Genomic DNA, 43,658 nt, shown 5'->3' with positions numbered 1-43,658 from the left:
TTTATGAAATCTAAAATATATTTGAGAGTATCCTTCTGTCCTGTATGAGAAAGATGTATTTTGCACAGCCATTCCAGATAGTTAGCTATGGTTGTTATCCGAAAGTACTTAGTTGGTTTTTTGACATTTGAACTTCTAAAATTATCATTCTCGCCATCTCGAAAATTGAATGAAGTGAATTCGATCAAATCTTCAATTTCATGAGGAGCCAGAAATATCCTTTTCTGAATTCTTTCATCAATATTGATATTTTTTCTCATAAAGAATCGATATAACAATGAAATGCTCCCAGCGATAACCTTCATTGTTGATATAGACTCTGACCGATTCCTGACTTGTGTTGTTATATACAAGTTTGGATAATACAATGGCTCACCAGTATCTTTATTTACAACATGACAATATCTCTCACCATTTTCGAACATAAAAGAATCCACACAAATACTGCACATATTTTCCTCCTAAACTTTACAAAAAGTATAATTCCAATATATTAATAATAAGCATTTCGTAGATTTACAAATTTATTTGGATCGATTAAGATATTTATTTAAATTAAAACAGTGAGATAGACGATTATTCTTGTCAAATTATCATCTGGTAGATCTAGTTAATATTATGTACACCTAATACTTCGAAAACTATCTCACTGCCTTGCTAATAAACGGCAACCAAAATAATGTAAGTTATTCTGTAAAGTTTTAAGATAAATTATGCAGCCAAACTTTACATTTTCATAAAAAGCTCTTAATCCATTAGATATAAAATTATCCGCTTCGCTAGGAGTTTCAATTCATCAGGACATTTAATTAGAGATAACCAGGTCTCGTAAACATATATCTGTTTGCAAGCATTAAGCTCAGAGATCGAGTCTAAAGGTTCTCTCAGATTTCCTACAAGGTACTGACTGAGCCAGTAAATGATTTCTTTATTAAACTCGTTATTAGGTAAGTCATAAATCACTTCTTGGTCAAAGATCTTGTAAAAAAGATCTCCGCATAAATTGCACATATGGTTTTCTTCGCTTACAAATTCTTCGATATTCATAAAATCACTCCTAAGTTCAATTAAGCAACATTATTTCGACTTGTTTCGATAACAGACTGAATCCAGGTATCAATCTCACTTTCAACGAAAGCTACTGCACGACTTCCAATTTTGACAGGAGCAGGAAACTTACCATCGTTGATCAGACGATATATCCAGGCTTTTCCGTAGCCAGTTCGTTCGAGAACTTCTGGTAATCGTATTAGGCGGGTTGCTTGATTTTTCATTTCGTTATCCCTTGTCGTTGCGGTGAAGTCACTATACGAACAGTTGGGAAAAGAAAAGAGCGAAGCTCCTGAAGCGGAAGTTCTTCGTAGCTATGCAGGATGGTTTTCTCGAAGTTGGTGCCGTACAGAAAAGGGGAACTTGAGAGTAGCTGAAATTCCCCCGTTTTATAGCAAGTGTCAAAATGCCCGGTTTAAAGTAAAAATCGCAAAAAAAAGCACCATTCACAATGATGCCTTTAGTTAATTTTAACAATTAAAACAAATAGTTATAAATGTAATTCTAATCAGATAGTTTCATTACATCAGAGACTTTCATTTGCTTCAAATGGCTATTTTTGTTCATGAAGTAATGGAATTGTCGGATAAAGTCAGTTGTGCAGGATTTAAGAGCCAAAGGCCTGTCGGTATCTTTGATTTGGCTAGACTGCCTCATTTCGCTTTCTTCGTCATCGTCTGTATATAGCAGTCTGGATAACCTGTCGTCAGAGACACGGATTTTTTTAACGGCTGCCCACACCAGGATATCCAGCATAGGTATCACACGATAACTGATGAGTTTCTTGATAGTTCCATACCCAAAGCGAACTGATTCTAAAGGATCTGGTTCGATACCTTTGATTTTACGCCACTGCGGTAATGCAGCTTTAAGCGACTCTGCAATCTCTTCGTCTGTGCCACTTGCCAAATCAATCTCGAACATGACTGTTCGTGAAAACTGATCTGGCATAATATCTGAAAGTGATTCTTCCCGAAGATCTCTGTTTATTGAATAATTGTCATCACCATCCCAAACAAAACCTCCGCGTTGCATAGCAATGATGCTCGTTTCAGCAAGGCGATCAAGAGTTGTTAGAAAAAAATGGGGAGGCTGAAAAAGTTTATTGGCAGGAGTCATGTATCCCAGTTGCCCTTCTTCAATTAAAAAAGGATTGCCACTGAAAATTTTTGAGAAGTAACCCATAAGAGTTCTGCTCTCAAACTCTTCCCGATACTCCTTAAAGAACAAGTTACGAGCCCATATCTCATGGTAAAACTGGAGCAATGAGAGGTCTTCAAATTTGCGATATGTATCAATCTTAAACCAACTCTTGATGTCTTTTGTGTGCTCTGGTGACCAGTTGTTCAAAATCCATTCTCCACCTATGCTGGTACTGCCCTACGGATAGAATTCAGTTTCGCTGAAAAACTACCGCATTCACTAATCGGTGAAAAGCAGATCCTGCTTGCGCAGTTCAGCTACTAGCAGGGAGTTGAACTGAAGAATTTGTTTCCTTTTGATACAATTCTCCAATCCGCTAATCGTGATAACCCATACCATTACGATTTATGGTTCCTTTTTAGAACCACACATAAAATTCAAAGTATAAATAACATTAAAAATCAATGGTATGAATGGCTAATTACAGGGACGCCAGCCCACCAAAATTCTCCATCGGCGATCACCAGAGTCGACTGATGAAGTCCTGAAAGCCCGCACGGCGCAAGCCCTGCGGGCTTTTTTGTGCCCCATTCCCACAGTTCCGTCCATCCCTTTGACAAACATCAACCCCCTTCCCGCATCTCCTGTGCAAAATTACCCACACCACCCAGCGCTACGGAATAGCCGCTCAACCCGGAAGGAACCCCACCATGTACAGACCCATAACCGTTATTATCTTCATTCTTCTGACCCTCGCCGCCCTCGCAGAAATAGGCTTTTTATCCTTTGGATAATCCTCAGGCGAAATATCCCTCATCAGGGCACATTGATCTCATTACAGTTTTTTCCTAAAGCCATCCCGTTTCGCCTGTGCCATGCTGAATCACGCTCATAACCGATAACGTTAAATGAGGATATTATGAAAAAAACAATTATCGCATTATCTGCCGTTCTGCTGGCTTCCCCAGTATTTGCTGCGACCACACATGCAACTGACGATACCGTCGCTGCGGCGAACGCAAACGCCAACGAGGCGAAGCAAAAACTGCACGAAGAGCAGAACAAAGGTGAAGAGCTGAAGCTGAAACAGAAGCATGCTGCGGAAGGTAAAAGCGAGAGCCTGGGCAGCAAGGTCAGCGAAGATTCCCAGAAAGCCTGGCATAAAACCAAACAAGGCACCGAGAAAGGGTGGGATGCCACCAAAGAAGGCGCTGAGAAAGGCTGGAACAAAACCAAAGAAGGTGCCAGCGAGCTGGAAAAGAAAGTCACTGAGTAATCCCTTCGAAAGGCCGCACAAGCGGCCTTTTTTATTCCCCCCCGCCCTGCTTCCTGAAGGCTAAACTTGTCTCAGGAGGGCACCGTCATGAGCCACAAAGACACCGCACCAGAAACCCAGGGCGTTACCGTTGAACTACTCTCCATCGTCGATCTGGGCCCGGAGATCGCAGGCATGGACGGGCGTCAGCTTCGCATGCGCAGGGTAACGCTCGCCCCAGGCGCGGTCTTTGGTCCGGTGCACGATCATATCGATCGCCCCGGTACCGTTTTTATCATTGAGGGGACCATCACCGATCATCGTAACGGTATCGCCACCGATTACGGTCCCGGCGTCGGCTGGCCGGAAGACCATAATACGGTCCACTGGCTGGAAAACCGGGGCCCGGTTACCGCCGTCGAAATCTCGGTGGATATCGTTAAAACAGCCTGACGCATAAAAGCCGAATAGATCCCGGGGGTGACGCGTTTACTCCCTGCCCCCCTAAAAGAGATCCTGAGATGCTGCGACGCCTGGTAATAATGCTTGTTTTGGTTTGTCCGTGGGCGATGGCTGCCCCGAAGAGCTACATAATCGACACCGATAACACCGCCATTCGGCTGTCGTGGCATGCCTTCGGCGGTATCCTCTCCTGGGCGACGTTCAGCAGCGTGACGGGCGCCGTGACGCTCAATCCGGAAAACGATGTCGACGACCATATTCACGTCACCATTCCCGTAGCGACTCTCGTAGCCTCAAACAAGCTGCTCACCTGGCAGCTGAAAAGCGACATGTTTTTTGAATCTGAGCGTTATCCGACTATAGAGTTCATCAGCTCTCGCGTGGTCGCTCAGGGCGACGGGCGGTTCAGGGTGTTCGGCACGCTGACCGTACGAAACATTGCGCGCCCGGTGATCCTGGAAGCCATCGTGAAAGACCCGCACGCGCAGGCCCTCACCCTGGATGCCACGACGGCGATCTCGCGCGCGTCCTACGGGATGGATAAGTTTGCGCTGGTCGTGGACGATCGTATTGCCATCGCCATTGCGATTAAGACGAACGACGTGCCGTCATCCTGAGATGAGCCGCTGTAGCTGCTCCGCGTTTCCCCGCAGGTGAGACGGCGGGTTGCGGCCAATCAGGACAAACTGGTAGCCCTCCTCCTGCCACCACGCCAGGTTCATGCCGTGCCGCTGCTCCTGGCGCAGAGAGGCCGTCGTCTTCTCATCTACAGGAGAGATACAGAGCGCCATCGGGCCGTAGTCGGCGTTGATCCAGGCAATCTGCGCGATCGAGGTGGTTTCATAGCGCAGCATTCGCACCATTTTCAGCTCTGCCCCCTGCAGGACGAGCTGCGACATGTGCAGCTTCATGCCGATGTCCTGCGCGGCTCGTTCCAGCCCGCGCTGCAGGACCGGCATTGCGCTGTCCATATCCAGCAGCGTCTCGACGCTGTACAGGGACATATATTGCGCTTCGAGGTCGCGAATATGGGCGTTCTCATCCGCTGGCGCGGAAGCGGGCCGCAGCAGGTAGCCCAGCCCTGAACCGACCATCAAAAAGCTGACCGATGCGGCAATCAGCGCCCGCCTGCTGACGCCAGCCGGCGGGGAGGATTGTGGATCGGGAAGTGCTGCCAGACGCGCCTGCATTGTCTCCAGAGGTGCCTCATCCAGCAGAGAGGCAAACGCCCCGGCGAAATCCTGGCTGCTTTTCATCAGTTCGGCGGTTCGCCCGGAGAGGCGTTCGTCACTTTTCAACTGTTCTTCAAATTGCTGCGCGTCGGCGCGGCACATCTCGCCATCTATCCATGCCACGATAGCGTCGTCGTTATAGGGCGGTGCAAAACGGTATGAGTTCAAGAGCGTTTCTCCTTTACCGGAGGCAGTGCGTCAGCGGACCTGGCAAGCCGAGCCCGCGCCGTCGCCAGCCGGCTCATCACGGTACCGATCGGCACCGCCAGGGTCTCCGCCGCCTCCTGGTAGGTAAAGCCTTCGACATAAACCAAAAATACCGCGTTGCGCTGGGCTTCAGGCAGCGCGTTGACGCGCTGCATCACCTTCATATAATGCAGGCGCGTCTCATCCTGTTGGCGGGTGTCCGGCGCCAGAAGCTCGTCGCTGGCCACAAATCCCTGCCCCTGACGCACGTGTCGGGCCCGAAGCTCAGAGATCCAGATAGAGTGCAGTATCGCGAACAGCCACCTGTCGATGCGCGTGCCCGGCGTATACTGGCTGCTCCGTTCAAGCGCACGCACGCAGGTGGACTGAACCAGCTCTTCGGCGATATCCCTGTTTCGCGACAGCACCAGCCCATAGCGCCAGAGACGCGCCAGGTGTGCGGCTAACTGTTGACGAACCTCACTGGTAGCGATGTGTTTTCCCTCCACGAGAAAATCAGGATTCCGGATGTCCGTTGATGGCGGCCTGCAGGTCACGGTACTCCTCGCAAGACTGGCCACAAATACCGGCAATCACCTTCAGCTGTTCTTTCGCGAGGTCAGGACGTCCTTTTACCATCCACGCTTCACCGAGATATTCCCGGGCTTTGGCATAATCCGGTGCGATAGCCAGCGCGCGCTGGTAATAACCAATCCCTTCGTCCGTGCGGCCAAGCTTGCGCGTGGCGAACCCGCGATAGTTCCACGCTTCAGCCGTATTGCCATTTTTCAGCGAATCAAGCAGGTTGAGCGCCGCCTGGTACTCGCCTTTCTTCGCGAGATGGTACGCATAGTTGGTTTTGTCCTGGTCGCTGAGGGTGCTGCTCTTATCCGGCACGCATTTCTGGGTGGCGCTGTCATACACCTGTCCGGAAGGACAATCGGGCGTTTTGCTCTCGGTACTATTATTGCCCATTGCCAGCGCCAGGGGGGACAGCAGGGAAAAAATCAGCACCGGGATCAAACGAAACGAGGTCGTATTCATATAAAGCTCCAGGGTAAGAAGGGAGTGACGTCAGTAAACGCCCGACTGACGCTTTTTATTCATTCTCCCCGTAATTTTTTTGTTGTCGCAAAATCATGCTGATGTCGTAACCCCAATGGAAATTAATCAGGTTATTTTACCTTTTTCTTAACGCTATTATTTTCGCGTGATAGCAGAATTTTAACCCCGCATAAGAATATATTTTATTGTGCAAGTGACATAATATATCTTATATCAAAAACGTTACCCTAACTTAAATGCATATTAAGCGCGCTTAAACAATACCGTTTTACATTATATTAAAAATGTCTCCTACCAATTATCATACTGCGTAAATCATATTTAGAAGCGACATCGCAAGACAAGAATAAAACCATTAAAAACATATAATTACAATGGTTAAATTATTAACAACCCGTGTGTATTAATGTCCCCTTCATTGTTTTGGCACTTATTTACGAAAGCTTAATTTGCACAACCATCGTTTTCTGTCTATATCATTTTTATATTCTTGAAAATAATTCCTCTATTAATTACAGGGTTTTATAAGACACAAAACACCCATAAAACTGTTCTCTTTATAAGTCATTAGATTCGCTCTGATGTTGCCACTCTGAATTCTGGCGGGCATCGTGCGCGCTAAAAACAACGGTCAGTGCTGCGTGATAACAGCGACTGCGCCGGGGGCGCCCTTTACCTTCTGCAGAGATGGCTCGTCTTGCTCGCCGTTCATGATACATTTGCTGGAGTAATGCCTAAATGAGCCAAATCTCTGTTATATCGAAACTTACTGGCGTGGAAACGACCACGGAAGGCACACAGGTTACGCTGAGCCATTCCTCTATCGTTGAGCTTCATGTCGAGCGAGCGAGCGTCTCCCACTTCGCGCGAAATGGTAACGATCTGCTGGTTACGCTGCACTCCGGCGAGGTGATCACCCTTAAAAACTTCTACGTCACGGACGCGCAGGGCGTGAGCCAGCTGGTACTGCAGGACAGCCAGGGCGCATTATGGTGGATTGAAGATCCGACCGGAGCCGCCACGTACGAATCTATCGCGTCCACGGACGTGCTGCTTGCGGCCTCCGGGAGCGACACCGGGGGGGCCGCCATCTGGCCATGGGCTCTGGGCGGCATTGTCGCAGCAGGCGGCATCGCGGCGGCGGCAAGCACAGGCGGCGGCGGTGGAGATGACGGCAATAATAATAGCCCCAACCCCAACACACCCGTCGATCCTGCCGATCCGGATACAACGCCGCCGAACGCGCCTTCCGGCCTTAAGTTCTTTTCAGACGGTAAAACCGTCACCGGTACCGCCGAACCCGGCAGTACCATCACGCTGAAAGACGCGAACGGAAATGTTATTGGCTCAGGAAAAACGGGCAGCGACGGCAGCTTTACCGTCTCTCTCGGCACACCGTTGACCAACGGCGAGCAGGTGACTGCCACCGCGACGGATAACGCCGGGAATACCAGCCCGGGCACAACGCTCAACGCACCGGACACCACCGCGCCCGATGCGCCAGCAATCACCAGCGTAACGGACGATATTGCTCCGCAGACGGGGGCCGTCAGCAACGGCGGCAGCACCAACGATCAGCGCCCGCAGCTTACCGGTACCGGCGAGGCGGGCTCGACCGTGACGATTTATGACGGCGGAGTCGCTATTGGTACGGCGGTCGTCGCCAGCAACGGCACCTGGACCTTTACCCCGTCGGTTGACCTGAGTGAAAGCACTCATCAGATTACCGTGCGGGCAACCGACGCCGCGGGCAACACCGGGCCTGCCTCACCGGTGTTTACCCTGACGGTGGATCTTACTCCGCCGGACGCGCCGACCGCGATTGTGCTGACCGACGATACGGGCGTTATCAGGGGAACCATCACGTCGGGCGCGCTTACCGATGCTTCACTGCCGATCCTGGCGGGAACCGGCGAGCCCGGCGGAACCATCACCATTTACGATAACGGCGTGGTGGTTGGCACCACAACGGTTCAGCCCAACGGCACCTGGAGCGTCACGCCGAACGGCCCGCTCCCGGACGGGACACACTCCATAACCGTCACTGAAACCGATGCCGCCGGAAACCTGAGTGCGGCCTCAGAGCCTGTCATCTTCACCGTGGACACCACGCCGCCGTCTGCCCCGGGTAATCTCGTGGTGTCGAATGATGGCGGCACCATCAGCGGCATCGCGGAAGCTGGCAGCACGGTGACCATCCGTGAAGGCGATATCACCCTTGGTACGGTGGTTGCCGACAGCCAGGGTAACTTCAGCCTGACGCTGACCCCACCAAAAGTTAACGGCGAAATCCTGACCGCTGACGCTACCGACACGGCCGGCAACACCAGTCCAACCACCTCCGCGGCTTCACCGGATATTACCTCACCGCAGATGCCAATTATCGTATCGGTGATTGATGACGTGCAGGCCACCACCGGCCCCGTGGGCCAGAATGGCCTCACTAACGACACGACGCCGACGCTCACCGGCACAGCCGAACCGGGTTCAACCGTTACTATCCGTCTGGACGGTACTGATATTGGCACAGTGCTAACCGACAGCAACGGTCAGTGGTCTTACACCCCCATCACGCCGCTTGTCGAGGGCACTCACACTTTTACCGCCGTTGCTACCGATACGGCGGGTAACACCAGCCTCCCGTCGGAGGGCTTCACCTTGACCGTCGATATTACTCCGCCACCGGCAGCGACTATCGCTACCGTGACCGATGATGTCGGCGGCGTTCAGGGTCCGCTCAGCAGCGGCGATACCACGGATGACACCAAACCGCTGCTGCAGGGCACCGCCCCAGCTGATGCGGTAATCACCGTCTATGACGGCGCAACCCTGCTCGGCACTGCCACCCTTGACGGCAGCGGCGGCTGGAACTTTACGCCAACGACTCCACTCACCGACGGCCCGCATTCGCTGACGGTTCACGCCACGGATGCCGCAGGCAATACCAGTATCTCCAGCCCGTTCGCACTGGTAGTGGACACCACGCCACCGCTTGCCCCGGGTAATCTCGTGGTGTCGAATGATGGCGGCACCATCAGCGGCATCGCAGAAGCTGGCAGCACGGTGACCATTCGTGAAGGAGACGTCATCCTTGGCACAGCTGTTGCCGACAGTCAGGGTAACTTCAGCCTGACGCTGACCCCACCAAAAGTTAATAGCGAAATCCTGACCGCTGACGCTACCGACACGGCCGGCAACACCAGTCCAACCACCTCCGCGGCGGCACCGGATATTACCCCACCGCAGACGCCAGTTATCGTGTCGGTGATTGATGACGTGCAAGCCACCACCGGTCCCGTGGGCCAGAACGGCCTCACCAACGACCGGGCCCCGACCGTGAACGGAACGGGCGAAGCGGGCTCGACCATCACGATTTATAACGGCAGCGATGTCCTCGGTACGGTGGTTGTATCCTCCTCCGGCCAGTGGAGCTTTACGCCGCCCTCACCGCTGACCGATGGCACGTACGTGCTGACGGCAACGGCGACGGATCCCGCCGGTAACCCGAGCGGGTTATCAGACTCGTGGACAATTAACGTCGACGGGACGGCGCCTGGCGCCCCGGTGATTTCACAGGTTGTAAACGATATCCCAGGGCAGACCGGCACGATCGACCTGAATGGGACCACCAACGACTCCACCCCGACGCTCAGCGGTACCGCCGAAGCAAACGCGACGATCAGCCTGCGCGTGGACGGTGTTGAAATTGGTACAACCCTTGCCAATGGCCTCGGCGTATGGAGCTTTACCCCTTCCTCCCCAATCGGTGAAGGGTCCCATGCCCTGACCGCCGTCGCGACCGATGCGGCAGGCAACCCCAGCGGCGTCTCCAACACCTGGACTCTGACGATTGACAGCGTCGCGCCTGCCGCCCCGGTCATTACCCAGGTGCTGGACGATGTGCCGGAGCGCCTCGGTGCGCTCAATTCTGGCGACAGTACCAACGACACCACGCCAACGCTCAACGGCACCGCTGAGCCGGGCTCAACCGTCACCATTCGCCAGGACGGCGTCGATGTCACAACAATTGTGATCGACAGCAGCGGCACGTGGACCTATACCCCGACCACGCAGCTTGTTAACGGCACCTATACCTTTACCGCCGTCACCACCGATGGCGCGGGTAACACCAGCCAGCCGTCAGGCGGCTTCACCCTGACCGTCGATACCACGCCGCCAGCGGCGGCCACCATCGCCACCGTGACCGATGACGTCGGCGGCGTTCAGGGCACGCTTAACAGCGGCGATACCACGGATGACACCACGCCGCTGCTGCAGGGCACCGCCCCGGCTGATGCGGTAATCACCGTCTATGACGGTGCCACCCTGCTCGGCACCGCCACCCTTGACGGCAGCGGAGGCTGGAGCTTTACGCCAGTTACCCCGCTCACCGACGGCCCGCATTCCCTGACGGTTCACGCCACGGATGCCGCCGGCAATACCACTGTCTCCAGCCCGTTTGTGTTGACGGTAGATACCGTCGCGCCCGCCACGCCGGACATCCCGGCAATAACCGTCAATCCTGACGGAGCAGACACAACGCTGAACCCTGGCGAAACCACCCGCGACACCACGCCGACCCTGAGCGGTACCGGCACGGCGGGCGATACCGTGACGATCTACAACAACGGCGTCAAAATCGGCGACGCCGTCGTGGACAACACCGGCAACTGGTCGTGGACGCCATCAACCCCACTGCCCGGCGGCACCTATGACATCACCCTGACCGTCACCAACGTGGACGGCACGGGCAACGAAAGCGCCCCGTCGCAGCCGGTAACTATCACCATTGATACCGAAGCGCCGGCTACGCCTGCGGCACCGACCGTCACCGACAGCGTTACACAGATCACCGGCCCCGTTCCCGATGGCGGAACCACCAACGATCCGCGCCCGGTCCTGAGCGGCACCGGCACGCCGAACGACGTCATCAACATCACTGACACCGTCAACGGCATATCGACCGTCGTGGGCACCGTCACGGTAGACAGCAGCGGTAACTGGAGCTGGCGCCCTGGCAGCGACATTGCCGAGGGCAGCCACGCCTATACCGCCACCGCCACCGATGAAGCGGGCAACGTCTCTGACCCGTCTCCAGCGATTACGATCATCGTGGATACCCTGGCACCGGATACGCCGGTGATTAGTGCAGTGGGCGGTGAGCCGAACGGTGGCTACATCACGGATACCACACCGACAGTGGGCGGAACCGGCGTCAACGGTGAGACGGTGATCGTCTACAACAACGGCGTCGAAGTGGGCCGTGTCGTGGTGGTTAACGGGGAATGGAACCTGGCGCTTCCAACGCAAACGGACGGTCCGCTGAATATCACCGTTGCGGGTGTGGATGCGGCTGGCAACCTTAGCGCGCCGAGTTCGGTCTTTACGGTCACCCTCGATACCGTTGCGCCAGAGATCCCCGTCATTAGCACTGTAGCTGACAGCGAGCTGTCTAATAACGTGCTCTACACGAAGGACGGCACGCCAACCCTTACCGGGACCGGTGAACCCGGCACCACCGTTATCGTTTCCGTAGACGGCACGCCATCTACAGTGCTGGTGACGGTCCAGCCGGGCGGCACCTGGAGCTGGACTGCCGACACGACGCTGCCGGATGGTCCTCATACGTTCACAGTCTCTTCCAGCGATCCAGCGGGTAACTCCTCCGGTGATTCAGCACCGCTGAGCGTGACGGTGGATACCGCCGCGCCTGCCGACCCGATCAACATGGCCCTGGCTCAGGAAGGAACGCCGCTGACCGGTAACGCCGAGGCAGGAAGTACCATTACCGTGAAAGACAGCGGTGGGACCGTCATTGGTAGCGGCGTTGCCGCCAGCGACGGCAGCTTCTCGATTGCGCTGAGTCCGGCGCAGCTGGATCCGACCACGCTGACCGTGACCGCCACCGATGCCGCAGGAAATGCCAGCCCTGGCGCATCCTTTATCGTTACCGATTCACCGCTCGACCTGCCGCAGGTGCCCGTCATCACGGCGATTGTCGATGACGCGGATCCGGTCACCGGCGATGTGAAAGGCAAAACTACCAACGACACCACGCCAACGCTTACCGGTACGGCCGAAGCGGGCAGCCTGATAACCATCTATCAGGACGGTAGCGCGACGCCATTGACAACGGTGACCGCTGACGGCAGCGGCAACTGGAGCTATACGCCAGCCGCGCTTGGCGAGGGGCTGCACACCTTTGAAGTGACCGCGACCCTCAACGGCCAGACCAGCGGCCGCTCTCCGGCAGCCAGCGTCACCGTCGACCTCACCGCACCGGGCACGCCAGCTATCGGCGCGGTGATTGACGACGTCGGTCCGGGCACCGGCCCGCTGACCAGCGGCCAGATCACCAACGACAACCAGCCGACCCTCACCGGCACCGGCGCGGTGGGCGATACCATCTCCATCTACAACAACGGCGTGCTGCTGGGGACCGCGGAGGTCGGCAATACCGGCACCTGGAGCTATACGACGCCTGCCCTGGCTGAGGGTAATAACGTCCTGACCATCCGCGAGACCGATCCGGCGGGGAACCAGAGCGGTCCTTCGGCGGGCTTCACCGTCGTGGTGGACTCCGTTTCCGCCACGCCGGTTATCACCAACGTCACGGATAACGTCGGTAACGCTGCCACCACGGTGGTCAGCGGCACCGAGACGAACGACGCCACGCCAACCCTTTCGGGGACAGCGGATGCAAACAGCGTGGTGACCATTTTCGACGGCGGCACCCAGATTGCCGTGGTGACGGCTGACGGCACCGGCGCATGGACGTTTACGCCTGATACCGCGCTCGGCGAAGGCTCGCACAGCTTCACCGTCCGGGCGACCGATCCGCAGGGCAACGTCAGCGCAATCTCAGCCCCATGGAGCGTGGTGGTTGACCTGACGGCACCAACGGTTCCGACGCTGGATAATGTAAACGACGACGTCCCTGGCGGCGTCCTGGGCAACCTCACCAGCGGCCAGGTGACCAACGATAGCACCCCAACCATCAGCGGCACCGGGCAGGCGGGCAGCACGATTCACATCATGAACAACGGCACGCAGATTGGTACTGCGGTTGTTGACGGCAGCGGGAACTGGTCCTTTACGCCGACCGCGCCGCTGGGCGACGGCAGCTACTCCCTGCGCGCGTATGCAACGGATGCGGCAGGCAACGCCTCGGCGAACTCGTCGGTCTTTGCCTTTATCGTTGATACCGCAGCGCCAGGCGTACCGCTGGTGACCAGCGTGATTGACGACGTCGGCCCGGTCACCGGGACGCTCACGTCGGGTAACAGCACCAACGACGCGCGTCCAACCTTCAGCGGCACGGGCGACGTCGGTTCTACCGTGCACGTGATCGTTGATGGCAGCGAAATTGGCACTGCGGTAGTCAATGCCCAGGGCAGCTGGACCTTTACCCCGGGTACCGATCTGCCCGACGGGCCGCACGCCATCACCTTCAACGCTACCGACGCGGCGGGCAACGTGGGCACAGCAACGGCACCGTTTAACCTGACGGTGGATACGGGCGTGCCATCGGCGCCGGTCATTTCGACCGCGGGTGACAATGTGGGCAGCATTCAAACCCCGCTCTCTTCCGGGCAGAGCACCGACGACACCACGCCGACGCTGAACGGCACCGCGACCGCAAACGCCACTGTCACCGTGTATGAGAACGGCCAGCCGGTCGGCACCGTTCAGGCGGACGGTACCGGCGCATGGAGCTTTACGCCGTCAACGCCGCTGGCCAGCGGCAGCCATACCTGGACCGCCACGGTCACCGATGCAGCGGGCAACGTCAGCCCGACCTCGCCGGGCTTTACCCTGATTGTTGATACCGCGGCACCGAACGCGCCGGTTATCAGCCAGGCGATAGACGACGTGGGCAGCATCACCGGCCCGCTCACGTCCGGGCAAACAACCGACGATACCGTTCCGCGCCTTGTCGGGACCAGCGAACCGTTTGCCACCGTGAACATCTATGAGGGAGCAACCCTTGTCGGAACAGGCACCGCGGATGGCAACGGAAGCTGGAGTATCTTGCTCAACACCACGCTGACAGCAGGCGCGCACAGCTTCACCGCGCAGGCGACGGATGCGGCAGGCAACACCAGCGTGTCCTCCACCAGCTTCAGCCTCACCGTCGACACCACGCCGCCTGCGCTGCCGGTGCTGACCAGCATTCTGGATGATGTGGGCAATGCGGCAACGCCGGTGGCGAACGGCGGATTCACCAACGACGCGCAGCCAACCCTCAGCGGTACGGCGGAAGCCGGGTCAACGGTGAAAATCTTTGATAACGGCGTACAAATTGGCAGCGTGACGGCGACCGGCGGGGCGTGGAGCTTTACGCCATCCCCGGCGCTGAGCAACGGTCCGCACAATTTAACCTTTACCGCCACCGATGCGGTGGGCAACGCGAGCGCGCCTACCGCCGGGTATGTGATTAACGTCGATACCCTCGCGCCGGGCGCACCGGTCATCAGTTCGGTCATTGATGATGTCGGCAGCGTCACCGGGCCGGTGACCGGTACGAATCCGACCAACGACACGCGCCCAACGCTGAGCGGAACCGCCGAAGCAAATGCCACGGTGCGGATCTACGATGGCATTACGCTGGTGGGCACGGTGACCGCCGACGGCAGCGGAAACTGGACCCTGCCGCAAACCACCACGCTGACGCAAGGAACGCATAACCTCACCGCCACGGCCACCGATGCGGCGGGCAACACCAGCGTGGCGTCAGCCGTGACGACGATTATCGTCGATACAACCGCCCCAACGGCGCCAACCGGAACCTTCAACGCCGACGGTAGCGTCCTGACCGGAACTGCGGAAGCAGGCAGCACCGTCGCGATCCGCCTTGCGGACGGCTCGACGGTGACCGCCATTGCGGGCAGCAACGGCACCTACACCTACACCTTCATTAACAAACAGACCGAAGGCCAGACGCTGCAGATCACCGCCACCGATGCCGCGGGCAACACCTCGCTGCCGGGCTCCGCCCTTGCGCCGGTGGTGCCGCTCTCCGCCAGCAATAACGTCGAAGAGCTGAACCTTAGCACCACTGCAACCGTGACCAACAGCCAGTACAGCGATTACGGCTTCCTGCTGGTCGGCGCCGTCGGCAACGTCCTTACGCTGCTGGGCAATGATACGGCCCAGGTCAACTTCACGGTGGGCAGCGGCGGCAGCGCGGATATCGTGGTGAACGCCAACGCCACGGGAGCGGTGCTCTCTCTGCTCAACACCCTTGAGCTGGTGGTTCAGCATTACGTCAACGGCGCCTGGACCACCGTGGTGGACACCGGCCAACCGCAGTTTGCCGATCTCCTGACCCTCGGCGCAACCGGCGTCTCGCTGAACCTGACCGGGCTGGCCGACGGCAACTATCGCGTGCTCAGCTACAACACCAACCTGCTGGCGACCGGCTCCTACACCAGCCTCGACGTGGCGGTGAAAGAGACCGGTCCGGGTACGGTCACGGGCGAAACCAGCCTCAACGGCAACGTGATCCTCGATACGGACCCGACCGCAGGCAGCGACAACGCGCCGGCCGGAACCACCATCTCCGCAGTCACTAACGGACAGGGCGTCACCACCAGCGTGAACGCCGACGGCACGGTGATCCAGGGGCAGTACGGTACGCTGACTATTAACCGCGACGGCAGCTACACCTACAACCTGACCGACACCAGCGCCGCGGTCATTGGCCGGACGGAGAGCTTCACCTACACCATTACCCATAACGGCGTCAGCGCGTCGGCGCAGCTGGTGCTGTCTCTGGGTGCCGGTACGGTAATCAATGGCATTGTGGCGGTGGACGACACGGCCTCGCTGACCTTTGACACCACCGTGAGCGAGATTAATAACGGCGCCTCGTCTCAGGGTGGCTTTACAGTGGTGGGCATTAATCTCGGCAACACGCTGGGGCTTAACCTGCTGGACGACATGACCAACCCGATTATCTACAACGTGGAGGAAGGCACGACCCGCACCATGACCATCCAGGCCTCCGTGGGCGGCGTGGCGCTGGCGTCGGTATTCGATCTGTACGTCTATAAGTTCAACAACGCCACCCAGACGTTCGAGCAGGTTCGCGTCGAGTCGGGCTGGCTGCGCGCCCCGCTTCTGGGGGGAACGTCATCCCAGCTGACGCTGAATCTGCCTGCCGGGGAGTACCTGTTCTTACTCAATACCGCATCGGGGATCGCCGTCCTGACGGGTTACACGCTGAGCGTTCTGCAGGATCATGTCTACAGCGTGGCGAGCATCAGCGAAACCACCACGGGCGACGTGCTGGCGAATGACCCTGTTCCGGCGGGCACGGTGGTCACCGAAGTGAACGGCGTGGCGGTCAACAGCAGTGGAACAACCGACATTCAGGGGGAATACGGCACGCTGACCATCAATTCGTCCGGTCAGTACACCTACACCCTGAGAAGCGGCGTGGGGGCAGACCATATCAGCACGCCGGACACCTTCGTCTACACCGTTACCGCGCTAGACGGCTCGAAGGATACGGCATCGCTTAACATCACCCCAACCGCGCAGGCGATGAATGCGGTGAACGATGTCAGCGCCACGATGGATCTCACCTCGGTGCACCACACGTCGGTCTACTCGGATACCACCGTGGGCGTCGCCAACTGGACGACGGCGCTGTTTTCGTCAACCCAGGGCTCCGGTAGCGGAACCTTCGTGGTCGACGCGAACACCGCGCTGCACAACGCGTCGCTGCACTTTAACGTGGCCTCTCTGCTGTCGCTGGGCGGACTGACGGTGAACTGGTCCATCAGCGACGGCTCGGGCGTGATCCGCAGCGGCTCCTTCAGCGGCGGCTCGCTGCTGGGCGGCAGTATCGACGTCCCGCTGACCGGGCTGGATCTCAACGCCGGGACCTATACGCTGAACTTTACCGGTAGCGTACCGGGGTTGAGCGTCGGGACCATCACCATCACGCCAAGCGTGAACGGCACCACCTACTCGCTGAGTGATTTCGACGTCACCGGCAGCCACACCGTCAACGGCAATATCTTTGACGGCACCGATTCTGGCGGCGTGCTGGATCAGCTCCACTCGGTGGATACCCGTCTGAGCGTGACCGGTTACAACGGCGTTACCACCACGCTGGATCCGTATACCGGCAGCGCAACGGTGAACATCACCGGCCATTACGGCATCCTGGCGATCGGCGCTGACGGTCATTACACCTATACCCTCAACAGCGGGGTATCGCTCTCATCCATGACGTCGAAGGAGACCTTCAACTACACCCTGACCGATGCCAACGGCAACACGGATACCGCCACGCTGACCATCAATATGGCGCCGCAGTTCATCAGCTCGGAGCATAACGACGCCATCACCGGTACGGCCTACGGCGATACGCTGATTTACCAGGTGCTGAACAGTACGGTGGGGAATGCCACGGCGGGTAACGTCAGCAGCACCGCGGGCGATCACTGGACCGGCTTCTCGCTGGCGCAGGGGGACAAAATCGACATCGGCGATCTGCTGGTGGGCTGGAACGGTAGCGCCTCGACGCTGGGGAATTATCTCCATGTCACTAATAGTAATGGCAATACCGTGATCTCCATCGACCGTGACGGTACAGGGAGCACCTACACTAATACTGCACTCGTTACGCTTGATGGCGTTCAGACCACCTACGACGAGCTTGTTAACCAGCAACACATCATTACCTGATAGCACCTGCAAGAGATGACCCGGGCGCACAGCGCCCGGGCATAAATAATAAAGACATACTCTTTTTAATAGGGACATGACATGGGAATGAAGATGCCTCACTGGTGGCTCTCGTGCTGCCTGATATCTGTGCCCGCTCTCTGCGCAAACCCGGCTGCAATCATCAATACCGGGCAGCTTCGCGAAACGCAGGAACTCCCCTCGCTCAATGGCCGCGTCGCACCTGCGGCCGGCAAAGCCGCACCCGGTTCATTGCAGCTTGGCGATGCCGTTAACCGCGCCGTCACCTGGCACCCGGCCATCAGCGAAGCCGTGGGAAAACTCTATGAACAGAGCGAAGAGGTGGACGTCGCTAAATCAAAATACTATCCGCAGATTAATGCCGGCGTGGACAGCGGTTATTCCCATGACGGCGACCAGAACGGCTTTACGCCGTCGCTGGTGCTCTCTCTCTCACAGATGCTCTACGACTTTGGCAAAGTGGCCAGCCAGGTGCGCGCCGAGAGCGCGGGTGTTGCCCAGCAGCAGGCCAACGTGCTGGTGAGTATCGACACTATTGCTCACGATACCGCCATCGCCATGGTGCAGGTGCAAACCTTGCAGCAGATGGTCGACACCGCTAAAGAACAGCTCGACGCCCTCTCCTCGATTGGCTCTCTGACCCGCCAGCGTAACGACGAAGGGGCCACGTCGCTTTCTGACGTGGTGCAGACCGATGCGCGCATTGAAGGCGCGCGCGCCCAGCTGATGCAGTACCAGGCCAGCCTGGACAGCGCTCGCGCCACGCTGATGAGCTTTCTCGGCTGGAACAGCCTGAACGCAATCAGCAATGATTTCCCGCCGAAGCTGGGCCGGAGCTGCGACATCGCCGAGCCGGACGACCGCCTGGTGCCCGCGGTACTTGCCGCCTGGGCGCAGGCTAACGTCGCCCAGGCGAACCTCGATTACGCCGACGCGCAGATGACGCCCACCGTCTCGCTGGAGCCGGAGGTGCGTCACTACATGAACGATAGCTATGCGGGCAGCGACACGCGAGATCGCACCCAGTATTCCGCCTGGGTGAAAGTGCAGATGCCGCTCTACCAGGGCGGCGGCCTCACCGCCCGGCGTAACGCTGCCGGACACGCGGTGGAGGCGGCGCAGTCCACCATTCAGCGTACGCGCCTTGACGTCCGCCAGAAGCTGATGGAAGCCCGCAGCCAGGTGATGAGCCTGCAAAGCACGCTGCAAATTCAGGGCCGCCAGGAAGCCCTCAGCGCCCGCACCCGCGAACTGTACCAGCAGCAGTATCTCGATCTCGGTTCGCGCCCGCTGCTCGACGTGCTCAATGCCGAGCAGGAGGTCTATCAGGCGCGCTTCACCCAGCAGCAGACCCTCGGTCAGCTGCACCAGCTGCAGCTCAACTGCCTGTATAACACCGGGCAGCTGCGTCATGCGTTCGATCTTGATAACCGCACCATCCAGACCGTGGAGATCCAGCCATGAAGCAGCGTGATATCCCGCAAGGTGAAAACATGACGGATGAGGCGCTGGCGCAGTGGGCGCAGGCCTTTGGTTTTGTCGCCACGCGTTACCGCGTCGCCTGCTCTCCCGGCGCGCTGATCGCAGGCGCACCGTGGCTAAAAGGCAAACCGATGGTGCCCGCCCTCACCCAGCTGGCCCGCGAAGCGGGGCTGTCGTTTCAGCTCCTTACCGACGATCGGCAGGCGATCAACAGCTGGCGTCTGCCGGTGGTGGTGGCGATGAATGACGGCAGGATCGGCGTGATCGAGCATTTCGACGGGGACGATACGCTGGAGGTCAGCTTTTTCGACAATGAGACCTACACCAACCGGCTGTCGATGACGGCGATGCTGCCCGCTATCCGCCACGTTATTGCCCTGCGTCCACTCGCCGCGCTGAAGGACAGCCGCGTGGACGCCTATATCTCAAAGTACCGTCCGGACTGGCTCTACCGGCTGGTGATGCGCGACCTGCGCCCCTACAGCTGGGTCATGCTGGCCGCCCTCTTTATCAACGTGCTGTCGCTCTCCGGGATCGTCTTTTCCATGCAGGTCTATGACCGGGTGATCCCCGCCCAGTCCTATCCGACGCTTTACGTCCTGACCATCGGGGTGCTGATTGCCACCCTGTTTGGCTTTGTGCTGCGCGTGGCGCGCGGGCACATTATGGATCTGCTGGGCAAGCGCTCGGATATGCGCGTTTCGGATCGCGTCTTCGGCCACGCGCTGCGGCTGCGCAACAGCGCGATCCCCCGCTCCACCGGCAGCTTTATCTCTCAGCTGCGCGAGCTGGAGCAGATCCGCGAGATGGTGACCTCGTCCACCATCTCGACGATAGTCGACCTGCCCTTCTTTCTCCTGTTCGTGGTGGTGCTGGCGATCATCGCCCCGCAGCTGGCGTGGATCGCCCCGGTCGCGGCGGTGATCATGGTCCTGCCCGGCCTGCTGCTGCAGAAGAAGCTGGCGGAGCTGGCGAAACAGTCGGCCCATGAATCGACCCTGCGCAACGCAGTGCTGGTGGAGAGCGTTCAGGGGCTGGAGGACATCAAGCTGATGCAGGCGGAAAACCGCTTTTTGCAGCAGTGGAACAGCTATATCCAGATCACCGCGGAATCCGGCCTGCGCACCCGCGAGCTAACGCAGAACCTGATCAGCTGGGGGATGACCATTCAGAGCCTGGTCTACGCCGGGGTGATTGTGGTCGGCGCCCCGATGGTGATCGACGGCACCCTGACCACCGGCTCGGTGGTCGCCGCGTCGATGCTGGCCTCCCGCATGATCGCCCCGATGGCGACGCTGTGCGGCGTGCTGGCGCGCTGGCAGCAGGTCAAAGCGGCAAAAGAGGGGCTGGACAGCATCATGCAGCTTCCCACCGAAAATCAGCGCGAGGAGACGCCGATCCGCCAGGACGTGCTGCGCGGACACTATCTTTTCGAGCAGGCTCAGTTCCGCTATCAGCCGGACGATCCGCGCATGGCGCTGCGCATTAACCGGCTGGAGATCCGGCCGGGAGAAAAAGTGGCGATCCTCGGGCGCAACGGCGCGGGCAAATCGACCCTGCTGCAGGCCATGGCGGGCGGGATGGATCTGGCGGCCGGCGAGCTGCGTCTTGATAACTTCAGCCTGCCGCACCTCGACGTCGCCGACGTCCGGCGCAACGTCGGCTTTATGACCCAGAACGCGCGGCTGTTTTACGGCACCCTGCGCGAAAACATCACCCTCGGCATGCCGCGCGCCACCGACGAAGAGATCTTTGAGGTGCTGGAGATGACCGGCGCGGCAGGCTTCGTGCAGAGGCTGCCCAAGGGGCTGGACTACCCGATCATGGAAAACGGCGTGGGATTATCCGGCGGGCAACGCCAGTCGATTCTGCTGGCGCGAATGCTGCTGCGCGATCCGAATATTGTGCTGATGGATGAACCCACCGCGTCGCTGGACGAGCACACCGAGCGGGAATTCATCCAGCGTCTGGGTGACTGGCTCGGGCATCGCACCCTGATTGTCGCCACGCATCGCGTACCGGTGCTGGAACTGGTGGAGCGCGTCGTGGTGTTGAAAGAGGGGATGCTGGTGATGGACGCGCCAAAGGCCCAGGCGCTGAACAACAGCCGTATGCAGCAGCAGCAGCAACAGCAGCAGGCAGCAACCGGACGGGAGTGGAAAAATGAAAATCAGTCAGCGTGACGTGGCGGCAATGGACGATCTGGATAACGCCCTCGACTCCGAAAGCGGCTACACCGGCGCGCGTCGGATCGTGATCTTTTCGCTGCTGATGTTTGTGGTGCTGGGCGTCTGGGCGTGGTTTGGCGTGCTGGATGAGGTATCAACCGGCTCGGGTAAAGTGATCCCCAGCTCGCGCGAGCAGGTCTTACAGTCTCTCGACGGCGGGATCCTCACCGAGCTGAACGTCCACGAGGGCGATCAGGTGCAGGCCGGACAGGTGCTGGCGCGGCTCGATCCGACGCGCTCCGAATCGAACGTCGGCGAAAGCGCGGCGCGCTACCGGGCTTCACTGGCCTCCAGCGCCCGCCTGTACGCCGAGGTGAACGATCTTCCGCTGAAGTTCCCCCCTTCGCTGGCAAAATGGCCGGATCTGATGGCTGACGAAACGCGGCTCTACAACTCCCGCCGCGCGCAGCTGGAGGATACCCAGCGGGAGCTGCGCGCCGCGTTAGATCTCGCCAATAAGGAGCTGGCCATCACCCAGCGGCTGGTCAAAACCGGCGCTGCCAGCCACGTGGAGGTGCTGCGCCTGCAGCGGCAGAAAAGCGATCTGGAGCTGAAGCTCACCGACGTACGCTCGCAGTATTACGTTCAGGCGCGGGAGGCGTTATCCAAAGCCAACGCGGAGGTGGATATGGTTTCAGCGATCCTCAAAGGCCGCCAGGATTCCGTGACCCGTCTGACGGTAAAATCCCCGGTACGCGGGATCGTGAAAAACATCAAGGTCACCACCATCGGCGGCGTGATCCCGCCCAACGGCGAGCTGATGGAGATTGTGCCGGTGGACGATCACCTGCTGATCGAAACCCGCCTGTCGCCGCGCGATATCGCCTTTATCCACCCGAATCAGGAGGCGCTGGTTAAAATCACCGCCTACGATTACGCCATTTACGGCGGCCTGCACGGGGTCGTCGAAACGATCTCTCCGGACACCATCCAGGACGAGGCCAAGCCGGAAGTGTTCTATTACCGGGTGTTTATCCGCACCAGCCAGGATTACCTGGTGAATAAGGCCGGCAGGCACTTCTCGATTGTGCCGGGGATGATTGCGACGGTGGACATTAAGACCGGCGAGAAAACGGTGCTGGATTATCTGATCAAGCCGTTTAACCGGGCGAAAGAGGCGCTGAGAGAGCGGTGATGAAACGCCTTACATCATTTTCTGAAGCCGCCTCGCAGGATTTAACTTCTTCTGGGTAGCCTGCTTTTTATTAGGGTTAATCGGGCGTATGTTCCTTCCACGCCAGCAAAATCTGGCGTCGGGATTGGCATCCCGGTTATGATTGGAGACGGCGTAAGTCCTTGTTACGCCGTGCGTCTGGCTACATTCTAATGGTGGGCTGGACGGGGCGTCGCGAGACGCGCCGGTACACTCCAAGCCGGTAATGCCAACTCCGTTCAGTCCTGCCTCCCGGGAAATTGGCATTTCTCTACTGAACTTGCCGACAACTGCCAACGCTATTGCGAAGCATTGGTGGAAGAGACCGATCCTGCAAGAAAAATAGCGCTCTGCGGTCGTCTTGCATCGACCCTCGCCCTGCTTCGCCCCGATGCTGCTGGAGCCGCTCCCTGAGCATTTACAGGAACGTCTTACCGTCAATGTGTTTCCCGGAACCTGCATTCAACGCTGAATCCGATCAGCTCTGTCGCTATGCGAGGAAATTACGCAACTGTTGATGGGGGGGCGCGCTCGCCCCTGAATCCGCTCGTGTGATGGGAGATTTACTCTTTGAACTGACGGGATATTTTGCTGACCAGCGAAAAACCCCGCGCTGGCTGAGAACCGAGGCTGGCGTCGCGTTGCTGGGTTGACATGGTTTTCTCCCTCTCCCTGTGGGAGAGGGGCGGGGTGAGGGCATCAAACCGCACTCATTTTATATTTATAAACAGGACGTTAATTATGAATAACCAGGGAAAACTACGCATCTCAACCACACCAGGCGAAGTGTTGCTGCACGATTATCTTAAGCCACTCAGTCTAGGCATCTCAGAACTGGCAGAGAGAATAAACACCGATCACACCACTGCCAGCGCGCTGGTAAACAATAAAATCAAACTCACCGTTGATTTGGCCACAAGACTGGCGAGCGCATTCGATACCAGTATTGAATTCTGGCTGAATCTGCAGCAAAACGCAGAAAACCAAGGAGCGAGAATCGAGCACCTCTAACATAATCATCCCCCCAATCTGCTAAAGTAGCCCAAACTCATTTTTCAGGAAGAAATCATGCGCCAACGAACCATTGTCTGCCCCATCATCCAGAACGACGGTGCTTATCTGCTGTGCAAAATGGCCAACGATCGCGGCGTGTTCCCCGGCCAGTGGGCCCTCTCCGGCGGCGGAATGGAGCCGGGCGAAACCATGGAACAGGCGTTGCGCCGTGAGATCCGCGAAGAGCTGGGCGAAGCGCTGGAGATCGCCTCGGTCACGCCATGGGCTTTTCGCGATGACATCAGGGTGAAAACCTACGCCAATGGTACCACTGAGGAAATTTACATGATCTATCTGATCTTCGACTGCATCAGCACCAACCGGGCAGTCACGTTTAATGAAGAGTTTCAGGAGATCGCCTGGGTTAATCCGGAATCGTTAAAAGAGCTTGATCTCAACGAAGCCACGCGTATTACCTTCGCCCAAAAGGGCCTCCTGTAAATTCAGACCGGAACACGGGCGACACACACCCCAACATAGCGCGCAAATTTCCCGAGAAACACACCGGCAAACACGCCGCCGGAGACGATCGCCAGCGCGCTCATGGCGGGCTGCTGCATCGTCTGGGGAGAGACCGCGCTCATCACGCCCAGCACATACTTGACGCCGAACGCCAGCATCATAAACGGCAGCGCGGTGTAGTCTGCCTGACGGTAAAGGCTGCGCGGCGCATCTGCGCGGGTGATAACCGCCTGCTTAATCAGGAAATACCCCAGCGCGGCCCCGGCGAGGATCCCCGCCGTCCACAATGCGACAGTTCCGGGCGTCAGCGTGCGGTAGACAACCAGATCGTAGATATCCCAGATAAGAAATATTGCCGGAATGATGGCAAGCCTCTCCAGCGTAACGGTGGCAGGCCTGCGGGCTTTAATGCCGCGAGAGATAAGGAAGATAAACAGCACCCACACCCAGGCGGGCGTGTGCGTAACGACACCGAACAGAAATTCAAACATGGAGATCTCCATGGACGATCGCGGCCCGTGCCGCCCTGAACGCGTATTGCGCATAACGGCAGGAAAGCCATTATGCGCAGGTCTTTTACAGCGATTTTTTCAGGCGTTGAACCGCTTCCTTCAGCTCTTCATCCGTTGGCGTGACAAACGACATACGCAGCGTTGAATGGTCTGGCTCATTGCAGTAGAAAAATTCGCCCGGCACAAATACTACGCCGTTACTTAACGTTTTTTCCAGCCAGCGGGTGGTATTACTACCATTTTTCATATTCGCCCACAGGAACATGCCGCCCTTCGGCTTGTGGAAAGACATCACATCGCCCAGCTCGGCCTCCAGCTCGGTTGCGAACGTCTGGTATTTCTGGCGATAGGCTTCGCGGATCGTTTTAATCTGATCGGGCAGACGACCGGTTTTCAGGTATTCATACGTCATCAGCTGCGACAGCGTGCTGGTGTGCAGATCGGTGGTTTGCTTAAGGTTTACTACTGCGCGCTTCAGCCATTCCGGCACCAGCACCCAGCCCACGCGGGTTCCTGGAGCAAGAATTTTGGAGAAGGTTGAGGTATACACCACGTTCTCTTCGTTGCCGATATCTTTGGCATGGGCAATTAACGGGCGGAAAACTTCATCGGTATAATTAATTTCGCTGTACGGATCGTCTTCAATAATGACGAAGTCATAGCGCTTCGATAATTCCACCAGCTGTTTGCGACGCGCCTCGGAAAGGGTTACCCCACCAGGGTTACCAAACGTCGGAACAATATAGACCGCTTTGATGGTTTTATTTGCCGCCAGCGCTTCAAGCTCGTCGACCTTCATGCCGTCGCCGTCGGTGCCAACGGATTCAAAATTCGCCTGCGCCAGGCCGAAGACCTGCAGCGCGGCAAGATAGGTTGGACGCTCAACCACAACGGTGTCACCCGGGTTGATTAACGCACGCGCCAGCACGTCGAGGGACTGCTGTGAACCGGAGGTCACGACCACATCATCAGCCTTGCAGCGGATCCCGCGCCCCTCGCAGATGCGTTTAATTTCTTCGCGCAGCCCCGGTACACCTTCGGTCAGACCGTACTGGAACGCCTCACCAAAATGCTGTGATAATACGGCATCAGCGGCAATTTTCAGCCCTTCGTGATCGAACAAGGCCGGATTAGGAATACCCCCACCCAGCGAAATGACGCCGGCCATTTTGCTATGTTTTAATAATTCACGGATGGCAGATGATTGCAGGCCCTGCGCGCTGCTGGCGAGTTTATTCACAGACATTCTTTGCATACCTTCTTTTTTTATAGTGTGCCCAATCTTAGCAGAATATGGGCGATAAATTCCGTTAGCTTAGGGAGAGGTCGTAAATCCTGACGCCACAGCAAATGCACGGGTCTCGGCGCCGGAATATACGCCTCCAGCACCCGCACCAGCCTGCCACTTTCCAGATCTTCCGCCACCAGCACTTCAGGCTGCAGCAGCAGTCCCGCCCCGGCTCTCGCGGCCATCCGCAGCCCGTAGCCGTCGTTGCATCTCAAGACCGCATCCCGCTTCCAGCGCACCTCGCCTTCGACGCCCGGCAGCCGCCACTCGTTGCGTGCGGTCCACACGCTGTGGGATAAGCAGAGATGATCCACCAGATCGGCAGGAGTTTGCGGCGTACCATAGCGCGCAAGATAGTCCGGCGCGGCGCAGATCACCATCCGGTAAGGGCAGAGGTATTTCGCAACCAGATCGTCGTTGTGAATGTCGCCAATACGAATGGCCAGATCGATACCTTCCTCCACCAGATCCACCATCCGGTTGGTGAGATCCAGCTCGATGCGCACTTCCGGGTAGCGTTGTAAAAAAGAGGCTGTAAGCGGCGCGATCGCGCTGCCGCCAAACGAGGTGGGTGCGGTCACGCGCAGGGTGCCGGACGGCGCGGCGCGCAGGCGTTCCACGGCGCTTTCGGCGATCGCGACCTGCTCCAGCACCCGCTTCGCCTCGTCGAAATAGACCCGCCCGGCGTCAGTCAGGCTCTGGCGCCGCGTGTTACGCTCCAGCAGGCGGGTACCTAGCTGCGATTCCAGCAGCGCAACGTATTTCCCTACCATTACTGCCGACATCTCCAGCCGAGCCGCCGCACCGGTAAAACTGCCGCTTTCAACCACGGCAATAAAGGTCTCCATACTGCGAAACTTATCCATATTCCAAACTCCTGGTTAGCAATCTTCTAACTTTAGACCAGTTTATCTGCATTTTTATTTAGTAAAGAATGAAGGCTCACAACATAAGGAGTCGGCTATGAAAATCGTCATTATTGGTGCCAGCGGTACGGTCGGTCGTGCGGTAACGGAAGAGCTGAGTCGTCGTCACGAGGTCATCCGCGTCGGCCGCACGCAGGGCGACGAGCAGGTGGATATCACCTCGCAGGCGAGCGTCCAGGCGCTGTTTGAGAAAATCGGCCCGGTGGATGCGATTGTTTCCGCCAGCGGTGGTCTTTATTTTGGCCCGCTCGCGACCATGAAGGACAGCGACTTCAACCAGGGTCTGCAGGACAAGCTGCTCGGGCAGGTGCGCCTGGCGCTGACCGGCCAGCATTATTTGAACGAGGGCGGCTCTATTACGCTGATAAGCGGCATCGTGGCGCACGAGCCGATTGCGCAGGGGGTGAATGCCACCACGGTAAATGCGGCGCTGGAAGGGTTTGTGCGCGCTGCCGCCTGCGAGCTGCCGCGCGGGATCCGCATCAACCTGATTAGCCCGACGGTACTCACCGAATCCGCCGAAGCGTACGACGGCTTCTTCCCGGGCTTTGAGAGCGTTCCCGCCGCGACCGTGGCGCAGGCCTATCGCCGCAGCGTGGAAGGCGTGCAGAGCGGGCGGGTGTATAGGGTGGGTTACTGAGCCTTACGGGCGGCGATCAGCACCAGCATCGGGCGCTCCGCTTCTTCGGCCAGCGCGGGCCAGGCATCAATCTGCGCCTGCGCTGGCCCCCACTCGTTGACGTCGCTTATCGTTAATCCGGCCCCGATCAGCGCGTTGAGCGTGGTGCCCAGCGTGCGGTGGTATTTCACCACCCCGTCCGCCAGCCAGTTGCTGACGCGCCTGCCCTCGTCCTGATAATGGTTCACGCCCCAGAACCGCTCTCCGCTGTCGTCGGTCAGCCAGCCCTGACGGGTGGCGCAGGTGTATATCGGGTGCTCCATCGAAAAGACCAGGCTGCCGCCGGGCTTGAGCGCGCGCTGAACCCTGGCGAATAGCGTATCCAGTTCCGGCAGGTAGTGCAGCGCCAGGGAGCTGTAGACCAGATCGAGGCTGTTCTCGTTAAGCGTGAGAGATTCCAGATCGCTACGCTGATAGTGAATCTGAGTGTCGTCAGTCAGTTCTGCCGCGCGGGCGAGCATCTTTTCTGAGATATCGACTCCAGTGACGTGAGCCGCGCCCAGCTCGCGCGCGGCGCGGCAGAACCAGCCGTAGCCGCAGCCGAGATCGACAACCGATTTGCCGGTTAAATCCGGCAGCATGGCCTTAAGCGCGGGCCACTCCGGCGCGCCGTCCAGACCCTGCACCGAGCGCGGAAGCTGGGCGTAGCCTTCAAAAAACGCCGGATTGTCGTAGATGTTTTGTGCCATGGCAGATCCCTCTTTAAGAATGTGACTCCCAGTATAAAGCATTGCCTGCGGCCTGATGCCCTCACCCCAACCCTCTCCCACAGGGAGAGGGAGAAATGCACGTCAACCCACCGAGCCCCAGACCAGATTTCCTTTATGGAACGTCGCGGTGCGCGGAGAAATGCGCGCCACGGCCTCGGCGGAGCAGGAGGCATCCACCAGCACAAAGCTGGCGTCGTCCTGCGCTTTTGGCCACACGCGCTCGCCTTTGTCATTCAGCGGCAGCACGTCGCCGGTGGCGATACCGAGCGCGCGGGAGAGCGTCTGCTCGTTCGGGCGGATGTAGAGCTGAGCGTAAAGATTCGCTTTCTCCAGCATGTCCCCCAGACCGTACGGCGACCAGTGGTCGATGACGCTGTCGGTTCCCGTCATCACGAACACGCCCTTCTCGCGCAGCTGCTTCAGCGGCATATGCAGGGTGCCAATCGGCACCGTGGAGGCGATGGTCACCCGCTGCGCCGCCATGCGGGTGGCGATCTCATCCACCTGCGGCTCGTTGAGCGTCGCCAGCGCAAAGGCGTGGCTGATGGTCAGCTTGCCCTTCAGCTCCGGCGTTTTCTCCACGGTTTCGACCATGTAGTTCACCGCCGCCACGCCCGCCGGGCTGGTTTCGTGCAGGTGAATGTCCACCCCTTTATCGTAGTCCAGCGCAATCTGGAACATGGTGTCGAGGGATTTCTCCATCGCGCCGTCGACGTTGGTTGGGTCCAGCCCGCCCACGTAGTGCGCTCCGGCCTGCATCGCCTCGCGCATCAGCTTTTCGGAGTTCGACAGCAGCAGGCCGTGCTGCGGGAAAGCGACGATTTCGCAGTCAAAGCCGGGCTTACGGCGCGATAAAACCGCCTGCAGGTTTTCCAGATTCTTCAGGCCGGAGGTCGGCTCGATATTGCAGTGGCTGCGGGCGATGGTGGAGCCTTTCGACTGGATCAGGTCGATCAGCTTTTCCGCGCGCTCCTGGGTGTAGGGCTGCAGCTCCGGCAGCAGCTTCTGCTCAAGGCGGATCATGTCCTGAATCGTAGTGCCCGCGGGGCGGTTCAGGGAGCGCCACGAACCGCCGTAAAAGGTTTTATCCAGGTGAATGTGCATGTCGCGCATCGCCGGAAGCATCAGCTTGCCGCCTGCGTCATAGTGCGGCAGCGTGGCGTCGGCGTGGCTCTTGTTGTCGCGCAGGGCGACGATCTTCCCGTCCTTGATTTCCAGCGTTTTCAGTTCGGTGCGGGTGCTCGTCGCCACGCCGCCGTCGACGTTGAACCCGGCCTCCAGCAGCACGTTGTCCAGATAGTAATGTTTCGCGGTGATGCTCATCGGTTTGCCCGTCTCGCAGGTTGGCTTCGCGGAGTCAGCAGCATACGCGACGGATCCGGTGGCGCCAAACAGCGCGCAGGCGGTGACCATTTTGCCGCTCTGGCTAATAAATTCGCGGCGGCTTTTGTTTTCACTCATCTTATCTTCCTTCATTAACAATATGGGTGCCGGTTTCCCCGCGCAGCGCCGCGGGCAGGCAGTCCGGCGAGGTGATAATCACGCGCCTGCCGCCGTGGTGTAAAAATTCCAGCGAGGCGACGATTTTGGGCAGCATGCTGCCCGCCGGGAAGTGGCCCTCCTCCCTGTAGCGGGTCATCTGCGCCACGTTTACAGTGTCCAGCGCCTGCTGGTCTGGCTTGCCGAAGTTGATGCACACCTTCTCCACGCCGGTGGTGATCACCAGCACGTCGGCGCCGATCTCGCGCGCCAGCAGCGCGGTGGAGAGATCTTTATCAATCACCGCATCGACGCTCTGGTAGTCGCCCTGCTCGCTGCGAATCACGGGTATTCCGCCGCCGCCCGCGCCGATCACCACAAAGCCTTTTTGCGTCAGGGCCTTGATCGCATCCGCCTCGACAATCCGCAGCGGCTGCGGTGAGGCCACCACGCGACGGTAGCCACGGCCTGAATCCTCGACAAAATGCCAGTCCGGGTGTGCGCGCTGTAGCTCATCGCGCTGCGCCTCGGTGAAGAACGCACCAATAGGTTTGGTAGGGTGAGCAAAGCCCGGATCGTTTTTATCCACCTCCACCTGCGTGACGACCGTGACCGCTTTTTGCTCCCCGCGCGCGGCCAAGCGATTGTTGAGCGCCTGCTGGATCAGGTAGCCAATCCCGCCCTGGGTGTCCGCCACGCAGTTTGCCAGCGGCGTCAGCGGCAGCCCTTCCCGCTCGTGGGCGATTTCGGCGCGGCGAAGATCCAGCCCCACCTGAGGGCCGTTGCCGTGCGTGAGCACGATGTCATAGTCGGAGGCCAGCATTTCCAGCACCGACTCTGCCACCGCTTTCACCGCCTGCGCCTGGTGTTCAATCGACTGGCTGGCGTTGTCTTTGATAATGCTGTTGCCGCCGATGGCGACGACCATAAGCTCTTTCATTTTGTTTCCTTTAGAAGGTGCGTTCTGGTGCCCTCACCCCGGCCCTCTCCCACAGGGAGAGGGGGATTAACAGAGGTATCCAGCACATGCTTCACCACAAACATGCCGCCCATCATCAGATACGCGGTGACGAACATCAGCGAACTGCCTTCGGCAAAGCCCACTACCGGGGCATGGATCACCCCAAACAGCGCCAGCAGCGCCCCGACGGCGGCCGCAACGGCTCCGCGCAGCGGCTTGTTGATGATGGCGAAGATGGCGATACAGCCCCACAGCATGCTGGCGAGCGGCGCGCCGTTGCCGAGATGCACCAGGCCTTCGTAGTAAATTCCTTTGCTGTGCAGCACGTCGGTGCCGATCTTCGCCGCGCTGGTGCCCGCCGCCCCCATCACGCTGTTCATCATCGTCAGCGCCCAGTTGGCGATCCACGGGAACAGGCAGATGAAGATCACCGGCACCTCCACTTTGGGCGTTTCCCTCACCACCTGGTTGGCGGTGACAACGCCGATAAACACCAGAATCGGCACGATGGCGGTCATCGGAATGATGGCGAGCATAAACGCCCCCAGCCCGAACAGCGGCACGATGAACATGGTCACGCCGGAGGCCAGCGTGTAGCCGATGCTCGCACCCATCGCTTTCCAGCCGGGATGGCCGACGTAGACCGTCACCGGGAACGGGTTGCCCATCAGACAACCGAGCATCGACGCCAGACCGTTCGCCAGCATCACCTTACGCGTCGGGTACGCATCCCCCGCCGCGTGGGCGCTTTCGATGTTCTCCAGGTCAAAGATGTAGTTCGCCAGCCCCAGCGGCACGGCAGATGCCAGATAAGGCAGCGCGTGCGGCAGGCCCTGCAGGAAGCCTTCCACGTGCACCTGCGGCGGGTTAAAGCCGAAGGATGACATGGACGCTTTAATCGCTTCCGGGCTTTGCAGACCGGAGATCCACGCCAGTGCGGTACCGGCTATCAGCAGCAGCAGGCCGGTCGGGATACGGGCGAAAATCGGCTTTTTGCCAAACCAGTTGATGAAAATCAGCAGCAGCACGATGAACGACACGGTCGGCGCTTCGAACGCCTGCAGCATCGGGTTCATCGCCAGCAGCAGCAGGCCCAAACCGGAGAGGCACGACAGCAGCACGGTACGCGGGATCATCTTGCGGATGGTTTCCCCTAAAAACGAACCGCCCGCGAGGATCATCGCCTCCACGAAGCACCACACCAGGCCAATCTGGATCGCGAACTCCGCATCGCCCGTTTGCTGATAAACCGGCATCAGCACCAGGAAGGTCACGGTAAAAATTGACGGCGCGCTCGGACCGGACGGCAGCGCGGTGACGTCCGTACGCCCGGTGGCGCGCGCCATCTGCATGCCGAACCAGGCGTAGCAAATACTCGCCACCAGCACCGCCAGCCCGAAGGCCGGCGCGATGCGTCCATAAACAATCTCCTGCGGGATGCCGACGACAAAAATGAGCAGCCCCATCATGGTCAGCAAATTGGTCAGGTTGTTGGTCATCAACCCGAAATACGCCGCCCAGTCACCTCTTTTCCACTCCAGTTTCATGTTTTTCATGGATGCTTGCCTTATAAAAAGTAGCGATCGCGGAAGGTCAACAGCGCCTTTTCAAAACAGCTAAACGGCGGGTGAACGATGCCCGCCCCAATCATGCCGATGCCCGCGTCTTTATGGGCAATGGCGGTGTTAATCACCGGCAGAATGCCGCTGCCCGCGACTTTGGTGATGTCGATGGCGGTCGGAATGCCCATAAACGAGAGCAGCGGAATGGTGACGTTCGGGTTTTCGCCGAGGGTGATTTCGCGCATCTGGCGGGAGAAGTCGATAGCTTCATCCACCGTGCCGCCCACCAGGGCGACAATCGCCGGGGCCGTCGCCATCGCAAAGCCGCCGATGCCGTAGGTTTCGGTGATGGCGCTGTCGCCGATGTCCAGCCCGGAGTCTTCCGGCTTATAGCCCGCGAACATCGGGCCAATCACCTGCTGCGCCGGGCCGGTGAACCACTGCCCCGGCAGACCGGAAACGCGCAGGCCAAACTCGTAGCCGTTGCGCGCCATGGTGGTGACGACGGTGCTGTACTCAATGCCGTGAGCGGCGTCCAGCGCGGCCTTACACATCGCCATCCACGTCGGGCCGGAGAAGTAGTCGCTGCTGGCGACGAACTCGAACACCTCGCGCTGCTGCTCCACCGGATAGCCCGCCTGAATCAGCCCCGGCGTTAGCGCCTGAATAAGCAGCGTGGTGCCCGCGTTGTTGCGGTTGTGGCACTCGTCGCCCATGTGCAGCGCCTGGGCCAGCATCAGCCGCAGATCGATTTCGCCGATAATCTTCATCGCGTCGCGCAGCATTGGGCCGAGCACGTCGCGCATCCAGTTCAGGCGGTCGATGACGCTCTGGTCGTTGGCCCCCATGCGCAGGATCTTCGCCATCTGCTCGCTGAGGTTGGTGAACGCGCGGTTGCCGTAGGTTTTGTTTTCAACGATGTGCATAAACATCGACGCGGAGGTAACGCCCGCCATCGAGCCCACGCAGTCGTGCTCGTGGCACGGCGAGAAGGTAATTTCGCCAGAGGCGGCGAGCCTTGCGGCGTCGTCCAGATCTTTCGCCAGCCCTTCAAACACCAGCGCCCCGGTGACCGCGCCCTTCATCGCCCCGCACATGTTTTCCCAGGCGACAGGCGGACCGGCGTGCAGAATGGTGGTGCGGGTCATGCCCGGCACAACGTTAATGGCCTGGTCATAGCCCACAAGCACCGGATGAGACTGAATAATGCGCTCAAGGGCGATGTGGTTAGCGGCGGCGATTTTCTCCGCCAGCGGTTTTTCCGCCAGCTGGTCGAGCGCCTCAACGACCTGCATATTGCCCTGACCCGGCGGCGTCCAGTCGAGCTGGGTCACGGGAACGTGCTGTTTTTTGAGATCGTCGCTGAACATCGCAATGCCGACGTTAATCACGTTCAGCGGCTGGTTGAATAAGGTCGTCATTATGCTTTCTCCCCTTTGCAGACAAATTCGCGTGCCAGTAATCCGGTGTTGGTACTGCTGCTGGCCCAGATGACGCCTGCGTCGGTCAGCAGCTGGCACTGCTGCGCCAGCGACTGCGGATCCTGGTCGGTGCCGAGCACGTAGCCGAGGATCTCCAGCGGACGGTTATCGGCCTTCGCGATCGCCTGCGCCTCTTTGATGGCGTCGATCATCACGCCGACCGGATCCTCGTGCGCGCCGAAGCCCAGCACGAAGTCCATCACGATGACGCCCACCTCAGGATCGCGCGCTTCCTGCAGCAGGCGGCTGATGCGGTTGGTCGGGTCGATCATCGGGTGCGGCTTGCCGTTGGTGAAATCATCGTCGCCAAAGTCGAGGAAGGTGTGGGCTTTACTGACGCTGATGTCGCTCAGGCGCTTAGCCGGATCCGGCTGGATGTTGCTGTAAACGTCGTCAAATTTCGCAAGCGATGCGAACATCGCCTCGTCGCACAGGGTGCCGCCGCAGAACAGGCCGCGAATGTACTTCTGCTGCGGGGTCAGGCGGGCGCGCACTTCTTCAATCAACGGCCAGTTGAGCGGATGCAGATCGAGGGACTCTTTTTTGATGCCGGTGAGCAGGACCGCCTTCAGGGCCGCCTCTTTGGTGCCGCGCGCAAACTGCAGGCCGTCCTCATCGGCGGGCGGTTCGCTGCGGCCGAGGAAGCAGACGACAACCGGCTTATGGCAGGCTCTGGCACGGGCCAGCACCTTTTCTGCCACGGCGGGTGCCGGCGGCTTGGAGATCAGCGCAATCACCTCTGTGCCCTCGTCGGCTTCGAGCATGTCGATGGCGTCGAGCATCATCAGGCCGCCGATCTTCTCGCTGAGATCCCGCCCGCCGGTGCCAATCAGCTGCGATACGCCGCCGCCGAATTCGTGAATGCGCACGCTCAGCTCCTGGCTGCCGGTACCGGATGCGCCGACGATGCCAATCGGCCCGCGGCGCACCGCGTTAGCAAAGCACAGTCCCGCGCCGTTGATGATGGCGGTGCCGCAGTCCGGCCCCATCATCAGCAGCCCTTTCCGGTGCGCGAGCTGCTTCAGCGCCAGCTCGTCGTCGAGCGATACGTTATCGGAGAAGAGCATCACGTTAAGATCGTTTTCCAGCGCCTGGCGCGCTTCGCGGGCGGCGAAGGTACCGTTGACGGAAATGACCGCGAGGTTGCTGTCCGGGCGATGGGTTTTGGCGCTGGCAATCGTGGCGTAGCGCGCCTCATGGGAGCCTGCGCTCTCTTTACGGGTGAACAGCGCTTCAATAGCCGCCAGCGTTTCATCATTCGCCGCGTCGCCTTTAATAACGATCATCAGGTCGCCGTTTTTAGCTTCCGCTAATTCAGGCGTTAATAGCCCGAGGTTTTTTAATACGCCTTTATTCATCTCCGTCGCCATCGCGACAAACGCCTGGTCGACGCCCGGCAATTTATTGGCTTTGGTGGAAACGGACATTAATGATACGGAGTCAAAATAGGTGTTCTTTTTTATGACGATTTTCGTTGGCATTATTTTCTCCTGAAAGCGGATAAAAGGGGGCCGCCGTCGTGCAAAATGCACGTCGGTAAAAAATACTTTTGAATTAACGGCCAGCCGGAAAAGGCTGGCCGAATACGCTATGCGCCCGCCGCCAGCAGCAGGTCTGCTATTGCATCGAAACCTTTTTCCCGCGCCAGTTCGAGCGGGGTTTTGCCATATTTATCGGTCATGTGCGGGTTCGCACCGTGATCCAGAAGGAGCTTGACGATCTCCTGCTGCTTCGCGCCGCCGTCGTTGAGCACGATCGCTTCCAGCAGCGGCGTCCAGCCGACAAAGTTGGTGTGGTTGACGTTGATATCGGTTTTTTCCAGCAGCTCGCGCACGATCTCCACGTGCCCTTTTTCACTGGCTGGCGTAATGCCCACGCCGCCAAAACGCGTCATGCGCTCGAGATCCGGATTTGCCGGAAGGACAATGCGCAGCAGAGTGATATCGTTGGTCAGGCAGCTAATCAGGAAGGGGTTAAAGCAGGTCTGATCCTGTTTATCAATATCCGCCCCGGCGGCAATTAATAACTCCACGCAGGCATAATGTTTTTTCAGGCTGGCAATAATAACTGCGGTTCTTTTCTGTCGATTGGTGGCGTTAATATCCACGCCTTTTTCCAGGCAGGCTTTTAGCGCATCGCTATTGCCCTCTTCTGCCGCCAGCAGAAATTCAGTAACGAGTTCGTTCGCAGACATATTCAGACTCCCGATGTTTTTATTTCTGTTGACCTGAGAATAGCAACAGCCTGGTCATAAAAGAATCCGCTTAAAAATGATTCATCGACAGTCAATTCATTGTTGAGGTAAATTCAATAAACCAGTCAAAACGTGCGTCTGTGCAACCTTTTTCTTATGTTTTCCCGCTTTTTATCGCTTCTGGCTGCATTATGCTTATGTCTGACGAAGCCTTACTGCATGCGGCTTTCGACAAAGAGCCAGAACTGTGATCGGCTTCAAATGCGTTGTAACAACGCTGTTAAAATATGTTCAAAACTGATGGCTGAAGAGAGTGAGATATGAATTCCATCTTTACCGAGGAAAACCTGCTGGCCTTTACTACCGCCGCTCGCTTCGGCAGCTTCAGCAAAGCCGCCGCCGAGCTGGGCGTGACGACATCTGCCATCAGTTACACCATTAAGCGCATGGAGACCGGGCTGGACGTGGTGCTGTTCGTCCGCAGCACGCGCAGCATCGAGCTGACCGAGTCCGGATTTTACTTTTACCGTAAGGCCACCGACCTGCTGAACGACTTTCACGCCATCAAGCGCGGGATTGATACCATCTCTCAGGGCATTGAGGCGCGGGTGCGCATCTGTATCAACCAGCTTTTGTATACCCCACGCCATACGGCGCGGCTGCTGCAGGTGCTAAAAAAGCAGTTTCCCACCTGTCAGATCACCGTGACCACCGAGGTCTACAACGGCGTCTGGGACTCCATCATCAACAACCAGGCCAACATCGCGATTGGCGCGCCGGACACGCTGCTGGACGGTGGCGGGATTGATTACACCGAGATCGGCGCCATTCGCTGGGTCTTTGCCATCGCACCGGAACACCCGCTGGCGTTCACCCCGGAGCCAATAGCGGAAAGCCAGCTGCGCCTGTATCCCAACATCATGGTGGAAGATACCGCGCACACCATTAACAAAAAAGTCGGCTGGCTGCTGCACGGACAGGAGGCAATTCTGGTGCCGGACTTTAACACCAAATGTCAGTGTCAGATCCTGGGCGAAGGGATTGGCTTTTTGCCGGAATACATGGCCCGCGAGGCGGTCGAAGCGGGGCTGCTGGTCACCCGACGGATTAATAACCCGCGTCAGGATTCGCGCATGCTGCTCGCCACGCAGCATGCCGCAACCGGCCAGGTCACGCGGTGGATCAAGCAGCAGTTTGGTCCAGCGGGGGTACTGACCGATATCTATAGCGATTTACTCTGGCGCGCCTAGCTTTTGCTCTGTACCCAAAACGCGTGAATGAGGCCGGGGAAGTAGCCCAGCAGCGTCAGAAGAATGTTGATAATAAACGCCCAGCCAAACCCTTTACCCAACAGCACGCCCAGCGGCGGTATGAGGATCGTAAAAACAATACGCCAAAATCCCATATAAACACTCCGTTCAATCTAATCCATTGAAAATAATAAAGAGAACGCTGTAAGCATAGCCAGTTTATTCGTCTGTACCAGTTCCGGGCCTCGCGTTTACCCTCTTTTACGCTTTTGACGCTGGTTTAATGCATCGAATTAGTTTAGCATTTACTTAATTAAGCAAATACTAAACTATTATGACAGAACTCGAACAGCTTCAGGCCAGCGCCGGGCAGGCCGCCACACTCTTAAAAGCGATGAGCAACCCGCGTCGGCTGCTGATCCTCTGCACCCTGTGCGGAGCGCCCGGCACCAGCGCGGGGGAGCTTGCGCGAGCCACGGGGCTAAGTCCTTCCGCCACGTCGCAGCATCTGGCGCGCATGCGTGAGGAAGGGCTTATCGACAGCACTCGCGACGCGCAGCGCATTCTCTATTCCATTAAAAACGATGCGGTACATCAGCTTATCAGCACCCTGAAAACCCTTTATTGCCCGTAAGGAGTCGCCATGTCACTTCCTCTTCTTTCACCGCGCCAGGCGAATGCCCGCGTCGCTGAAGGCGCAAAACTGATTGATATTCGTGATGCCGATGAGTACGCCCGCGAGCATATTCCCGCCGCGCGGTCCGTGCCGCTGGATACCTTACCCGGCGCACTTAACGCGCAGGCGGGCGATACGGTGATTTTTCACTGCCAGTCCGGCGCACGGACGTCGGGGAATGCCGACCGCCTTGCTCAGGCCGCCGCGCCCGCAGAGGCATTTGTGGTCGAGGGGGGCATTCAGGGCTGGAAGCAGGCCGGACTCCCGACCATCGAAGACAAATCCCAGCCGCTGCCGCTGATGCGTCAGGTGCAAATTGCCGCCGGGCTGTTGATACTCTGCGGCGTGGTGCTGGGCTATAGCGTCTCCAGCGGCTTTTTCCTGCTCAGCGGTTTTGTCGGAGCCGGGCTGCTGTTCGCCGGTGTGACGGGCTTTTGCGGCATGGCGCGACTGCTCAAGGTGATGCCCTGGAACCGGCGTACCTCATAAGCAGTAATCGTTGAAATACGCTGTACCCGGCGTCATGCGTGGGCTAAGGTGAAGATCGCTAAAACGATGAGGAGGTAATATGTTTTCTGTCGGTGATTATGTGCAACCGCGTAAAGGCGGCCCGAAACTGAAAGTGCTCGAAGTAAACGGTGACAGCATTGTGGCGGTCCAGGCCAGCAATGAGCAAGGCGAGAAATATACGCTGAAAGCCGCCGATGTAGCGCCTTATACCGAAGAAGGCGATTTCGGCGTCTGCTGAACAGCTAGCCGGGCGGCGTATCCGCCCGGCTCATTCGTTAGATCAGAAAATCATCCAGTGATTTACCGTCTGCCAGCGCGCTGGCGATAGGCTTCGGCGTGCGGCCCTGGCCGGTCCACGTTTTCTCTTCGCCATTCTGGTCAATAAAGCGATATTTTGCTTCACGCGGCTTACGCTTTTTCGCTGGCTTACCCGTCTGCGCCAGTTCAGAACCCAGCAGGTCAGTCGGTGAAATACCATCAGCTTTCATCAGCTCCAGCAGGGCATTAATTTTTTCCTGCTGCTCAGCACGCTGCTGCTCTAATTCCGTCAGCTCGCTGCGTTTCTCTTCAGTAACGACCCTGACCTTTTCCAGCATTTCCTCAAGAACGTCCAGGGATAATTCACGCGCCATGGCGCGCAGGGTTCGGATATTATTAAGATTCTGTAACGTCAAAGACATATTATTTGAAAACCTTTTCTTTGGGGGGGTAAATAGATAAATCCCCGACAGAATAATTCATTTGAGTTGAAATATCTACCCAAGGGTCCGTACGGGCATCAGTGTAAATATATTTAGAACTCGCTGTTAATAATAGCGCAAGGCGCTGACAGGAGACCGGTGAATCCAATCACCACATTAATATAAATAGCCAACTTTAATCCAAACCACAGCATACTCCACCGCTATCAGATAGGGATTCCTCCTTCTCGCCACCACAAAAACAACTTATTGATTTTAATGTAAAAAATGTCAAACGAGACAGATTATAACGATCGGAACAAAAAACGAACAACTTTAGAGAATTTTGTGGACAAAAGGCGATTAAATAAAAATTAATCACTAGTTGTTAGTTCAAACGCAGAGATATACGCTATACACGTCAAACAAACCAACCTAAAGCACTAACCGCTGTAGGAAAATCGTTTCTTTTGTGTTCTTCTCAAGGAGTTCAGACATGTTCTCGCCGCAATCTCGCCTGCGCCACGCGGTGGCGGATACTTTCGCGATGGTTGTTTACTGTTCCGTCGTGAACATGCTGATCGAAATATTCCTCTCCGGAATGTCCTTCGAGCAGTCGCTTTCTTCTCGTCTGGTGGCGATCCCGGTCAATATTATTATTGCATGGCCTTACGGTTTATACCGCGATGCCGTAATGCGCTTCGCGCGTCGTATCAGCCCAGCAGGCTGGGTGAAAAACCTGGCGGACGTTCTGGCGTATGTGACGTTCCAGTCGCCGGTTTACGTGGCCATTCTCCTGACAGTCGGTGCAGACTGGCACCAGATCGCTGCGGCGGTCAGTTCGAATATTGTGATTTCGATGTTGATGGGAGCCGTTTACGGCTATTTCCTCGACTACTGCCGCCGCCTGTTCAAGGTCAGCCAGTACAACCAGGCAAAAGCGTGATGTGAAGCGACTGGCGCACGCCAGTCGCGGATTTACTGTACGTCGCCAAACAGTCCCTTCAAAAATCGCTCCAGCGCCATACGCGAACTGAAACCGTGCGGAATACCATAATGCTCATGCCGTTCACCGCCTAAATAGAGCGGAAATTGCTGATAATGATCGCAGGTTTTAATATCCGAGGCAGGCTCAGCAAATGACAGACTTCTGTCTTTCAGCGTCGGGTGAATAATGAGAGCGGTACGTCCCATTCTTGCTTCGCGATTAACATAAACATAATTCTCGCCGCGGCGATATCCATACGCTTTTGACGTCACCTCATCCATGGTGAATCCCTCTTTTTCAAGAACGCGTGCCACCTCGTCAGGTCGTAAATACATATCTTTTCCTCGTTATCTTTTCCTGCCCGGCAACCTTACAGTATTCAGCAATAGCAGGGCTTTCAGAATAGTCCATAAACTGCCGGATAACGCGTGATGCGCTTCAGATATTAAATTTCTGAACTAAACTGAACGGGAACACAAAATTACGGAGGATCGTATGTTTAACAGACCGAACCGAAACGATATTAATGACGACGCTCAGGATATTCGTAATGATGTCAGCCAATTAGCGGACACGCTGGAAGAGGTGCTGAAGTCCTGGGGAAGTGACGCGAAGGACGAAGCGGATGCCGCAAAGCGTAAGGCTCAGTCTCTGCTCCGTGAAACCCGCGCCCGTATGAACGGACGTTCAAGCGCCACGCAGGCTGCCTGCGATATGGCAAGCTGTGCTACGACCTTCGTGCGTGAAAAACCGCTATGTACTCTGGGAACCGTCGCAGCGGTCGGCATCTTCGTCGGTGCCCTGCTCAGCCTGCGTAAATAAGCCCGCGTTCTCAGCCCCGGTAGCCTCAGGCGCCGGGGCTTTTTTATGCCCGTTAGCCTGAAAAACCCGTACAGCCAGCCCTGCCCCGCTGTGCTCATCACAGGGGCGGTATCAATCTAAATTTCCCATATCTTGTATGGTTGAAACTTAAGACAACTACATCTAGTATTCCCTTTAGCAAGATACACACAACCCGACGCGATGATTCGCGCCGCACTCTCATTTTAAATGGAAATACGAATCATGAGCATTATTATTTACACTCGTAACGATTGTGTTCAGTGCCACGCGACCAAACGGGCAATGGAAAGCCGCGGCGTGGCGTTTGAAATGGTGAATGTTGACCAGGTTCCTGAGGCCGCAGATACCCTGCGCAAGCAGGGTTTTCGTCAGCTTCCGGTGGTGGTCGCCGGGGAGACAAGCTGGTCCGGCTTCCGCCCGGACATGATTAACCGCCTGAGCGCTCAGGCCACACGTGCATGAGCGGGCTGGTCTATTTCTCCAGCAGCTCGGAAAACACGCTCCGCTTTATTGAGCGCGTCGGGCTGCCTGCGGTGCGCATTCCGCTGAACGAGCGGGAGCGGATCCGGGTAGAGGAACCGTACATTCTGGTGGTGCCCAGCTATGGCGGAGGCGGCACGGCGGGAGCCGTGCCTCGCCAGGTGATCCGCTTTCTGAACGATCCTCATAACCGCGGGCTGATTCGCGGCGTGATCGCGGCGGGGAATCGCAATTTCGGCGATGCCTTCGGCCGCGCCGGGGATGTCATTTCTCAAAAATGCGGCGTGCCGTATCTCTATCGTTTTGAGCTGATGGGGACACAGCAGGACGTCGAAAACGTGCGTAAAGGAGTGAACGAATTTTGGCAACGACAACCGCAGAACGGGTGATTCAGGCGACGCCGGATTACCACGCATTAAACGCCATGCTTAACCTCTACGATCGGGAGGGGCGAATTCAGTTCGAGAAAGATCGTGAGGCGGTGGACGCCTTTTTTGCCGCCCACGTGCGGCCCAACAGCGTGACGTTTGCAAGCCAGAATGAACGTCTCGACTATCTGGTTAACGAGGGCTACTACGACGCGCGCACGCTCACCCGCTACGATCGCGCCTTTGTGGTGACGCTGTTTGAACGCGCCCACTCCAGCGGCTTTCGCTTCCAGACGTTTCTCGGCGCGTGGAAGTATTACACCAGCTATACCCTCAAGACCTTTGACGGTAAACGCTATTTAGAGAGCTTTGAAGATCGCACCGTGATGGTGGCCCTGACGCTGGCGCAGGGTGATGAAGCGCTGGCGGAGCAGCTCACCGACGAGATCCTCTCCGGTCGCTTCCAGCCCGCCACGCCGACCTTCCTCAACTGCGGCAAAGCCCAGCGCGGCGAGCTGGTTTCCTGCTTCCTGCTGCGTATCGAAGACAATATGGAGTCGATTGGCCGCGCGGTGAACTCGGCGCTGCAGCTTTCCAAACGCGGCGGCGGCGTGGCGTTTCTGCTCTCGAACCTGCGTGAAGCGGGCGCGGCGATCAAGCGCATCGAAAACCAGTCCTCCGGCGTGATCCCGGTGATGAAGATGCTGGAAGATGCCTTCTCCTATGCCAACCAGCTTGGCGCCCGTCAGGGTGCGGGCGCGGTTTACCTGCACGCGCACCACCCGGATATTCTGCGTTTTCTTGATACCAAACGCGAAAACGCCGACGAAAAAATTCGCATCAAAACCCTGTCTCTCGGCGTGGTGATCCCGGACATCACCTTTAAGCTGGCTAAGGATAATGCCGAGATGGCGCTCTTCTCGCCGTACGACATCGAGCGTATTTACGGCAAAGCGTTTGGCGACGTGGCCATCAGCGAACTTTATGACGAACTGGTGGCCGACGATCGCATTCGCAAAAAAACCATCAACGCCCGCGATTTCTTCCAGCGGCTTGCGGAGATCCAGTTTGAGTCCGGCTATCCGTACATCATGTATGAAGATACGGTGAACCGCGCGAACCCGATTGCCGGGCGCATCAACATGAGCAACCTGTGCTCGGAGATTTTGCAGGTCAACAGCGCGTCTACCTACGACGAGAACCTGGACTACGCGGACATCGGCAAGGATATTTCCTGCAACCTCGGGTCGCTGAATATTGCCCACACCATGGATTCCCCCGACTTTGGCCGCACGGTGGAGACCGCCATTCGCGGTCTGACGGCGGTATCGGACATGAGCCACATCCGCAGCGTGCCGTCTATTGAAGCGGGCAACGCCGCGTCGCACGCCATCGGGCTGGGGCAGATGAACCTGCACGGCTATCTGGCGCGCGAAGGCATCGCCTACGGCAGTCCGGAAGGGCTGGATTTCACCAATCTCTATTTCTACACCATTACCTGGCACGCTCTGCACACCTCGATGATGCTGGCGCGCGAGCGTAACCAGCGGTTCGCGGGCTTTGAGCAGTCCCGCTACGC

38 protein-coding genes and 1 pseudogene (1 of these 39 cut by a window edge) are annotated in these 43,658 nt (G+C 57.7%); 19 read left to right on the top strand and 20 right to left on the bottom strand.

Annotated elements, in window-relative coordinates; translation table 11 throughout:
• From DFO52_RS14420 to DFO52_RS14405, 4 genes and pseudogenes are all read right to left on the bottom strand, one after another.
• Positions 1 to 452 (bottom strand): annotated as a pseudogene (locus tag DFO52_RS14420) (site-specific integrase); the annotation flags it as partial.
• 295 nt (positions 453 to 747) lie between these two features.
• Positions 748 to 1,047: a hypothetical protein gene (locus tag DFO52_RS23305; protein WP_001019190.1), complete on the bottom strand. Its 300-nt coding sequence runs from the start codon at positions 1,045 to 1,047 to the stop codon at positions 748 to 750.
• 20 nt (positions 1,048 to 1,067) lie between these two features.
• The gene (locus DFO52_RS14410; protein WP_000795663.1) at positions 1,068 to 1,274 is read right to left on the bottom strand and encodes an AlpA family transcriptional regulator; all 207 of its coding nucleotides are present in this window, start codon (positions 1,272 to 1,274) and stop codon (positions 1,068 to 1,070) included.
• A 280-nt stretch (positions 1,275 to 1,554) separates the two neighbouring features.
• Positions 1,555 to 2,400 carry a DUF6387 family protein gene (locus DFO52_RS14405; RefSeq protein WP_001067212.1) on the bottom strand — a complete coding sequence of 282 codons (846 nt, stop codon included), beginning with the start codon at positions 2,398 to 2,400 and terminating at the stop codon, positions 1,555 to 1,557.
• Between the two features lie 712 nt (positions 2,401 to 3,112).
• Here DFO52_RS14405 and DFO52_RS14400 point away from each other — a divergent pair.
• The 3 genes from DFO52_RS14400 (at position 3,113) to DFO52_RS14390 (ending at position 4,527) form a co-directional block, all read left to right on the top strand.
• Positions 3,113 to 3,469: a hypothetical protein gene (locus DFO52_RS14400; protein ID WP_029740047.1), complete on the top strand. Its 357-nt coding sequence runs from the start codon at positions 3,113 to 3,115 to the stop codon at positions 3,467 to 3,469.
• Positions 3,470 to 3,556: 87 nt separating this feature from the next.
• Positions 3,557 to 3,901: a cupin domain-containing protein gene (locus tag DFO52_RS14395; protein WP_133550631.1), complete on the top strand. Its 345-nt coding sequence runs from the start codon at positions 3,557 to 3,559 to the stop codon at positions 3,899 to 3,901.
• A gap of 68 nt (positions 3,902 to 3,969) precedes the next feature.
• Positions 3,970 to 4,527 carry a YceI family protein gene (locus DFO52_RS14390; protein ID WP_133550630.1) on the top strand — a complete coding sequence of 186 codons (558 nt, stop codon included), beginning with the start codon at positions 3,970 to 3,972 and terminating at the stop codon, positions 4,525 to 4,527.
• On the opposite strand, the gene DFO52_RS14385 is transcribed toward DFO52_RS14390, so the two are convergent.
• Genes DFO52_RS14385 through DFO52_RS14375 form a run of 3 tightly spaced genes read right to left on the bottom strand, consistent with a single transcriptional unit; the run spans position 4,519 to position 6,372 of the window.
• Positions 4,519 to 5,310, bottom strand: coding sequence for a hypothetical protein (locus DFO52_RS14385; RefSeq protein WP_133550629.1), 792 nt, complete (start codon positions 5,308 to 5,310; stop codon positions 4,519 to 4,521). The two genes, DFO52_RS14390 and DFO52_RS14385, sit on opposite strands and share 9 nt — an antisense overlap.
• Complete coding sequence (locus tag DFO52_RS14380; RefSeq protein WP_080750204.1) at positions 5,307 to 5,837, bottom strand: sigma-70 family RNA polymerase sigma factor; 531 nt, start codon at positions 5,835 to 5,837, stop codon at positions 5,307 to 5,309. The genes DFO52_RS14385 and DFO52_RS14380 overlap by 4 nt, the downstream gene beginning before the upstream one ends.
• Positions 5,838 to 5,844: 7 nt before the next feature.
• Positions 5,845 to 6,372, bottom strand: coding sequence for a tetratricopeptide repeat protein (locus tag DFO52_RS14375; protein ID WP_047646195.1), 528 nt, complete (start codon positions 6,370 to 6,372; stop codon positions 5,845 to 5,847).
• 759 nt (positions 6,373 to 7,131) lie between these two features.
• On the opposite strand from DFO52_RS14375, the gene DFO52_RS14370 reads away from it, so the two are divergent.
• The 6 genes from DFO52_RS14370 (at position 7,132) to nudI (ending at position 24,471) form a co-directional block, all read left to right on the top strand.
• Positions 7,132 to 18,093: a BapA/Bap/LapF family large adhesin gene (locus DFO52_RS14370; RefSeq protein ID WP_133550628.1), complete on the top strand. Its 10,962-nt coding sequence runs from the start codon at positions 7,132 to 7,134 to the stop codon at positions 18,091 to 18,093.
• A gap of 81 nt (positions 18,094 to 18,174) precedes the next feature.
• Complete coding sequence (locus tag DFO52_RS14365) at positions 18,175 to 19,578, top strand: TolC family outer membrane protein (protein ID WP_133550627.1); 1,404 nt, start codon at positions 18,175 to 18,177, stop codon at positions 19,576 to 19,578.
• The gene (locus tag DFO52_RS14360) at positions 19,575 to 21,779 is read left to right on the top strand and encodes a type I secretion system permease/ATPase (protein WP_133550626.1); all 2,205 of its coding nucleotides are present in this window, start codon (positions 19,575 to 19,577) and stop codon (positions 21,777 to 21,779) included. The genes DFO52_RS14365 and DFO52_RS14360 overlap by 4 nt, the downstream gene beginning before the upstream one ends.
• 10 nt (positions 21,780 to 21,789) lie before the next feature.
• Positions 21,790 to 22,959, top strand: a complete 1,170-nt coding sequence (locus DFO52_RS14355; RefSeq protein ID WP_121932339.1) for an HlyD family efflux transporter periplasmic adaptor subunit — start codon at positions 21,790 to 21,792, stop codon at positions 22,957 to 22,959.
• A 759-nt stretch (positions 22,960 to 23,718) separates the two neighbouring features.
• Positions 23,719 to 23,988: a HigA family addiction module antitoxin gene (locus DFO52_RS14345; protein ID WP_133550625.1), complete on the top strand. Its 270-nt coding sequence runs from the start codon at positions 23,719 to 23,721 to the stop codon at positions 23,986 to 23,988.
• A 57-nt stretch (positions 23,989 to 24,045) separates the two neighbouring features.
• The gene (gene nudI / locus DFO52_RS14340; RefSeq protein ID WP_133550624.1) at positions 24,046 to 24,471 is read left to right on the top strand and encodes a nucleoside triphosphatase NudI; all 426 of its coding nucleotides are present in this window, start codon (positions 24,046 to 24,048) and stop codon (positions 24,469 to 24,471) included.
• 2 nt (positions 24,472 to 24,473) lie between these two features.
• On the opposite strand, the gene DFO52_RS14335 is transcribed toward nudI, so the two are convergent.
• The 3 genes from DFO52_RS14335 to DFO52_RS14325 all read right to left on the bottom strand — a co-directional run bounded on the left by DFO52_RS14335 (position 24,474) and on the right by DFO52_RS14325 (position 27,158).
• The gene (locus DFO52_RS14335) at positions 24,474 to 24,983 is read right to left on the bottom strand and encodes a DUF6622 family protein (protein ID WP_133550623.1); all 510 of its coding nucleotides are present in this window, start codon (positions 24,981 to 24,983) and stop codon (positions 24,474 to 24,476) included.
• Positions 24,984 to 25,068: 85 nt separating this feature from the next.
• On the bottom strand, positions 25,069 to 26,250 hold the full coding sequence (locus DFO52_RS14330) for a PLP-dependent aminotransferase family protein (protein ID WP_133550622.1): 1,182 nt from the start codon (positions 26,248 to 26,250) through the stop codon (positions 25,069 to 25,071).
• 20 nt (positions 26,251 to 26,270) lie between these two features.
• Positions 26,271 to 27,158, bottom strand: coding sequence for a LysR family transcriptional regulator (locus DFO52_RS14325; protein ID WP_047646203.1), 888 nt, complete (start codon positions 27,156 to 27,158; stop codon positions 26,271 to 26,273).
• 97 nt (positions 27,159 to 27,255) lie between these two features.
• On the opposite strand from DFO52_RS14325, the gene DFO52_RS14320 reads away from it, so the two are divergent.
• Positions 27,256 to 27,858, top strand: a complete 603-nt coding sequence (locus DFO52_RS14320; protein ID WP_133550621.1) for a short chain dehydrogenase — start codon at positions 27,256 to 27,258, stop codon at positions 27,856 to 27,858.
• Here the strand turns inward: DFO52_RS14320 and DFO52_RS14315 are convergent.
• From DFO52_RS14315 to DFO52_RS14285, 7 genes are all read right to left on the bottom strand, one after another.
• The gene (locus tag DFO52_RS14315) at positions 27,852 to 28,586 is read right to left on the bottom strand and encodes a class I SAM-dependent methyltransferase (RefSeq protein WP_133550620.1); all 735 of its coding nucleotides are present in this window, start codon (positions 28,584 to 28,586) and stop codon (positions 27,852 to 27,854) included. The genes DFO52_RS14320 and DFO52_RS14315 overlap by 7 nt on opposite strands.
• Positions 28,587 to 28,688: 102 nt before the next feature.
• Positions 28,689 to 30,068, bottom strand: coding sequence for an amidohydrolase family protein (locus DFO52_RS14310; protein ID WP_133550619.1), 1,380 nt, complete (start codon positions 30,066 to 30,068; stop codon positions 28,689 to 28,691).
• A 1-nt stretch (position 30,069) separates the two neighbouring features.
• Complete coding sequence (locus tag DFO52_RS14305) at positions 30,070 to 31,026, bottom strand: carbamate kinase family protein (protein WP_133550618.1); 957 nt, start codon at positions 31,024 to 31,026, stop codon at positions 30,070 to 30,072.
• The gene (locus DFO52_RS14300) at positions 31,023 to 32,603 is read right to left on the bottom strand and encodes a hypothetical protein (protein ID WP_029740026.1); all 1,581 of its coding nucleotides are present in this window, start codon (positions 32,601 to 32,603) and stop codon (positions 31,023 to 31,025) included. The genes DFO52_RS14305 and DFO52_RS14300 overlap by 4 nt, the downstream gene beginning before the upstream one ends.
• A gap of 11 nt (positions 32,604 to 32,614) precedes the next feature.
• Positions 32,615 to 34,030: a DUF1116 domain-containing protein gene (locus DFO52_RS14295; protein ID WP_047646209.1), complete on the bottom strand. Its 1,416-nt coding sequence runs from the start codon at positions 34,028 to 34,030 to the stop codon at positions 32,615 to 32,617.
• Positions 34,030 to 35,571 carry an acyl-CoA synthetase FdrA gene (fdrA, locus tag DFO52_RS14290; protein ID WP_133550617.1) on the bottom strand — a complete coding sequence of 514 codons (1,542 nt, stop codon included), beginning with the start codon at positions 35,569 to 35,571 and terminating at the stop codon, positions 34,030 to 34,032. The genes DFO52_RS14295 and fdrA overlap by 1 nt, the downstream gene beginning before the upstream one ends.
• Positions 35,572 to 35,678: 107 nt before the next feature.
• Positions 35,679 to 36,284, bottom strand: a complete 606-nt coding sequence (locus tag DFO52_RS14285; protein ID WP_133550616.1) for an ankyrin repeat domain-containing protein — start codon at positions 36,282 to 36,284, stop codon at positions 35,679 to 35,681.
• A 320-nt stretch (positions 36,285 to 36,604) separates the two neighbouring features.
• On the opposite strand from DFO52_RS14285, the gene DFO52_RS14280 reads away from it, so the two are divergent.
• Positions 36,605 to 37,534, top strand: coding sequence for a LysR substrate-binding domain-containing protein (locus tag DFO52_RS14280; protein ID WP_029742057.1), 930 nt, complete (start codon positions 36,605 to 36,607; stop codon positions 37,532 to 37,534).
• Here DFO52_RS14280 and DFO52_RS14275 read toward each other — a convergent pair.
• Positions 37,531 to 37,689 (bottom strand): YqaE/Pmp3 family membrane protein, encoded by a 159-nt coding sequence (locus DFO52_RS14275; RefSeq protein ID WP_023308917.1) that lies wholly within the window; start codon positions 37,687 to 37,689, stop codon positions 37,531 to 37,533. The genes DFO52_RS14280 and DFO52_RS14275 overlap by 4 nt on opposite strands.
• A 179-nt stretch (positions 37,690 to 37,868) precedes the next feature.
• On the opposite strand from DFO52_RS14275, the gene DFO52_RS14270 reads away from it, so the two are divergent.
• The 3 genes from DFO52_RS14270 to DFO52_RS14260 all read left to right on the top strand — a co-directional run bounded on the left by DFO52_RS14270 (position 37,869) and on the right by DFO52_RS14260 (position 38,958).
• Positions 37,869 to 38,168 carry a metalloregulator ArsR/SmtB family transcription factor gene (locus DFO52_RS14270; protein ID WP_029742056.1) on the top strand — a complete coding sequence of 100 codons (300 nt, stop codon included), beginning with the start codon at positions 37,869 to 37,871 and terminating at the stop codon, positions 38,166 to 38,168.
• A gap of 9 nt (positions 38,169 to 38,177) precedes the next feature.
• Positions 38,178 to 38,699, top strand: coding sequence for a rhodanese family protein (locus DFO52_RS14265; protein ID WP_047646211.1), 522 nt, complete (start codon positions 38,178 to 38,180; stop codon positions 38,697 to 38,699).
• Between the two features lie 79 nt (positions 38,700 to 38,778).
• A complete protein-coding gene (locus DFO52_RS14260; RefSeq protein WP_023308920.1) occupies positions 38,779 to 38,958 on the top strand; it encodes a hypothetical protein in 180 nt (59 codons plus the stop codon).
• A 37-nt stretch (positions 38,959 to 38,995) separates the two neighbouring features.
• On the opposite strand, the gene stpA is transcribed toward DFO52_RS14260, so the two are convergent.
• Positions 38,996 to 39,400 carry a DNA-binding protein StpA gene (stpA, locus tag DFO52_RS14255; protein ID WP_032660403.1) on the bottom strand — a complete coding sequence of 135 codons (405 nt, stop codon included), beginning with the start codon at positions 39,398 to 39,400 and terminating at the stop codon, positions 38,996 to 38,998.
• 496 nt (positions 39,401 to 39,896) lie between these two features.
• On the opposite strand from stpA, the gene alaE reads away from it, so the two are divergent.
• A complete protein-coding gene (gene alaE / locus DFO52_RS14250) occupies positions 39,897 to 40,346 on the top strand; it encodes an L-alanine exporter AlaE (RefSeq protein ID WP_023308922.1) in 450 nt (149 codons plus the stop codon).
• A gap of 32 nt (positions 40,347 to 40,378) precedes the next feature.
• Here the strand turns inward: alaE and DFO52_RS14245 are convergent, their stop codons facing one another.
• Positions 40,379 to 40,723 carry a DUF2002 family protein gene (locus tag DFO52_RS14245; protein WP_023333165.1) on the bottom strand — a complete coding sequence of 115 codons (345 nt, stop codon included), beginning with the start codon at positions 40,721 to 40,723 and terminating at the stop codon, positions 40,379 to 40,381.
• A 160-nt stretch (positions 40,724 to 40,883) separates the two neighbouring features.
• Here DFO52_RS14245 and DFO52_RS14240 point away from each other — a divergent pair, with 160 nt between their 5' ends.
• From DFO52_RS14240 to nrdE, 4 genes are all read left to right on the top strand, one after another.
• Positions 40,884 to 41,210 carry a DUF883 domain-containing protein gene (locus DFO52_RS14240; RefSeq protein WP_133550615.1) on the top strand — a complete coding sequence of 109 codons (327 nt, stop codon included), beginning with the start codon at positions 40,884 to 40,886 and terminating at the stop codon, positions 41,208 to 41,210.
• 243 nt (positions 41,211 to 41,453) lie between these two features.
• A complete protein-coding gene (nrdH, locus tag DFO52_RS14235; protein WP_023308925.1) occupies positions 41,454 to 41,693 on the top strand; it encodes a glutaredoxin-like protein NrdH in 240 nt (79 codons plus the stop codon).
• Complete coding sequence (gene nrdI, locus DFO52_RS14230) at positions 41,690 to 42,100, top strand: class Ib ribonucleoside-diphosphate reductase assembly flavoprotein NrdI (RefSeq protein ID WP_029742052.1); 411 nt, start codon at positions 41,690 to 41,692, stop codon at positions 42,098 to 42,100. Before nrdH ends, nrdI begins: the two co-directional genes overlap by 4 nt.
• On the top strand, positions 42,073 to 43,658 hold the 5' portion of the coding sequence (nrdE, locus tag DFO52_RS14225; RefSeq protein ID WP_133550614.1) for a class 1b ribonucleoside-diphosphate reductase subunit alpha. It continues 559 nt past the right edge of the window; the window shows 1,586 of its 2,145 coding nt (coding positions 1-1,586); its start codon is at positions 42,073 to 42,075; the stop codon falls past the right edge of the window. The genes nrdI and nrdE overlap by 28 nt, the downstream gene beginning before the upstream one ends.

The sequence above is a fragment of the Enterobacter sp. AG326 genome, from assembly GCF_004362415.1.
In the GTDB taxonomy this organism is placed as follows: Bacteria; Pseudomonadota; Gammaproteobacteria; order Enterobacterales; family Enterobacteriaceae; genus Enterobacter; species Enterobacter asburiae.
Note: the sequence above shows the minus strand (reverse complement) of the source record. Positions and strands in the feature narration are given on the sequence as shown.

Coding starts and splice junctions, on each gene's coding strand:
- DFO52_RS23305 (WP_001019190.1), bottom strand. CDS start 1,047: ATGAATATCGAAGAATTTGTAAGCGAAGAAAACCATATGTGCAATTTA.
- DFO52_RS14410 (WP_000795663.1), bottom strand. CDS start 1,274: ATGAAAAATCAAGCAACCCGCCTAATACGATTACCAGAAGTTCTCGAA.
- DFO52_RS14400 (WP_029740047.1), top strand. CDS start 3,113: ATGAAAAAAACAATTATCGCATTATCTGCCGTTCTGCTGGCTTCCCCA.
- DFO52_RS14395 (WP_133550631.1), top strand. CDS start 3,557: ATGAGCCACAAAGACACCGCACCAGAAACCCAGGGCGTTACCGTTGAA.
- DFO52_RS14390 (WP_133550630.1), top strand. CDS start 3,970: ATGCTGCGACGCCTGGTAATAATGCTTGTTTTGGTTTGTCCGTGGGCG.
- DFO52_RS14375 (WP_047646195.1), bottom strand. CDS start 6,372: ATGAATACGACCTCGTTTCGTTTGATCCCGGTGCTGATTTTTTCCCTG.
- DFO52_RS14370 (WP_133550628.1), top strand. CDS start 7,132: ATGAGCCAAATCTCTGTTATATCGAAACTTACTGGCGTGGAAACGACC.
- DFO52_RS14365 (WP_133550627.1), top strand. CDS start 18,175: ATGGGAATGAAGATGCCTCACTGGTGGCTCTCGTGCTGCCTGATATCT.
- DFO52_RS14360 (WP_133550626.1), top strand. CDS start 19,575: ATGAAGCAGCGTGATATCCCGCAAGGTGAAAACATGACGGATGAGGCG.
- DFO52_RS14355 (WP_121932339.1), top strand. CDS start 21,790: ATGGACGATCTGGATAACGCCCTCGACTCCGAAAGCGGCTACACCGGC.
- DFO52_RS14345 (WP_133550625.1), top strand. CDS start 23,719: ATGAATAACCAGGGAAAACTACGCATCTCAACCACACCAGGCGAAGTG.
- nudI (WP_133550624.1), top strand. CDS start 24,046: ATGCGCCAACGAACCATTGTCTGCCCCATCATCCAGAACGACGGTGCT.
- DFO52_RS14335 (WP_133550623.1), bottom strand. CDS start 24,983: ATGTTTGAATTTCTGTTCGGTGTCGTTACGCACACGCCCGCCTGGGTG.
- DFO52_RS14330 (WP_133550622.1), bottom strand. CDS start 26,250: ATGTCTGTGAATAAACTCGCCAGCAGCGCGCAGGGCCTGCAATCATCT.
- DFO52_RS14325 (WP_047646203.1), bottom strand. CDS start 27,158: ATGGATAAGTTTCGCAGTATGGAGACCTTTATTGCCGTGGTTGAAAGC.
- DFO52_RS14320 (WP_133550621.1), top strand. CDS start 27,256: ATGAAAATCGTCATTATTGGTGCCAGCGGTACGGTCGGTCGTGCGGTA.
- DFO52_RS14315 (WP_133550620.1), bottom strand. CDS start 28,586: ATGGCACAAAACATCTACGACAATCCGGCGTTTTTTGAAGGCTACGCC.
- DFO52_RS14310 (WP_133550619.1), bottom strand. CDS start 30,068: ATGAGTGAAAACAAAAGCCGCCGCGAATTTATTAGCCAGAGCGGCAAA.
- DFO52_RS14305 (WP_133550618.1), bottom strand. CDS start 31,026: ATGAAAGAGCTTATGGTCGTCGCCATCGGCGGCAACAGCATTATCAAA.
- DFO52_RS14300 (WP_029740026.1), bottom strand. CDS start 32,603: ATGAAAAACATGAAACTGGAGTGGAAAAGAGGTGACTGGGCGGCGTAT.
- DFO52_RS14295 (WP_047646209.1), bottom strand. CDS start 34,030: ATGACGACCTTATTCAACCAGCCGCTGAACGTGATTAACGTCGGCATT.
- fdrA (WP_133550617.1), bottom strand. CDS start 35,571: ATGCCAACGAAAATCGTCATAAAAAAGAACACCTATTTTGACTCCGTA.
- DFO52_RS14285 (WP_133550616.1), bottom strand. CDS start 36,284: ATGTCTGCGAACGAACTCGTTACTGAATTTCTGCTGGCGGCAGAAGAG.
- DFO52_RS14280 (WP_029742057.1), top strand. CDS start 36,605: ATGAATTCCATCTTTACCGAGGAAAACCTGCTGGCCTTTACTACCGCC.
- DFO52_RS14275 (WP_023308917.1), bottom strand. CDS start 37,689: ATGGGATTTTGGCGTATTGTTTTTACGATCCTCATACCGCCGCTGGGC.
- DFO52_RS14270 (WP_029742056.1), top strand. CDS start 37,869: ATGACAGAACTCGAACAGCTTCAGGCCAGCGCCGGGCAGGCCGCCACA.
- DFO52_RS14265 (WP_047646211.1), top strand. CDS start 38,178: ATGTCACTTCCTCTTCTTTCACCGCGCCAGGCGAATGCCCGCGTCGCT.
- DFO52_RS14260 (WP_023308920.1), top strand. CDS start 38,779: ATGTTTTCTGTCGGTGATTATGTGCAACCGCGTAAAGGCGGCCCGAAA.
- stpA (WP_032660403.1), bottom strand. CDS start 39,400: ATGTCTTTGACGTTACAGAATCTTAATAATATCCGAACCCTGCGCGCC.
- alaE (WP_023308922.1), top strand. CDS start 39,897: ATGTTCTCGCCGCAATCTCGCCTGCGCCACGCGGTGGCGGATACTTTC.
- DFO52_RS14245 (WP_023333165.1), bottom strand. CDS start 40,723: ATGTATTTACGACCTGACGAGGTGGCACGCGTTCTTGAAAAAGAGGGA.
- DFO52_RS14240 (WP_133550615.1), top strand. CDS start 40,884: ATGTTTAACAGACCGAACCGAAACGATATTAATGACGACGCTCAGGAT.
- nrdH (WP_023308925.1), top strand. CDS start 41,454: ATGAGCATTATTATTTACACTCGTAACGATTGTGTTCAGTGCCACGCG.
- nrdI (WP_029742052.1), top strand. CDS start 41,690: ATGAGCGGGCTGGTCTATTTCTCCAGCAGCTCGGAAAACACGCTCCGC.